Consider the following 57,671-nt stretch of genomic DNA (forward strand, 5'->3'; position numbering starts at 1 on the left):
ATGATGCACATCCCATATATCCACTTTAACCTTAAAAAGACCCACCAAGCAGAGCTTGAAATCATCGATCTTTCTGAGGTTAACCGCCGAAATCACACCACACACACTCCAAGCCAGCCACATCGCGTCACTTTCTTTATGCTGATATTCATTGAGCAAGGCAGCGGATATCATTGGGTCGATTTCAAGCAGCATTCATTTAAGGCAGGTTCCGTTATTTTCGTGCAACGAGAACAAGTCCACGCCTTTGACTTTTCCAAAAACCCGCAAGGCAAGATACTGATGTTCACCCAAGCGTTCTTGGACAAAGTGCATGACAATATGCGATTGCCCAGTTATACGCCCACACACCTCAACAACCTCTACTCACCGCTATTGACGCTTGATGTCAATAACCAGTCTCGCACCCGGTCTTTACTCAATGAAATGCAAACTGAGCTTCAGTGTCACGATGCTGACCCTTTGATTGTCATGTACTTGTTCTCTGCGCTTAGTTTGCTGCACCGCCGATTAAAGCGTGTTGCCGAAGTCGACAATCTTTCTCCCTCGCAAAGCCGTATGTTGTCGAAGTTCATGGCATTGCTTCAAGTGAACTTTGAACGCGTGCGTGATGCAAATTGGTACGCCAATCAACTCGCCACGACATACAAGACCCTCAATCGCGTGACCAAAATTGCCACATCTCTGACAGCCAAACAAATGATTGATAGTTACACCATCATCGAGATCAAGCGTCGACTGGTCGTCAGTAAAGTCACTACCCAACAAATCGCCCTCGATTTTGGTTTTGAAGACCCAAGTAACTTTGTTAAATACTTCAAGAAAGAAACCAACATGACCCCTAGCTTATTCAGAAATCACCATAGTCAAATGAGCTAGTCGCTCTGCTTCACAACGCCCCTATATACACATTCAGTCCTAATTTAATTCAACTAATCCCTGATACTGCTTTCGCAGACGGCAATGAACAATCCGCATCCTCTCGCGCATCGGGTTCGATATTCACCATTTTTCTGCCTAGATCCACTCTGCCCGCACTAGCGTTAAAACCCTATTCTTGCCTCAACGCCACGATTCATTAAAGGACGAGACAATGAACAACCAAAACAACAACACAATTCGCATGGCAGCTGCAGCGGGGGTCATGAGCATGGCAGCATGCAGCGCGACGACATCAGAAGTGACGCTTTCAAACAAAGATAAAGCTGTTGCACTCATCAGTAGCATCGAAACGGGTGACCATGGCCCAATCGCATATATCAATTCAGATAAATACATCCAGCACAATTTAGCGGCTGCCGATGGTCTTGAAGGGTTTGGTGAGTTAATGGCGATGTTACCGGAAGGAAGCGCTAAAGCTGACGTTAAGCGCGCATTTCAAGATGGAGACTTTACCGTCACACACACAGAATATGATTTCTTTGGCCCAAAAGTTGGCTTTGATGTATTCCGCTTCGAAAACGGTCAAATCGTCGAACATTGGGATAACCTTCAAGCCATTGCGCCTGCTAATCCAAGTGGACGCACGCAATTAGATGGCCCTACGCAAGTCACGGACCTCGACAAAACAGATGCAAACAAAGCGATTGTCGCTGACTTTGTGAAAACCATTTTGATGGAAGGCAATATGGCCCGAATCAATGATTTTATCGACAACGAAGACTCTGCGTACTTGCAACACAATCCGATGGTGGCAGACGGTCTTAGCGGCCTAGGCGTAGCATTAAAGCAATTGGCCGAACAAGGCATGCCAATGGTGTACAGCACCAATCATAAAATCTTAGGCGAAGGCAACTTCGTGCTGGCGATTAGCGAAGGGATTTTCCTGAAACAAGATGTCGCTTTTTATGATCTTTTCCGCTTAGACAACGGTAAAATCGTGGAACATTGGGATGTAATTGAAAACATTCCACCCCGTAGTGAATGGAAAAACGACAACGGTAAGTTTGGCTTTTAATCAATGATCGAAATGTGGTGGTAACATGATCATTCACGCTCGGGTCGATGGTTCATTCATCGACCCGAGCGTGCATGAAGAAGAGTAACAAGCGCTGAACCAATGGTTTGATGAGAAGCAATGGTTTGATGAGAAGCGCAAGAAGCTGCGCATTAGCGACGAAGCACAATCACGAGAAACTTTTGCCTGCCCCTCATCCTTGTCACATCCATTTTGACCACGATCCGGCGAAATACTGTATCTTCATATTTAGTCACTATGCGGGTTAAATACGTTCTATCCCCGCTGGCGCTGCCAAAACAGCGCCAGCGGGACAAATCTACCCCTTACACAAAAAAGAGCTTGTTGCTATTTTTCATCCTGAACGGCATGTGTTGATACCTCCCCTTTACTGTCTGCTTTATCTACCGCACGGCTATACGCAAAAATCGCCGCAAAGATCCCACATGCAAGCAACCGAAGTCCGATGGGCAGGCTTGGCCACAACAAAAGCACACAGGTGCCAAGAAGAACCAATCGCAAAACGACGTTAAGTTGACCTTCAAGATAGCCTTCCATTGCCCCAATCATTGCGTACGTGCCGATGATGGCGAAAACACCCACCAACAACACATCGCTGATGTTCCAGCTGATCAGTTGGGTATACGCAATGAGTATCGGTACCAGATACAAGCCTTTTGCGATTTTCCACGCGGTCATGCCCGTCAACATGGGCGGCGTTCGTGCAATTGTCGCGGCAGCAAAGGCCGTTAAACAAACAGGCGGCGTGACATTACTGTCTTGCGACAACCAGAAAATGATCAAATGGGCCGAAAGCAGCGCGAGACCCACGGTTTCCACACCCAAACTTTGTTCAAGTAAGGTTTCTTTAAAATCCGCAGGGACGAGCGACAACATCTCTTTCGCCATTTCCAGCGTCATTGGTGCGTTGAGTAACGACAGTTTTTCAGGTGCAGCGAGCATGAAAATCGCCTTTGCTTGCTCGGGTAACTGGCCAGCCACCATTAAGTCCAGCAACTGATTTTCGGCCAGCAAGGTAAAGAGCGCAGGGGCTGACAACGTCCCTAACACAATGTACGCCGCCGTGACTGGCAAACCCATACCCAAGATTAGTGACGCCAGTGCAATAAGAACCAGCATGATCAGCAGATCACCGTTTGCCCAGCCATCAATCATGAGGGAGAAGGTGTTACCAATGCCCGTCGTGCTGATCACATTCACAACCAGCCCAATCCCCACCAACAGTACCGCTGTTGGAGCCATGTTCCTGGCGCCAAGTGCTAAGGCTTCCAACACGGCTTTAGGTCCCATCTTGTGGTCTTTCGATAGCCAACTAGCGGCAATCACCGAAAGTATTGAGATTCCCGCGGCATAAGTGGGAGTGAAACCCTCAATCAACAAGGTCACCAGCACCGCAATCGGGATCAAGTTGTGCCAACCTGATATCAACACGTTCATGATGGAATCTTCACCAGATACCACCTTTTGCACCTTGCTACGTTTCGCTTCAATCCGCACAAAAAAGCCGACTGAGAGAAAATAAATCAAAGCAGGAACAAGCGAGACGGCGATAATATCAACGTAAGGAATTTGGGTATAAGAGGCCATGATGAACGCCCCTGCGCCCATGACAGGTGGCATTAATTGCCCCCCAGTTGACGCTGCCGCTTCGACACCGGCCGCGAAACGCGAGGGGAAGCCTGCTTTTTGCATCAACGGGATGGTAATCACACCTGTTGAAACCGTATTCGCCACACTTGATCCGGACACAGAGCCCATTAACCCTGATCCTAATACTGCGATGAAACCTGGCCCGCCAATCACTTTTCCTGCCGCTGCCCGCGCAATGTTCACAATGAAGTCGCCCACGCCAGAGCGCACTAAGAACGCCCCAAACAAGATGAACATGAACACATAGCTCCAGCTAATTCGAGAGATAGGACCAAACATCCCTTCCGACGAATAGAAGCTTCGGTAAAGCAAGGTTTCCATGCTCAAGCCCGGAAAATGAAAAATCCCCGTCATCCACTTGCCCCAAAAAACCACATAACTTAGGCAGATAACAATCAACACAGGAATAAACCACCCCATGGTGCGACGAACTAACTCCATGGCAATAACAATCGCGACAACCGCGAAGAACCAATCACTGGCGATGAATTTCACGCCACGCTCATAGAGCGCATCCTCAGCGAATGGGATATAGATAAGGCAGGCGACCGCCGCCAAGGCGAGCCAAATGTCCACCACCAACGCAATCTTGTTTCGCTTCAAAGAGGCATGCGCGGGATACCAAAGAAAACAGATCACCGCAAAACCCGCAAAATGGGTGGCGGAAACCCAAAGTTCAGACCACGTCGATAATGTATTAAACCAAATGTGTACCGTTGACATGAGCACCGCTAACACGGTGATCAATGTATTCACCCAGGGAAAACTGGTGCGCGTCGGTAATTCGAACTTTTCCAAGTCCTTTTTTACTGATTCGCTCATGAGTCGCTCCTATCCCTCCATTTAGAGAGACATTTTTGATGACCGCCCATAGACCGCAACCTCAAAGAAACGGCGAAACAGGCGTATAACAATTAACAATGCGTTTTATCGCGAGAAAAAAGCCCCATTTTTAGGGGCAAGATGCGTTAGTTGATGAGCAGTGAATCTGGGATAGTCACACCGACTTCTTGGTAGAAACGCGCAGCACCGGAGTGCAACGGTACAGGTAGCCCAGCAATCGCTTTTTCAATCGCCATGGCTTTCGTCGCTTTGTGAATACCTTGAAGAAAAGGGAGGTTTTCATAGATAGCTTTGGTTAGCTGATACACATCTTCCTCTGTCACATCGCTGCGTACAGCAAGGAAATTGGGCTGAGCAATCGTCGTCACAGGTTTATCAAGCCCAGGATACGTGTTCGCTGGGATCTCATAGCTGGTCCAAAGATTGTATTCCCCATTCGCTTGTTTGATTTGCTCATCGGTAAACGACAGGATTTTGATGTCATCACCCATGGCGGCAAATGCTTGTGTCACCGCCCCAACAGGCACACCCGCAGGGGTATTCATGCCATCAATGGTCCCATTTTGAAGGGCATTAGCACTGGCGCCGTAACCCATGTAAGCGAGGTTAAAATCGTTTGGATCAACAGATACCCCCTTCATGATTTGGCGACCAGAATTCTCTGTGCCTGAGTTCTTTTTACCAATCGAAAACTTTTTATCAACAAGGTTAGCGAGATCTGACACTGTGCCCGTTTCAGCCAGATCAGAACGTACAATAAAATGCTCTACGTTTTGCCAAAGCATCGAAACCGCGCGTAAATCCTGTTGTTTTACGCCCTTGTAAGGACCTCCGCCCCCCCACGCCCATGCGCCATAAAGCCCCTGTAAAATGGCAAATTGCGCTTCGTTTTCGTTCAAGAGTTTTACGTTCTCGCCCGAGCCGGCAGAGCTAATCGCAGATAAAGAAAAGTGATATTTCRGGCCCAACTTCACTTTGCTTAGTGTGGCTAACGCGACGCCAACAGGGTAATACGTTCCTCCGGTGGATGCCGTCGCCAAAATGTAGCTGCGCTCTTCCGCCGCAGACGCGAGTGATACACTGCCTAATGTCGCCATAACCAGCGCCACGGTGGTTGCTATCGTCTTAATTGTCATCCCTGTACTCCTACTGCTTTTGATGCTGTTAACGAAATGTTAATCACGCAAACTAATAGCAAGCACAGTGCCAATACTTAATGCTTTGTTTTAAAACAAAATTATATTTTTATCATTGTGGGATGAGCAAAATCATGCTGATTCGCACGAATTACTATCGGCAAGATATTGCTCATGGTTTTGGGAAAGGAGCCTGATGGATAGCTGGGTTATCATGAGTGCATAGCACTCATGCATTACGGAATGAGCAAAAATCTGCCGATGACTTAATCTTTGAAATCCGCTCTATTTAGGCCAAATTTCTGCATTTTTTGGTTCAACGTGCGACGCGGAAGATCGAGTTCTTCCATCACCTCATGAATACGTCCTTGGTGTCGCTTCAAGGCTTCACTCAGGACTTTTCGTTCAAAGTTGTCCAACTGCACTGCGAGAGGCACCCCTTTCGTACTCAGTTCGATCGTCGAAGTTGGCCGCATGGATAAAATCTCGATCGCGGAAACTGAACTGTCCAGCGCATAGCGAACAGCAATATTGCGAAGCTCCCTGACATTCCCTGGCCATGAGTATGACAACATGCCCTTTCGATCAGCGTCACTTAGCATGCGCGTATTGGCATTCGCTTGTTGAGAGAAATGCTCAAACAACATCAGGATATCTTCGCTTCGATCGCGAAGTGGAGGAATAGAGATTTGCGCCACATTCAACCGATAGAAAAGATCTTGCCGAAATGATGGATGGGCCAGCAGATCTTCCTTCGCCGCAGCGATCACACGCAGATCGATGTGTATAGGTTGATTTCCTCCGACACGCTCCACCGTGTTTTCCTGCAAGCTCCGCAATACTTTGACTTGCATCGCTGCTGGCATGCTTTCAATCTCATCAAGGAAAAGCGTACCTTTGTCAGCATATTCGAGTTTACCAATGCGACGTTTAGACGCGCCTGTAAACGCCCCCACTTCATGGCCAAACAGCTCACTTTCAAAAAGGTTCTCAGGCACGGCACCACAGTTGATAGGAACAAATCGGCGTTGTCGGCGTTCACTTTCGTTGTGCAGGCTATTTGCAACCAACTCTTTCCCGCACCCTGTTTCGCCATAAATAATGACATTGGTATCGATTTTCGCGACGTGTGCAATTTGCTCACGCAAGTGGCACATAACATCACTTTGTCCAATCAACACCTTTTCCAACCCAGAAATACGAGCCAGATATTCCCCTCTCAAGTGGGTGGATGTTTGCGCCCTAAAATGCTCAACCGCTTGCGTCACGCGCTTGGATAATCGATCGGGCTTAAAGGGTTTCTCGATAAAATCAAACGCGCCCAACTGCAACGCTTTGACCGCCATATCCACATCACCGTGACCGGTAATAATCAGCACAGGCGCATCAATTTGGTTCGACTTAAATTGTTCTAGCAATGAAATTCCATCAATGTCGGGCAATCTCACGTCACTGATGATCGCATCAAACGCACCCGCGCGAATTTTAGCGAGAGCGGTATACCCAGTAGCAAATTCTTCAACCATAAAACCGGCCAACTGAAGCCACTGTGACGTTGCTTGTCGCACAATTTCATCGTCTTCGATTAGCGCTATCCGTGCGTCTTGTGTGTTTTCCATGTATTAACCACTACTGCAAATATCTTTGTCTCGCCCCATCAAACCTCACGTTAAACATGGGAGGAAAACCGTGTATATCGATAAGTAACCATCACGCTTTCTTTATCTTTTGGCAAGCAATGCTGTCTTAAGATGGCTTAAATATATACTGTAATGCTCGCAAAGGGATAAGTCAGCGGAACCTGAGACATTCAAAGAGCGATTAAGTAGTCAGAAGATGGGAGGCGGGAAACGACACATGGATCGTAAATGGATTTTGGTTTCTGTAGCCACATTACTCGTCCTTGCATTCTATTGGGGAAGCAAAGAAATAGCCCACCAATGGCTCACCCAACAAGCACAGGTCAACGCGCAACAAAGCTTACTTAACTCGATAGGTGAAATGCGGCATGCCCTGCGTCGCTTCTATCATTTGCCGTATCTCATCAATAACAATCCTGATGCCGTGTCTCTGGTTGTCGGACGATTAGAGCAATCGGATGACGTTGAGCAATCCCTTAGTCAACTGGATAAAGCTGCCAATACCGAAGGGTGGTACCTGTTATCAGACAAAGGGAGATTGGTGGCGTCCAGCATTGCCGGCGACCACATTAGTAACGCCGACTTACAAACCATTGTTGCTGATATCCACCGACTTGGCGAAGGCACATCTCTCGTACTTAAAACCAAAGGTGAGCGCCCTTTTTACTATCTCTCCGCGCCGATATTTGAGCATTTAGCCATCGTCGGTATTGTGGTGGTTCAACTGGATCTTCGCTTATTAACCGATCAATGGCTCACCAGTTCGGACCTCATCCTACTACGTGATCCCAATGGGAAATTCTTCCTCTCAAGCAGCGATACATACAGCGCAGATTGGCTAAATGACGCTGACAATCCGGTTAAAATCACCAACAAAACACTCCTACAGGGCGAATCACTCACCCTTTGGAACATGGACAATAAACACTACTTTTCTCAGACAATCCGACTTGATGATGTCAAATGGTTACTCACCTACCTTTCTCCCACCACGCCCGTTGATAGAACGTCTGCAACGATTGGATTAAGTGCCTCCATGGTTTTCTTGCTGCTGTTTCTGACGGGCGTCATTGGGTATCAACGTCATCAAAAACTTCTTTCTCAACAACGTATACAAGCCTTAATCAAAGAGTCAGAGCAGAAGCTCAACCAAATGATTAATAAGACGCAAGTGGGTTTGATATTGTTCGATGAACAAGGAGGTATTGTTGACATTAATGCCATGGCGATTGAGCAATTCGCGATTGAAGAAGGTTCTTTTGCAGACATCAGCCTGCACCAGTTACTCGAGCAGGACAAGGATGCGCAATCACCCCTGTTTCTCGAATCACCAGTCAAAGCCGAAAAAACTATCGTGGAAATGAGCGCCGTTGAAAAAGTGGCCATTCGTCGAGATCATTCAGCCTTTCCTGTTTTGTTTTCACTCACATCATTCCCTTTTCACGGTACGCAGTATTATCTCGCTACCGTGCTAGACATTAGTAAACGTAAGAAAGCCGAACACGCGCTCTACGAAGCCAACATGCAGCTTGCACAACGTGTTGAAGAGCGGACGTCAGAATTACGTGAGGCGCAAGCCCGTCTTATTGAGTCGAGCAAAATGGCGGCACTCGGCAGAATGTCGAGCGCTATTGTCCATGAACTCAATCAACCACTAACTGGCCTAAGAACACTCACTACATCCAATGCCCTGCTCTCTGAACGAGGGGAAATGGCGATGGTGTCAGCCAATAACGAGCTGATCGAAACCTTGATCGATAGAATGGTCGACATGGCGACACAACTCAAAACTTTCGCTTACAGCAAACCCGAAAGGTTACAGGCCGTCTCTTTTACAGAAGGGTTGCAGGAAGTCTTGCGGATCTATCAACAGCAATTATTAGAGATCGACGTAAGAGTGCGTCTTCCGTCAGGATTACCAAAGATAGAGGCGGAAGAACAAAGATTACGTCAGGTATTGGGCAACCTCATTTCTAATGCCGTTGATGCCCTAGAGCATACTCCGCAGCCACGACTCACCATCTCCGTCACACCGACAGAATCCTCATTGGAGGTTAAAATATCTGATAATGGGTGTGGCATTGATAGTGATGCGCTTTCTACCATCTTTGAGCCTTTTACAACCAACAAGAGAATAGGGAAAGGCTTAGGATTGGGGCTATCGATTGTTGCCAACAACATGAGAGACATGGGTGGGGATGTTCAGGCCAATACCAATCAAAAAGGCGGAATGACATTTGTATTGCGGTTTACATTGATAAGTCCCTAGCGGTCGATCCGATAACTAGCAACTAGCAGCAGGTTGACGCACGCTCTGGGCGATCTCCCATCCCACAAAGCTTGTTCATGTTGCCTTGAATAAACGCAGCATGGGACGCTAAAGTTAATACTAATACGCTTTTTATCCATTCTGGTAATTCAGGGCGAATACGATAGAAAACCCAATGCCCTTGCCTGCGATCACTCAGCAATCCGCATTTTCGCAACTGCGCAAGATGCCGAGAGACCTTTGGCTGACTCTCATCCAGTGCTGTCATTAATTCGCACACACACAGTTCACCTTCTTGCTGGAGTAACAACAAGGTTTTCAGACGCGTCTCATCCGCCAAGCATTTATAGAAAGTCACCGGAGAAATGGATATTTCTGGCAGACATTCTGAAGGCTTTGATTGAGAGTGAGCTGTGTTTAAGAACGAAGATTCCGAGGCCATAGGTATCCGAATAGAAGGGCGAAAGTGCATATCATTAAGAGTACTTTATATATGAATTTCCATATGTAAAGTGACGATTGCATTGCGGTGGGTCATTGCGTTCAAAATGGGTTTACGATTTAAGGGCTTGTTCGACAGCTTTTGGGGTAAACCCATGCAGCACTTTGTCGCCGATTTTTATCACAGGAACACCACGCGCGCCCAAGGCTGCATGCTCTTTCTTTCCACGAGGAGTGCCTATATCACACTCTCTGTATGTGATTTTTTTACTATCAAAAAACTGCTTTGCCGCGTTGCAATGCGCACATTGTCGGCTGGTATAGATGGTAATGCGCTTCACGCTGCCTCCTTCAATCATGCAGCCAAGCACCCATGAAGGTGCTGGACTTCGGAGCACAAAGTTTAATGAATTTCAGCGGAGAACACGACGGTTTATTCTAAACTCCCTTCTCTTTGAGCAATTGAATAATCGCGTTAGCAGCCTCTTCTGCGGATGGATTGTGTAGAATCTGGCCGCCCGTTGAAGCAGGCGCTGCGGTTGCCGCGCGGAATCGATCTCGGCTCGATGAAGCTGCCGCGACGGTTTTTACACGTTTGGCGCGTTTTTTCGCCACCTGCCAGTGCCAACCGCTCAACTCCGTGTCCTCAGTTTCAGCCACACTCAGTGAATGAATCACGCCATCTCTTGCCTTGGTAAAAGCGCTTTGTCTGGCTACAGCGGCGGAGGCACTAGCAACTAACACGGCGGGGAGTTTTACGTGTAACCGACGGCGCTGCCCTCCCGCCAATGCTTGAAGCACCTCAACCGACTCCGCATCTTGGGCAAGAATATCTACCACATCGGGCACGACTGCCGCGTTCAAACGTTTCCCCACCAAATACGGCACCATGCCTGACGATTCACCTTGTTCTGCGCGATGTCCGCATAATACTAAGCGCGGTGACTTTTGATGTACGTAACTGGCAAGCGCCACACTCACATCCGCTTCTGATGTTTGCGCCAGTACGTCTATTTCAGGCACGCCCATGCCCAAATAGTCACGCAATGCCGAGCATTCAGGAGCCCCCGCAAACACCACACGTGGCGAAGCCGTATGTTGCAGCGCGATTTCGAGCGCTTTTGCATCTCGTTCTGCGCGGCGCTCTCTGCCAGAAAGTGGATGGTGTCCGCAAGAGACTAACACCATGATGTCATCATTAACTTGCATCACTGAGCTCCTTGCTGGTTGTCGCACCTTGAGTTACATCCACGAGGGCTTGCATCACTTCAGAGCTGTCCGCAATGATGCTGAGATCAGCGCGTTTCACCATGTCACAGGCAGGGTCTGCGTTTATCGCGATGACCGTATCGCACTGCGTCATCCCTTGAAGGTGCTGGATCGCACCAGAAATGCCAACGGCGATATACACCTTGGCATTAACGTAAGTGCCTGATGCACCGACTTGTGTTGTTCTCGGCATGTGTCCGTTATCTACCGCGACGCGGCTTGCACCTTCTGTCGCGCCTAGTGCGTCTGCACATTGATGGAATAAAGACCAATTTCGCACACCATTGCCACCAGAAAGAATAAAGCCAGTTTCCGGTAATGGGATGTTTTTAGGGTCGACCGCCACGCTGCCCGCATCTTCAATGGCACATGTCGGGTTGGTATTGAGTGAAGCATCAATTGATGATTCGTCTAATGGCGAGGCATCCGTGAGATAACCAGAAATAGGGTCAGCGACTTGCTCTTCCACCAGCAACACGCGAGTTAGTTGCCGTGTCACGGTTCGGGTTGCATCGCCGCTGCTGCACTCAATTTGAACATCATCTGCGTTAAGATCAACGACACTTCTTACCCGCGCAGCGGGTCTTTCATTGATGTCGACACTGAGCTTTCTGCCTAAATCACCGCCCACTAAGCCTGAATCGGGGAAAATCCAGTGAACAGGCTCAAGGGACGACTCCAGCGAAAGCAACGCAGAAAGCCATTGCTCAGGGGAATAAGTAGCCGATGCATTGAGCGCCAATACGCGATCAGCACCCGCTGCGGCAAAATCATCATGTCGCGCGAAAACAGTAACCAGCAAGACTGCCGTATCTTCACTATGCCGTGCTGCCAATTGCTGCGCCAAACCCAACATGTCTTTGTCGAGCGTTGACAGTTTTTCGCTGTCACCATCAGACACTACCACCACATAACCCGAAGGCCTCGCGATGTGTTTTCTTGGCAAGGTTCGCTCTACAGCTTTTGCTGCACCTCCTGCCGCGGCTGACATCTCCCCTGAACGGTCTATCCGCTTAATGCCTTCCGGGGTTAGAAAGCCAACATGGTGCGGGTCTTTTCGATTTGTGCCGCCCAACATGATGTTTTTAGACGCCATTAACGCTGCATGCTCCGGGTGCAGGCGATTTCGAATAATTAGCTCTTTTCTCCGATCTCGACGCAGCAATGTGTCTTGTTTTGCTTCATCTGTCATGGTGTCACCCCGCCTTCTCAATGCGATCCAACAGCATCACTGCCACGTCTTTCACATCCGGCCGTGGCATCACCACACCCTCTAACATCACCGCACACTGTGGGCATGCGACAGCTACCAGATCCGCGCCTGTTTCTCGAGCATCGTCCATGCGCATATCGGCAATGCGGTGTTCACCGGGAATATCCGTGATTGGCGCACCGCCCCCGCCGCCACAACAACGCGAACGAAAACCAGAACGCTCCATTTCATTGAGGGTAAAACCCATCGCCTGAAGCAGATATCTGGGTGCGTCGTAACCCCCGTTGTAACGTCCGAGATAACAAGGATCGTGATACGTCACGTCTTGAGGCTTAGCTTCAGAGAGTGTCAGTTTGTTGGCTTTCACCAATCCCGCAAGAAACTCGGTATGGTGCATGACCTGATAGTCGCCGCCAAAATCGCCATACTCGTTTTTCAGGACATGAAAGGCATGAGGGTCAGGTGTGACTATGGTGTCGAAGCTGTATTTATTGAGGGTCTTCACATTGGCGTTGGCGAGGCGCTGAAACGTTGCTTCGTCGCCTAATCGGCGCGCTAAATCACCGCTATCGAGCTCTTCGTTGCCCAAGATGGCAAAGTTCACATTGGCTTGACGAAGCAATGCCACCACGGCGCGAAGCGTTCTCTGATACGCCAAATCAAACGCTCCGTCTCCCGCCCAAAGCAGTACATCAGCACGACCCACGTCTGACATGGCATCGAGCTTCAAATCAATCGACCAATTGGCGCGATTCGATGGAGAAAAACCGTTAGGGTTATCCGTCGCTATCAAATTATCGAGCGAGTCCGAGCCTTTCCCTGCAGTTTCCCCCTTGGCTAACGTGAGATGACGGCGCATATCCACGATGGCATCGACGTGCTCAATCATCATTGGGCACTCTTCCACACACGCGCGGCATGTCGTGCACGACCACACAGTGTCCGTCTCCAACAGGCTTTCGAACAAAGGCTTATCCGGCGCACCACATTTCGCTTCGTCAGATTTCCCTGTTTCTTCTCCAGGATAACCGCTGCCCGCATAGCTTGAGGTATCACCACCCGCCATGCCGACCACAAGATCTTGAATCAGTTTTTTGGGATTCAACGGTTGACCCGCAGCAAAGGCAGGGCAGACTTTTTCACAGCGCCCGCACTGCACACAGGCATCAAACCCCAGCAATTGATTCCAATGAAAATCCGTCGCCATTTCAACGCCGAGTTTGCTTCCATTCAAATCTATGGGTTTAAGCCCTGTCGATCGCCCACCAGCAAAGCGTTCTTGACGGCGATGGAAACCAAGATGCAGCGCACCCGCGAAGGCATGCTTCATCGGGCCACCCCATGTCATGCCAAATATCAGTTCTGTTAAACCGAGCAGCACTCCACCAATTAAAATGAAGGTAACAAGGATCGAGATATTGGCGATGCCAAGAAGCTGGATGAGGGAGATACACAAGCCTGAGATCGAAAAAACTAACAAGCTATACGGGAGGCGTTGCCACGCCCCTTTAGACAAGTTGGCTGGCGGATTTTCGCGGCGCTTTTTCACCTGATACGCGCCAACACTCATCACAGAGAAGGTCACCGTTAACAAGCCGTAAGTCAACGGTGAATCGCCGCCCAACACATACACCACAATCATAGCGAGCATGGAAGCTACAAAGCCGCCCGCCGTTGCGACGTGGGTATTGGCAAATTTTTTGTCACGCGCCACCACATCATGCAAATCATGAAGATAGCGAGGAAGTATAGATATAATGGCTTTGAAAAAGGGCACATGGTCAGGCTTACCCTGACGCCACATTTTAACTCTCCTCCCTGCGCCTATAGCAGCAAGCACGATCACAAGGAGGAGAAGAGGGCCAATTAGCGCTGTGGACATATCGCTCACCTCGCCAAATACTACAGGTCTTTACACAAACGCAGGGCGTCGTAAATCGCTGCGTGAATATTCCTCGGCGCGTTGCAATCACCTAGGCGATACAGCAAGTATCCGTCCCCTTGTTCGGAGAAAATAGGCTGAGGCTGTGCGGCAAAGAGCGCTTCGATGTCGATTTGCCCTTTATTGCGCGAACCGTCCTTGAACGCATAGTAAAGCGCTTCATCCGGCCTAACGCCGTTTTCAATCACCACTTGGTCTACAACGCGTTCTTCTTTCACGCCCGTGTATTCATTTTCAAAGTGCGCGATGATAGCTTCACCTTCTTTATAAACCTTCTCTAACACCAGATCGGAGGTCATCACCACATCTCGGGTATACAGGCTTCGGTAGTAAGTAGGGAAACTGGTGCCCCCCACCGCGACACCTGGCTTGATGTCATCAGTAACAAGTTCAACGCGCGCCCCTTTGGCGGCGAGAAAATCTGCCACTGACATGCCACTGAATTCGCAAATGGTGTCATACACCACAACATTTTTGCCCGGTTCAACCGCGCCGCTTAGTAGATCCCAACTGCTGACGACCAAACCGTCTTCTGCGCCCCATTCAGCCATCTGATTCACAAATGGTTTACCGCCCACAGCAAGTAACACAACGTCAGCATTTTCTGCTGCAATCATGGTTTCATCTGCAGTCACATCGAATACCAGATTCACGCCAAGACGACGAAGTTCCAAATCAAACCAGCGAGTAATACCCGCAATTTGTTCGCGCTGTGGCGCTTGCGATGCAATGGTTATCTGCCCACCCAGTTCGCTGTTTTTCTCGAACAGCGTCACTTGGTGTCCGCGCTCTGCACAAACACGTGCGGCTTCCATGCCCGCAGGGCCACCACCAACGATCACCACTTTACGAATGGGGCCGTCTGTTTTTTGGATGATATGCGGCATGGTTTGTTCGCGAGAGGTCGCAGCGTTTTGAATGCACAATACGTCAATGCCTTGGTACTGGCGGTCAATGCAGTAGTTCGCGCCAACACATTGGCGAATTTGATCTGTCTGTCCCAGTTTCACCTTGGCGATGAGGTGCGGGTCAGCAAGGTGCGCCCGAGTCATGCCCACAAAGTCGATCAAGCCACTTTCTAGTGCGCGCGCCGCTTGAACAGGATCTTTGATATTCTGCGCATGCATCACAGGTACATTGACCACGCTACGAATGCCTGCCGCTAAATGAATAAATGGCTCCGGCGGATAAGTCATGTTCGGAATCACGTTCGCGAGCGTGTTGTGGGTATCACATCCAGAACCCACGATGCTGAAGAAATCAATCATACCGAGGCTATCGTAGTAAGCAGCGATTTCTTTCATGTCGTATTGATTCAGACCATCAGGATGAAACTCATCACCTGTCATACGGATACCAACCGCATAGTCAGGCCCGACTTCCTCGCGAACCGCTTTCAGAATTTCTACCCCAAAGCGCATGCGGTTTTCAAAGCTTCCACCCCATTCATCGGTACGTTTATTGACGCGAGGGCTCCAAAACTGATCGACAAGATGTTGGTGCGCGAAAGAAAGCTCGACGCCGTCTAAACCGCCGTCTTTTGCACGTTTGGTCGCTTTCGCGAAATCACCAATGATGCGCCAAATCTCTTCAGGTTCAATGGTTTTACAGGTGGCGCGGTGAACAGGTTCTCGAATGCCGCTCGGGCTCATCAATGACGGCCATTCGCCACCATCCCAACGGGATCGACGACCCATGTGGGTAATTTGGATCATGATATGCGCGCCATGCTTGTGCATGGCATCAGCAAGATTTTGCAGATGAGGAACCACGTCGTCTGATGCCATGTTGACAGATTTCCACCAACCTTGCGGGCTATCAATCGACACAGGGCTTGAGCCACCACAGACACACAACCCAATGCCGCCTTTGGCTTTCTCTTCGTAATACTGGATATAGCGCTCAGTCGGCATGCCATTTTCCGTCGAATACACCTCGGCGTGGGCCGTACTGATCACGCGATTTCTGATCATCAGCTTGTTGATCGCAAGCGGTTGAAAAATGGCATCGAACTGAGACATTGCACTTCCTTATTATATTTTTCTGGGTCCTGCAGGATTTCTAAAAGAATCCGATGCAGTCAGGCTTTTTGCTCTTCCTAGGATCTAGAACCTGCTCTTCCTAGAGCCTATCTCTAGCCCCTATTTCTAAATAGGCTTCACCTCAAACACCCCAAAATCACAGCCTTCTTCTGAGCCGCTTTGCAATTGGACTGCTTGCGTTTTCAATGGGAACCCAACGCTTTCAGACACTTGGTCCATCGCGCCAGCAAACCACCCCGTGAACATGTAATCCACCTTGCGGTCATTTTTTCCGTAGTAATACACGAATGCGGAGTTCTCTAAGCGCACTCGTGCTGTGCCTTGGGACACATCAAGATGCTCAATAAAGAACTGTCCCCAGCCACGTTGTGAAAGTCGCTTCATGTAATGATCGAACACTTCAGCGCCCGAAATACCGTGAGTTTCGCCTTCTTGTTCGCACCAAAAGTAGGCCGATTTATAGCCTGCTTTGTAGAGCAAATCAGCATAGACATCCGCACCTAGCGCGTCTTCAACTGCGGCATGGTTGTTAATGAAAAAATGGCGCGGTACGTACAGCATGGGTAAACCATCTGTACTCCAAACGCCGGTTTCATCATCAACCTGTATCGGTAACTCTGGTGGATGGTGGCTCATGCATGCTTCCTTAAAGTTTTTCCGTAATGTCGATATAAGCGCGATAAATACATAGAATGCGCAAGCTACTCGCCCCACACATCCTTCAATACGTTGACCCAATTTCCACCCATGATTTTCTGCACTTTCTCAGGCGACCAACCGTTATCGAGTAACGCTGCTGTCAGGTTTGGAAAATCACCGACGGTGCGCATACCTTTCGGGTTGATGATTTCTCCAAATCGTGTGAGTCGTCGGGCATACCCTTTATCGTGAGTGATCCACTCGAAGAAGGCTTGATCGTGGCCTTGTGTAAAGTCCGTACCGATGCCCACACAATCTTCACCCACGATATTGACGATGTAATCGATGGCTTCGACGTAGTCTTCAATGGTGGAATTGATGCCATTTTTCAAAAATGGAGCGAACATGGTGACGCCCACGAAACCGCCGTGGTCAGCAATGAATTTCAGCTCTTCATCAGATTTGTTTCGAGGGTGATCTTTCAATCCAAGCGGCAGACAGTGGGAATAGCAGACAGGCTTTTGGGATTCTAAAATGACTTCTTCGGAAGTTTTCGGCCCGACGTGGGAAAGATCGCACATCATGCCGACACGGTTCATCTCCGCAACCACTTCACGCCCGTAGCCTGATAGTCCGCCGTCACGTTCATAACAACCCGTTCCCACCAGGTTTTGGGTGTTGTATGCCATTTGAGCAATCCCAACACCGAGCTTTTTGAAAATCTCGATATAGCCAAGCTGATCTTCAAACGCGTGAACATTTTGAAAACCGAGCATGATGCCAGTTTTGCCTTCTTGCTTAGCGCGCAGAATATCTTGGGTGGAATGAACGGGACGAATGAGGTCGCTGTTCTCACTCATCAGTTGGTTGAATTCGACAATATTATCAATGGTAGATTGGAAATCTTCCCAAACCGACACGGTGCAGTTCGCGGCGGTTAACCCGCCTTTTGCCATGTCCTCAAAGAGTGCCCTATCCCACTTGGCAATAATAAGCCCGTCAATGATGATGGAATCGCGGTGCAATGCTGCGGCAGGATTGTTGTCAGACATGTAGGTTTCCTTGTGGGTATTTTTCCTTTTGTATGTCTTTCACGTTAACCAACAAGCTTCAAATTCGGCGATGCGAATGCGACAACCTATAACGGGTTTGCGTCAGGGGTAAAACAGACTCCGAAAAGTCCGCATCTGATTGCAGGTTTAGCCCATTGAAATTTGTGATAGTCTTAATGACTGTTTTCTCAAAAACACCACATTAAACATGAAAATATTCAGCAATTTCGAAAGCGGTAACATCCACGTCGTTAGCGCGAAAACGCCTAGCGATATTCAGCTCACTATCCCTGCGGATAACCAAACTGACTGCTCACAGTGGTTTCATTTCCGTTTGGAAAGCACATCGCCTGAGCTGCACCAATTTACGATTTCTAACTTGGCAAAATCTGCCTACACCGCAGGTTGGAAAGACTACGATGTCGTCGCGTCTTACGACCGCAACGAGTGGTTCCGCATTCCAGCAGAATTCGATGGTGATAACCTACGTTTCTCCGTGATCCCTGAAAGCGGTTCAATGTATTTCGCCTACTTCGCGCCTTACTCTTACGACCGTCACCAAGACCTTCTGCACAGCGCACAAACGCATTACGCGTGCCAGCTTGAAACGCTAGGCGCAACCTTGGATGGCAATGACATCAGCTTGTTGACCATTGGTGAGCCAGCGGAAGGTAAAAAGAACATTTGGATCATTGGTCGTCAGCACCCTGGCGAAACCATGGCTGAATGGCTGATTGAAGGCCTACTGCTTCGTCTGCTGGATGAAACCGATACCGTGGGCAAAACGCTGATCGACAACGCCGTGATCCGCGTTGTGCCAAACATGAACCCAGATGGCAGCATTCGTGGGCACCTTCGCCACAACGCCATTGGCGTGAACCTAAACCGTGAATGGCAAACCCCATCAGTCGAACGCAGCCCTGAAGTTTTCTACGTGCGTGAACGCATGCTAGAGACTGGCGTTGACATGTTCTTAGACATTCACGGTGACGAAGCCATTCCATACAACTTTGTTGCGGGCAGCGAAGGTATTCCTTCTTACAACGAAGAGATGGCAGCGCTTGAGAATCACTTCAAACAAGCACTGCTAACCATCACCCCTGAATTCCAAGATGAGTTTGGTTACCCGAAAGACGAGCCAGGCAAAGCTAACCTGACCGTGGGTTCGAACTGGGTAGCAGAGCAGTTTAAGTGCCTGTCTTACACCGTTGAGATGCCGTTTAAAGATCACATCAGCCATGCTGATGCGCTGTATGGCTGGTCTCCAGCGCGTAGTGCGGCATTTGGGCATGACATGCTTGCGGCCATTTTGGCAACGCACAGCAAGCTGTAATTACGCTATACGCGTTACGCATATGACGCAAAAAGCCCAAACCAAATGGTTTGGGCTTTTTTATGGGTCACGCTCTTTCGGTTTGGTTGACCTGTATTGACGGTTCACTCACGAGGTTTACTCTTGAGGCTTACGCTTTTTCCATACCGTAATCGGGTACATGATTTGCCCCAAAATGCTCTTTGGCAGCGGCTTGGTCGTGCCGTACTCCGCGGGCCAATGTTTACCCGGCATGTGCATGGTGCCGAACAGCCAATCAAACACCACCAAATGCGCGCTGTAGTTGGTATCAATCGCCGGTTTTTCCGAGCTGTGATGCCAATGGTGGAATTGCGGTGTCACGAAGATATATTTCAATACGCCAAAGTGAAGACGAGTATTGCAGTGAATCAGCACCGCTTGCAAGGCAGCAAAAGCCACGTAAGCATTCAGCGCCGCCTCTGAAGGGCCAAGCAGATACAGCGGTACCATGACCATGGCTCGCTCAGAAAAGATTTGCAGAAAATGACCACGAGACCCTGCCAACCAATCCAAGTTTTCCACCGAATGATGCACCGCATGCACAGGCCACAACGCTTTCACTTCATGGAATAAACGATGCTCCCAGTACAACACGAAATCAGCGGCGATAAGAATCAACGTAAACTGGACAATCACAGGTAGCGATTGAATGGTTTCCTGAAACGAAGGACTGACCGCCCAGCTAAAGTGGCTGACATGGTAGTTGGCGTAAATCAGAATCGCTGAAATGGCGAGGTGGTTGAAGCAGAAATACAGGAAATCCGTCTCCCACTCTTTGCGCAAAATCACCTGATTTTTGTACTTGGGTAACAGCTTTTCTAGCGTGACAAAAATGGCAGCAGAACCCAGAAACGCCAAAATCAGCCAGTCTACACCCAATGACAACGCCACGGGTTCAACTGGCCCCACCGGCACTGTGTATCCGCCTAACGCAAAAGCGATCAAAGTAAGAGAAATTCCTACGCAGCCTAAGCGGCGGCACTTTTTCAATAGGTGAGTCATCGCACCGAAAAACAAGGAGAAATACATGCCGTACTTCAACACATGTTGCAAGCTTTCCGCATCGTAGGTTTTACGCAGTTCAGTGGTCGTGAGGTAAGAAGGAAACAAATACGCTAACACAGCAAGCAGTGACAAGGCCCCCAGCATCACCGAAAGGTAACCACTAATTTTTCCGTCACCAACGCGAAACTGGCGCTGAGTGTCTAACTCGACCTGACGTTTCTGATAAGGATATGAAGGATCTTGCTTTGCCATGTGACCGTCCTTGAGTATTGTATTGCCGTTCGTTGATCATACAGTTGATGTACAGAGACTACGGCACTCACGGATGGACGTTAAGCCAATATTGCGAAGTAACAAAAAGCGCCACCTAAGGTGGCGCTATATAGCACTCATTTTCTCTTCGATCTTTTCCATCGATCTTTTCAATCGCTGCTTTCAATACGCAGTTAAAAGAGCCCAACAATATCCCCTTGGTCATCCAAGGAAATACTGAGTGCCGCTGGCTTTCTAGGCAACCCCGGCATGGTCATCACATCACCACAAATCGCCACAACAAAACCTGCACCAGCCATTAAACGAAGCTCACGCACTGGCAATATATGATCTGTTGGCGCACCAAGTAAGTGAGGATCAGATGAAAAACTATAAGGCGTCTTCGCAATACAAACCGGTAGTTCACCAAATCCTAACTGATGAATTTCATCCAATTGTTTTTGCGCGGCAATGTTAAATTGCACATCGCTCGCGCCATACAAGCGCGTTGCGATAGTCCGGATTTTTTCGTCGATAGGCATCGCATCGTCATACAGATGCGTCACCTCTGGCGAGCCTGCATCCAAGATGGCTTTTACACCTTCCGCCAAGGCCTTCGCCCCTTCACCACCTTCTGCCCAATGATTGGCTTCTTCAACGCCAGCGCCCAATGACAAACAAACTTCTTTGATGGCTGCCAACTCTTCCGGTGTATCGGTTGGGAATCGATTAATGGCAACCAATGGGTTTAGCCCAAACTGCTGCATGTTTTGAATGTGGCGTTTAAGATTGTCCGAGCCCGCTTTTACGGCATCGACATTGGCAGCATCGAGATCATTTTTCGCCACTCCACCCTGCATTTTCAACGCTCTAACAGTACATACCAGCACCGCAGCATCTGGTTTCAAGCCTGACAAGCGACACTTAATGTCGATAAATTTCTCTGCGCCAAGATCGGCACCAAAGCCTGCCTCTGTCACGACCACATCGGTTAAGCCCAATGCCGTGCGCGTTGCCATCACAGAGTTACAGCCGTGGGCAATGTTGGCAAATGGGCCGCCATGGATCAACGCTGGGTTGTGTTCCAGTGTTTGGATTAAGTTCGGTTGAATCGCTTCTTTCAACAGAACTGTCATTGCGCCATCCGCACCGAGTTCACGAGCGGTGACTGTTTTATTGTCGCGATCGCGTCCAATTATGATATTGCCCAGGCGGCGCTGGAGATCTTTGCGATCATCCGCCAAACAAAGGATCGCCATGATTTCTGAGGCCACCGTAATATCAAAACCTGATTCACGCGGCTGACCATGCGCTGGACCGCCTAACCCAATCAAGGTGTTACGAAGCGCGCGATCGTTCATGTCCATTACGCGACGCCATGAAATACGACGTGAATCCAAATTCAGCTCGTTACCCCAATGAATGTGATTGTCTATCAACGCGGCAAGCAAATTGTGTGCAGAAGTAATGGCATGGAAATCCCCTGTAAAGTGCAGGTTCAAATCTTCCATCGGGATCGCTTGTGCGCGACCACCACCCGCAGCCCCACCTTTCACACCAAAACACGGGCCAAGAGATGGCTCACGCAGACACACACTTGCACTGATGCCAATGGCATTCAGTGCATCGGTCAAGCCAATACTGGTGGTCGTCTTGCCTTCTCCCGCAGGGGTCGGTGTGATCGCGGTAACCAGTACCAGTTTGCCTTGCGGTTTACTCGCGTCAAGCTGCGCCAAATCGAGCTTAGCTTTGTAGTGTCCATAAGGGATCAGTGCGTGCGCAGCCACACCAAGTTTGCGCTGAGCGACTTCAAAAATCGGCCAAGGTTTGACGGCACGCGCGATTTCAATGTCCGGCGAGCCCGGAGGAGGTAACACTGTCATAGTTGATTCTGCCAGTACTTCGTTATTGTCATTATTGGTCATTTATACTCGAATCTGTACTCGAACTTCTTGTGAGTATGGGCTGTTTGCCTCGACTTGATATTCTTCATTTGCGACACTTTTTATTCTTTTTACTCACTCTTCGCTAGGATTTCGAAAGTTCCCGCCATCCAATATCAACGAAAGCAGGTATTTCTCTGGCAGTATTTTTTGAGGGCTCAAGTAGACCTTAAGCGGCAGCAAAATGGCTTGATACGGGTCAATGAAGCACCAAGGACAATGTCATTTATTCAACAATTCCCTTGGGTTGAACGTTAGGAGTTGAATATTTTCCCTCGAAGATATCTACTCAAGAGAAAGAGCAATACCCATCGACCAACACGGAGGACACACAATGCCGCGGATTTTATGCTTTGGTGATTCAAACACATGGGGATACAACCCTTCAAATGGCGAACGCTGGCCAGAAGGTGTTCGCTGGACATCTCGCCTTAAAACACATTTGAATGATCCAGTTGCAGACTCGGTTGCTTGGGAAGTGATGGAGGAAGGGCTAAATGGACGCACCACCATGTGGAAAGATCCTTTAAAGCCTTATCGAGACGGTAGCGCTGCGTTACCCATGTTATTACTCACTCATCGTCCTCTTGATTGGGTGGTTATCACACTCGGAACAAACGATCTCAAATCGCTCTACCCATCAGAACCCGCATGGATTGCGGAAGGTATTCGAAAACTGATTGGTCAAGTTCGTGCGTGTGACAACGCAGGACACAGGTCACCTCGTATTCTCGTTGTCTCTCCCGCACCAATGCATGACGACAATAAATGGAAAACCGGATTTACCAATGGTCGCCAAAAGTCTCTGCAACTGGCGAGTTTCTTTTCCGCTGTCGCGAAAGAGGAAGGTTGTCACTTTGTCGATGCAGCAGAAGCCTGCGAAGCCTCTCCCATTGATGGTTTACACATGGATGAGCAAGGTCACTCAGCTCTTGCCATTTTGCTCAACCAAACGCTGCGGAGCCTGCAAGGTTAAGCAAAATAGTGTGCTAGCGTCTGATCGTCGTCGCTTGCTGACGCGTAACGACTTACATTATCGATAACAATAAGCAGAACCCAGATGATTCGTCGTATATTCATTGCACTTTCTTTGTTGCTGTTAACAGCGTGCCAATCAATTCCTGAAGGCGTCACACCGGTGACAGAATTCGATGAGCAACGCTATCTTGGAAAATGGTACGAAATCGCCCGCCTAGACCACAGCTTTGAGCGCGATTTAAGCAATGTCACAGCAGAGTATTCTCTGCGCGAAGATGGCGGTATTCGCGTACTGAACCGCGGCTATAAAGCAGAAGATAAAGAATGGTCTGAGGCCGAAGGCCGTGCCTATTTTGTGGGTAATCGCGACACTGCGCACCTTGAAGTCTCCTTCTTTGGCCCTTTCTTTTCGTCGTATGTGGTTTTTGAATTGGGCGAGGAATACGACTATGCGTTCGTTTCTGGTTACAACACAGACTATTTATGGCTGCTCGCACGCACGCCCACGGTCTCTGATCAAGTGATGGCTGATTTCTTAGCCTTGGCAGAAGAAAAAGGCTTTAACTTCAACGAAATAATTTTCCCCGTCCAACAATGATTTTTGCGTGCATTCAGCGCGCTTTCACTTTTGTCTAAATAGCCTGATTATGATTAATTCAGGTTGTTTGGGCACATATTGAACGCAAGTCCCGAATTTTGCTTAATTTTCCCGCAAACACTGCTGCCTTAAAATAAACCACTAAACTTTGTCGTGGGTTTTTGCTTTAATGCCTTCGAATTAACAAAATAATCAATAATATGCCAATAACAACTGATACCCCTCAAATGCGAGAAACATTGTCTCGCTTAAATCAAGACGCTATTGCTTCTATCGATAGCGATGGCGACTGCAAGATCAAAGTGAGCGATCTTTCAACACTGCTCACCGCTTATAAAATTGAGCTCAACAAAAATCGCAGCTTAAAAAGAACGATAGCGAAAAACGCTCAGAACGCGGCGTAAATAACATTACTAGCGTTTTAGATCCCACGCTGACCTTCATTTTGTGCGAAAAGCGGGCTATCCAGCCCGCCTCTGAGTCAGACTCAAAGCCACACCTAACGTTTTTATATCTACAATCCTGCTCGATACTATTCCCATTCTTCATCTAGCCCGATGAATCCGTTCAATAACCTTGACCAAACTTAGGTTGTGGTGCTCACCGAGTTGCGCTCTAATTCCCCACTACGCAAAAGCACACATTTTATCGCCAAGGATTGCTCCCCCATGCTAAAAAAAGCCATACCCTTTATTTTCGTTCTGCTCTGGAGTACGGGCTTTGTCGGGGCAAAATTCGGACTTATTGATTCTAATGCCGCCACGTTTCTGCTGATCCGCATGGCACTGAATGTTTTGGTATTCATCGCAATTCTGCTGGTAATGAAACCGGTGATGCCAAAAGGCATGCAAATTGTTCATGCACTCGCATCAGGGATATTAATCCACGGATTTTATCTAGGAGGTGTATTTGCCGCCATTGACCATGGCATGCCAGCTGGCCTTTCATCTTTGTTAGTTGGGCTTCAACCCATTCTCACTGCGGTGATCGTCGTGAACACTTCTTCAGAGAGGCTCAATACCGCGCAATGGCTAGGACTCGCTGCCGGGATTATCGGTATTGCTTTTGTGGTTCAAGGAAAAATGAGTTGGGGAATCGATGCACAACCACTTTATGCTTACTTGTTTGTTGGCTCAGCCCTCCTTGGTATTACATTCGGGACTCTTTATCAAAAACACTTCTGTCAGGGGATGAATTTGGTGGCCTCTGCCATGTGGCAATATGTTGCGGCAACCATGGTGTTCTTACCGATTGTTTGGCTGATTGTGGGTGTGCAAGTGACATGGACACTGACCTTTTCCCTCACCATGCTATGGTCAGTACTTGTGCTGTCGGTAGTGGCGGTTTTGTTGTATCTCTACATGGTTGATCAAGGTGCAGCGTCAAAGGTTACGTCTTACATTTATCTGGTTCCGCCATTAGCCGCATTGCAAGGTTGGCTGTTTTTCGACGAAGCTTTTTCTGGTGCCACATTAATTGGCTTCGCATGTTGCGCGATGGCGGTGTATTTGGTGATGAAAGCGCCGAAATTATCGCTACGCTAATCTCTCATCAAGCTGATGATTATCATTCTACAAACAAAGGCTGCGTATCTATTCAATCGCAGCCTTTTTGATTTCACCTACCCATCGCCTTGTTGCAAGCTCCATAGCGCTTCATTTTCCCATTTGGATTCACCTCCTCTTCCTTCAATACCAAACCCATTTCCTGCTTAATTTGTAACCAGTCATTTCGTCTGGTATTTGAGCAATAATAAGTATTCATCAATTACCTACCCTCACCACATTAAATTAATTGACTTTTTATTCGTTTTTAACGACATTTTATGCCCCTTTTATATTGAGAATGATGGAATGTCTCAAACACACGTTCAAACCCAAGATGAGGTGGCAGGCCAAAAGAAATGGCAAATGCCTGACACCCTGATTTTGATTTTCATTGTGGGCCTTCTCGCTGCCGCTATGACTTACTTGATCCCTGTTGGTCAATTCGATAGCCAACAGGTTTCTTTCATGGTCGATGGCGCTGAAAAAAGCCGCACCGTCATCAATCCTGAATCTTTCCGTTTAGTCACTGATGAAAACGGTGACGTGGTTTACAACCAAGTCCAGTTTTTCGCGTCTGGCGGCGGCATTGGCTTGATGAACTTCCCATTTGAAGGTCTGGTATCAGGTTCCAAATGGGGTTCGGCGATTGGCGTGATCATGTTCATGTTGATCATCGGTGGTGCGTTTGGTGTGGTAATGCGCACAGGTACCATTGATAACGGCATTTTGAAGCTCATCGACAAGACCAAAGGCAGTGAAGCGCTGTTTATTCCAGTGTTGTTTTCACTGTTCTCACTCGGCGGCGCCGTGTTCGGTATGGGTGAAGAAGCGGTTGCGTTTGCCATTATTATCGCGCCTTTGATGGTTCGCCTTGGCTACGACGGTATTACCACAGTGATGGTGACCTACGTAGCGACACAAGTCGGTTTCGCCACTTCATGGATGAACCCATTTTCAGTGGCAATTGCACAAGGTATTGCTGGGGTTCCTGTTCTATCTGGCATGACATTCCGCATGGTGATGTGGGCAGCATTTACCCTCATTGGTATCGGCTTTACCATGATGTACGCCTCCAAAATCAAAGCCAATCCGCAAGCATCTTACAGCTTTGCCTCTGATGCTTACCTGAAAGACAAAGCGCAAGAAGAGAATGAAGCACGCTGGGGGTTTGGTGACACGCTGGTCATTCTAACCGTGCTAGCCACTACCATTTGGGTAGTGTGGGGTGTGGTCGCTCATGCTTGGTACATTCCAGAGATTGCTTCTCAGTTCTTTACCATGGGCTTTGTGGTGGCAATTATCGCCATGCTGTTCAAACTCAACAATATGACAGCAAATGATGTCGCCGATGCCTTTAAAGAAGGTGCGGGCATCATGCTGGCGCCTGCCCTATTGGTCGGTTTCGCGAAAGGCGTATTGCTGTTACTGGGTGGCGGCTCTGAAGACCCAAGCGTGCTAAACACCATCTTGCACAATGCAGGCAGTGCTATTAGTGAGCTTCCTTCTGCTGCTGCAGCTTGGTTGATGTACGTCTTCCAATCTGTGTTTAACTTCTTCGTGACTTCGGGATCAGGTCAGGCGGCTCTCACCATGCCGTTGTTGGCTCCGCTTTCTGATATTGCAGGCGTGTCTCGCCAAGTGGCCGTATTGGCGTTCCAATTGGGCGATGGCTTCACCAACATCATCGTACCGACGTCGGCATCTTTGATGGCAACATTGGGTGTTTGTCGCATTGATTGGGGCAACTGGGCCAAGTTCGTGTGGCGCTTTATGCTGTTGCTTTTTGTCATTGCAAGTGTCACGGTAGTAGGCGCGCACATGATGGGCTTTGCCTAAGTCAGCACCGCACTGAAGTAAAATGAGCACACTAGAAAGGCGAGATGATTATCTCGCCTTTTTTCAAATCGAATGTTATCTCGAACCACATAGAAGTATGGCGACACGCAGTATGACAACAATCATTGAAGGTAATCAAATCGACGGGCTGGCGGTGATCAGCGCATTGGATGTGACCACGCTGGAAGCTGGGCAGCACAAGTTCTGGTTTCGCGCTGCTACGAATGCGCTGGCGCAATCGCAACACCTGCCAGTTTGGGTATTCAAAGGTCAAAAAGCCGGAAAGAAAATCGTTATCACAGCCGGCGTGCATGGCGATGAGTACAACGGCGTATTAACAGCACAAGCCATAGCACGCTCGCTACAAGATCATGACATCGCAGGGTGTATTACCATCATCCCAACGGTGAACCTTACAGGCATGCTTAACCACAGTCGTGACTTCTTTTCTGCAGACCCTGATGTGTCTTGTGGCAACCTCAACCGTCACTTCCCTGGTAACGCCAACGGCAACGAACCTCAGCGGTATTTGTACACGATATGGCACAAGCTACTCATGCCCAATGCAGAGTTAGCCATAGATCTTCATACCCAAACATCAGGCACGGCATATCCCTTATATGCGTTCGCAGATTATCGCCTTGATGATGCCCTTCAAATGGCACGCTTGATGAACCCTGATGCGATTTTGGATGACCCCGGCGATCCTGGGATACTTGAAACGGTGTGGAATCAAAACCACATCCCAAGCATTACTGTTGAAATTGGAGTAGGGCGTTACACCGACACAGCGATGATTGCCCGCACAGTCACTGGCGCGATGAACATTTTCAAACACTATGACGCAATCGATGGGATGCCTGAACCTATCGAAAAAGCCATTGAAAGCGCTCGTGTCACCACACTAAAAGCCGTTCAAGGTGGTTTCATTTTACCGCAAGTTTCACTGTTACAACATGTAGAAACAGACCAACTCTTAGCGATTCAATACGATAGCTTCGGTGAAGAAGTGCATCACTACCGAGCACCTGAGTCAGCGGTAGTATTGAGCATTAATGTGGAATCCATGCGTGCGGCAGGCTCCATGACCATTCGATTGATTCATCCCGAATAGCGCATGATAAATGACGGAAGACAGTTTGCTGCTCTTTTGTCGAATTGACATGCAAATTAGGAAAACCGTGTATGGATATGCGCGGTTTTCTTTTATCCATCTAAAAAAAAGCCACTAATATATTGATAAATTAGCGTTAATTTTCTAGACAGCTCATGGCACGCACTTTGCTCTACCATAAAGTAATCAGAGTATAAGAGTGCTGTTAATGCAACTACTTCGCTGGATAAGCGATCAGCAAAACATGCTGCTAGTGCGGCTCAGAACCCATTTCGTTCACGCGACCGCGTTATTTGTCGCGCTGACGTGTGTGGTATGGCTGATCATTCCGCACCCCATTATCCCATTAGTTGTCGGTCTACTTCCCTTATCACTGCTGATCACCCTTTCACAACCTGTCCTGCTTGGACTCCTATTTATCGCTTTCTCGTTTTTTCGCCTTCACGAAGCCTTTGCCCCTTTGTATTCCTTAAAGATTCCTCTCATGTTGTCTTTAGGCACTCTTACAACGTTAGCGTGGCATATTGGACTGAGCGGCAAAATCAAAATGTTCCACAGCAAAGAGCTCAACAGTTTTTATGTCTTCTTGGCACTCGTCACCATCGGCATTCCCCTTTCAGGTAATACGGGTGAAGCGTTTGCTTACTACAAGAACATCTACATCAAAATCGGCATCATGACGCCAGCACTTGCTTGGTTATTGTGCCATGAAAGACACTATCGAAATGCGTTGATTATGATTGTCGCATCAGGCTTATCCGTTGCCATGGTGACCATTTTCAACAAGGTGAATGGCATTGGCATGGTGGAAGAAACGCGCGTCACCGTGGGTCGAGAATTGGGTTCGGTATTGGGCGATCCTAATGATTTGGCGCTTGTGCTTTTGTTCCCTTTTTCATTTGCAGTGAGTATCACCATCACGTCAGGTTTGCCCAAAAAAGCCCGCTTTATTGGCTTAGTGACTGCCATTGCGCTGTTCGTTGCCATTATTGGCACACAAAGCCGAGGTGGCATACTCGGCATACTCTCAGCGTTAGGCACAATTGGTTGGCGTCGCGTTAAGTCCAAAGCCTTGTTGTTCGGCGTCGGTGGCCTATTGTGCTTAATATTGTTTATGGTCGCGGGTATCAGTGGACGTAAGTCTGGTGGTGCCGCAGAAGATGGGTTGGATGAATCAGCAAAAGGGCGCTTATATGCTTGGGAAGCGGCCTTTTTCATGGCTGTCGACAACCCTTTCTCGGGCGTTGGGCTAAATAATTTTTACTTTAATTACTTCTATTACTCGCCACATTGGGATGGACTAAACCATGCGGTTCACAGTACATGGTTTGGCGTACTGGGTGAAACAGGTTTCTTGGGTCTTGCCGCTTTCTTAACCATGACGTTCATTGTGTTCCGGTCAGCGCAAAAAACCGTCCAAATAGTAACGAGTAATCCCCAAGCATATCCCCCAGTAGTGCGCTGTATTTCAGAAGGTTTGTTCTCAGGCATGATTGCGTTTTGTGTGTCAGGCACCTTCCTTACACAAGGTTTCACTTGGCCTATCTATATTTTGCTTTCATTGACCGCTTCCGTCGCCCATTACGTCAAAGTGAACGAAGCGGCATTGGCGGCGAAGAACCACTGCAATTCTGACGAACAATCAGAAGGTGACGCTAACAGTGACAAAGCGCCTGAGCCCAGCCCTAATAGTAACGCCAGTTCCCGCTAGCCAACATCAGATAAAACATCCCCCTGTTCCTTACCTCGTGCTACACAACTCGCTCCATCAGCCGTGTTGAACTATAAGCGTCAGTTTCTGGCAGGTTGGCAAGCTAAGTGCATAGATAACAAACAACGGCTGTAACGCACTAAAAAGTCTTTCAGCTAGCTGAAATTCTCATTATGACATTCATCTTCACCGTCATATTGAGAGCGAAAATGAAACTAAACCATCACGCCAAAGGAGGAAATGGCATGAAGAACGTATCACTTTGGGTGAAATACATTGTGTCTGTCATCGTGCTTACCGCAGGGATCAGCTACCTCGCAGGAAATGCCGCCAGGCAGATAGAGCGCAACTATCTTGAAAGCCGGATGGACATGCAAATTCGTGCGAACTTCTCTGCGTTAATCTCTGCATTGTCAGAAGATATAACAACGCAAGAATCAGGGATCTTGAATCAGAAGTTACAGTTAATGGCTAAACACTATCCCGACCTTTGCTACGTCTCCATCGTCACCAACGACGGTTTAGAAATAGGGCAATGGGGTGACAAGCCACACGACAACAACCCCATGGCATTGAACTTCGTCAATCCCGTCAGCATCGACGATAAGCACATAGGACTCATGCAAATATCTATGAGCAAAAAACAAATGCTTCAAGATATCGCACTGCATGGTCAGCAAATTCGTTACTTTTCAGCCGCGGCGGTTTTAATTCTCAGCTCACTGGTTGTCGTTGTCTCTCATTTCCTCGTGTTCAGGCCATTAGCGCGTGTTTCCCGCCGATTGCAAAGCCTGTCAAACAGTCATGATCATCAAGCCTCTACTTACAACGAGATGACGCGTTTGCATCTCTGTGTCGACGAGTTGGACAAACATATTCAAGAGCAACAACAACGAGAGCTTGAGCTTAGTGAGGCCAGAGAAGCCGCCGAGGCTGCCAACATTGCCAAATCCCAGTTTATTGCCACCATGAGCCATGAAATTAGAACCCCGATGAATGCGATTCTGGGCGCCGTAGACATACTCAAAGAAGAATCATTACCGCCACATTGTAAGGTACTGACCACCATGGCGGATGATTCAGCTAACCTGCTGTTAAACCAACTAAACGATATTTTGGATTACTCCAAATTGGATATTGGTTCCCTCGATGTAAGACGCGAAGAATTTGATGTGGCTGAATTGGGTGAGCATGTACTTTCAATGTTTGAGAAAAATGCCGCGGCAAAAAACATTTCGTTAATTTTTGATGAACGATTAAACCATCGCATCATCGCAGATACTGACAAAGGCAAGCTCTCTCAAGTACTCACCAATATTATCGGAAATGCCCTCAAGTTCACGCAAGAAGGCGAAATAGAATTAACCATGAGCCATGCCTACCCTTCAGGCTTAAAACTGCAAATTTGTGATTCAGGAATAGGTATCGCACCCATCGACCAAGAAGCAATATTCGAACCTTTCACCCAGAAAGACCCCACATTCTCTCGAACCTATGGGGGGGTAGGAATGGGACTTGCCATCTCTAAGCGTCTTGTAGAATTGCTTGGTGGCGAGTTGGTCCTTGAAAGTCGGGTAAATGTTGGCAGTGAATTCACCATTACCTTGCCTTGTGACATGCAATACCCAGAGCAGTCTTCTATCAAAGAGATACCGAAGAAAGTGTTCAAGACAGAAAAGCCCGGCAATATTCTGTTGGTTGAAGACAACCCCGCCAATCAACTCGTTGCTCGTACCATGCTGGAGAGTGCCGGATTTATCGTCTCAACGGCGTGTAATGGACAAGAAGCCATCGATGCTATCGAGAATTCACATTATGAGCTGATTCTGATGGACCTACAGATGCCTGAAATGGATGGTTTTACCGCGTGTGAGACGATTCGTCATCTCAACGAACAAGGGCGAACTATGCCCATACTCGCCATGACTGCAAACGTAACCGCTCACGATAGAAATAAATGTAGGCAGGTTGGTATGGACGATTTTCTGGCCAAGCCCGTCAACAAACACACAATGATCGAAGCGATAACTAACTGGATGGGACGAAAACATATCAGTTTCAACGCATAACGCAGATTTTTGCCTCAAGCCCAAGTCGCTTTTTGAAGAAACCCCACTATCTTTAATAGTGGACGAGCGGTTCATTATTGATACAAGCGAAATCAATCTCTTACCATTAGATAGCGCGAAAGTGAATATACGAGAAACACTGCTGAGGTGTTTCTCATATTCATTGTCAGAATGAGAAACTGCCTGTCCACTCATGAAGATAAAACCATATTTCATTGTTTTATATGAATATATTTACTTGGCATAGATTTCGCTTGGTACAGATAGTCATACAGGAGAGGCACTACATCATGCAAATCGAACGCATTGAACAATCTAACGATTCTCTGCTCATCCTCATCCATGGCGATATGGATGCACAAGGATGCAGTGAGCTTCAACCTGAATTAGATGAACTGGTGAACGTAGAATCGCTCACAGACATTACCCTCAACCTTGGTCAAGTAGACTTCCTCGACAGCTCGGGCATCGGCGCCATCGTATTTCTCTTCAAAAGACTCAAAGCAAATGGCAAAACGTTAGCACTCACCCATGTACATGGCCAACCTCTTGAAATCATAAACTTATTACGTATCAACAGTGCGATATCTGTAGAGACTGCACCAAACGCGAGTTAAACGGAATTCTACCCAGTAGGGGAATTGTCATGAGAAAACTCTCAACGCTCATCGTCATCACTGCACTGAGTTCAGGCTGTTCGATGTTTCCCGATGACGGCCAGGGCGGTATGGCTGAGCACCATTATTCTGCACTCTCTCCTGTATTAGCCGATCAACCTATCGGTCCGGAACATGGCTTACGCTTTGAATGGGAGTTATCAGCACGTCACTTAGATGTTTTGGTGTTAGAAGGTGCTGAACTGTGTTTTCCAGCCACTGTCTATCAAGCACGCCGTATGCAGGCTCGCATTGTACGAGAGTTGCATGGCGGACTGGAGTTTGATGCAGCTAACGACCTGATTATTCAACGTGCAGCACTCGAAAGATTGGAAAAACAGTTAGATGCCGTCGTTAAAAGTGGGGCTTGCACGCCAAATGGTACGGGCCAATATGCCTCTGCCTCGCAACTTGCTGAAGAGATCTATGCCCTACTGAATATCGACAACCAATTCGCATTCAACTCCCCCGAAGTTAACCCCAAATACATGGGCCACTTAGCGGAAGCCGCTCACTTGTTACGCGACTTACCCCAATATTCCCTGCACATCACTGGACACACAGACTCAATTGGCAATCAAAGAGCCAACAAGGCGCTTTCCCTTGCGCGAGCAAACCAAGTAAAACGATATTTACAGATATTCGGCATTGCTCCTTCTCGCCTCACTGTCGCTGCTGTCGGTTCAACTGACCCTCTTTTTGACGGCAGTGAACCACAAGAGCGCTTGGTGAATCGGCGCGTATCCATTGAATTGATTGAAGTACCGACGCGCCCTCTCTCGCAAGGAGCCGTCAAATGAAGCATGCACTGACTCTCATCCTGCTTTCGGCGTTGATTTTTGCCAATACGGTAAAAGCGCAGTCGGAAGAATATCGCGTACAAATCGGCGATTTGGTAGCAATTATGTTACCTGGTGAGGTCATGCTGAACAAAGAATTCCAAATTGACCGCCAAGGGCGTTTGTCCCTCCCCGAAGTGGGCATGGTTCAAGCCGCAGGGATGACAGAAGAAGTACTGGCTAGCGCTGTGAAAGATACCCTCAGTGAAGTCATCCGCGACCTCTCATCGCTACAAGTTTATGTTAGTAAACGCCAACTCATCGTTACCATCCAAGGTTACGTAGCGGAACCTGGTGAGTTTACCCTTCCCAACGAAGCGTCCATTCAAATGGCACTCTATGCGGCGGGTGGGCTCCGTCCAGGCGCTCAACTCGATAAGTTTCAGTTACGACGGGGCGACGAAGTGCGCACCTTTGACTACAAAAAATTTCTCGACTCAGGGAATGACAGCCTGTTACCGACCTTGAACTCACTAGATACCTTATTTATCCCAGCGTCGCCCATGATTGGCAACGTTGAACAGAGCTTCGACCCTTCAAAACTCGCCGATTCTGGGGATGCCGCTGAAGACAGAAAAGCCATCAAAGTATTTGGCGAGGTAATACGTCCAGGCAGTTTCTCCGCCAAGGAAGAGAACAACTTGGTCGACTTGCTCATGCGGTCTGGGGGAGTGACACGCTTCGCAGCCGTCGAACAGATCCGCGTTATTTCTAAGAGCGAGCCACGTATCTTTAACCTCAAGCAATATTTGGACTCAGGCGATGAAGGCCTATTGCCAAACATTGTTGAAGGTTCAACCATTTTTGTTCCTAAGCAAGAGGAAGAAATTAAAACCGGTTCTAACACTGTCTATGTGATGGGGGAAGTCGCCAAACCTGGCGCTTATGAAAGTAAAGAAGAAGCAACATTTATTGATATTCTTGCCAATGCAGGCGGGCCAACCCGTTTTGCGGAAAGTCGCCAGATCCGAATTATCAGAGCCAATGGAGACACCGTAGGGTTTGACTTGACCCTCTTCTCAGAAGGCAAACTATCAGGACCTCTGCCACTCGTCGCTCCCGGAGATGCGATTTTTGTTCCCGAAAAACTCGACCTCAACGAGAAGTCATGGCTAAAAGTTTCACCAGACAGAGCCGTTCGCGTGTTCGGCGAAGTCGTAAGACCCAGCCGTATTGAGTGGTCTTCTGAAATGTCACTCCTTGATTTGCTGGCTCACGTTGGCGGGCCAACCTCTCGCGCTGACACCAGTAAAATCGAAATCGTGACGCCAGTAACTGCCAATAGATCAAAAGTCTATACATTCAACCTCGACACCTTCATTCGTGATGGCTTGGCAGACACAGAATTACCCCCGATTAAAGCGGGTTCAACCGTTCGCGTTCATGACTTACCTGATGATCCAGTTGATAACAAAGCCAAATGGATTCGACAAAGTTCAGACACATCGATTTATGTTTTTGGCCAAGTCGGCGCTCCGGGTCGTTATAAATTTACCGAAGAAATGCACTTTCTCGATATTCTTTCTGCCGCTGATGGTCCAACCGCTCAGGCAGATTTACACAATATTCGTATCACACACCTTGATGGCAATGTTGCTCGAGTCAGTAAACTGAATCTGGCACTCTTCTTTGAAACTGGCGATTCAACCCTCTTGCCTGAGGTCAATATTGGCGACACCATCTACATACCAGAAAAAGACCGAAATTGGCTCGATCTGTCAAAAGAAAACACCATTCGCGTGCTAGGAGCCGTGAATAAACCTGGGCGCTACACTTTCGATGACCATATGACAATTCTCGATCTTCTCGCAGAGGCTGGCGGCCCAAGTAACAACGCCTATATCGAGCGAATTACCGTAGTCAATGTGTCCTGCTGCCGAGATCAAGCAAAAACCTTCAACTTATCTGAATTTAGCCGCACTGCGCGATTCCAAGACCTTCCTGTATTGCGTGTGGGTGACACGGTTTACGTGCCCACGAAAGAAGAAAGTACTGCAGAAAAAATTCGTCAAGGGATCACTGATATCTTCCAACTGGCAGGGATTGCCGCACTGATAGGATTACTCTAATGAATATTCCTCCGTGGAACGTAGAAGTAGAGCGGATTTACTTTCAGGTTGTCCGCAACAATTACAAAACCCTAGCGTTGACAGCGACAGAGTCAGGGGAAGGTGTCACATCACTCGCGAGCGCCATCGCACACCGCTCTTTGCTGGCCGGTAAGTCCACCTTGGTCGTGGACTTGAACCTATATCATCCGAGCCTTGAAAGTCAGGGGATGACTGTCACGACCTATGACAATCATCAACTTCCAAGCCCTGAGCTCGTCGGTGTCACAGGAGACAATACATACTTCACAGGAATCATTGCCCCTTCGAAGCGAGAGACCATCATGGAATTGCGCCGTCCAGGCTCATTGGAAGAGTATGTGAAACAATGGCACGAGGACTTTGATCTGATCATTTTTGACACGTCACCCATCTCACGACTCAATGCGAACAACATACCGCCTGAGCGTGTTGCCGCGGCTGCAGATGGAACGATCATGGTCGTTATGACAGGGCAAACCACCGAAGCGCAAGCATCAGAATCTGTTAAAAAGCTCAACGATGCGGGTGCACACATCCTTGGCTGTGTACTGAATGATAAAAACAACCCTTCACTCAAAGTCGAAATTTTGCGCGAAATAGGCCGTATTTCGAAACGTATGCCATGGCTCGCAGGCCGACTCAGAAAAGCCATTTTAAAAAGCCATTTATTGTCATTGGAGATCTAATTATGGTGATGGTAATCAATCTCCAATGTCGTCCTGCTACATTAAAAAACGCAAGCGAAGCAAGAAAGGAAATCAGCGCAACGCTAAAAGTCCGGGGGGTTAGCGACCATCTTTCGAACAATATTCAACTGTGCTTCTCTGAGGCTGCAGCGAATTTGGTGAACCATACGAATCCAAAACCTACCTATATAAACGTGGAATTAGAATGCCAAGATGGATATTGGTTATTACACCTATCAGATGACGGACAAAGCTGGAATCCAGCACTGCCCAATCGCGTTCAAACCTTGGATACATTCGAGGAAAAAGAGGGTGGACGAGGGTTGGCGCTCATTCAGAGCCTTACCGATGACATGGAATACACAAAACGCACAACCTTCGGTGCCAATAAGCTCACCCTAAAGTGGAAAATTCAACAAATTTCCACCAAACCTAGCGTGCTCATCGTTGAAGATGATGACAGCCAACGACGTTTATTTAGTGCATATCTATCCGAACATTATCGTGTTTTTGAAGCAGAGAATGGCGAGAAAGCTCTCGAGTTTCTGCTGCATAACACTGTCGATCTGGTGATTTCGGACATCCGAATGCCCGGGATGGATGGCTTAAGCCTAAAAAAAGCGCTTCACAATGAAACCAACACACTACTGACTCCATTCATCTTTTTAACGTATTCAGATAACCCTGAAACAAGAAGCAATGCACTGGGTCTTGGCATTGATGATTACATAGTAAAACCTGTTTCAAAATCCGCTCTGACTCAAAGCGTACAACGTGTTTTAAACCGTTCAGACCAAATCTATCGCCAGTTAACAGACAAAATCAATCAACGTATTACCAGCGCACTAACGCCTTCTTTACCCAGCACATCCCATGGGTGGAACATGTCAATCGCGAGCCGTAACACCGGCATTGGCGGTGGAGATTTGGTTCTACACCGCGACACCCCCGATTTTTTGATGGTCAATCTTGCTGACGTCATGGGACATGATGTCGCTGCCAAATTTTTCTCGTACGCCTATGGCGGGTATCTACGTGGCCTTATGTACCAAGTTGATGCGGAGAAAAATCCCTGCGCTACGCTACTCAATCGCTTGTCTGATTGCGCACTGGAAGACAATTTACTGTCACAAGTCATCCTGACTTGCTGCTCCATGGCCTTGTTTGATGATGGCACCATTCAAATCGCGAGTGCAGGCCACCCCGCCCCCTTTAAAGTCTCAGAAAATCTCGTAGAGCCGCTTAATATTGGTGGCATCTTGCCGGGCGTGCTTTACGGCGCGGAATATGACGTACTCACCACAACACTCAAGCTTGGAGAACGAATCGCGGTATATACCGATGGCTTATTCGAAGCGGCGGAAGACAATGAAGCCCGCCAACTTCTCACTGACAAAGTGATGGAAGCCTTAAGTGATACACGTGAATTGCCGTTGCAAGAAGCCACCGAAACCGTCATGTCATCATTTGAGCATTATGGAGAGCGACACAAAGATGACGCGACCCTAATTCTGCTCGAACTCTGTGCTCGGGAAAAAGAATAAGCCAGCAAACTGTACTAAACTCAAAAACGCATATTATTAATATTGACACTTTAGTTTCAGCAATTATACAAAACAAAGGGGGGCGCTCTGAACATTAATATTAAAACGGTATTTATCACCGTATTAGCGCTAACCCTGACGCTCATGGCACTCATTGTCTTGTCTTTTTTCCATCATCATAAGACCAACGTTAACCTTCCCAGTGAGCATATCCAACGCATCGCCAATATCACCGCCGAGATTTCATTGGAATACATATCAAACAATGACATTGGCGAGTTAAAAAACCTGACAGACAAGATCATTGAGCAAGAAAAGTACGCGTTCTTAAGCATAGAAAAAAGCGGCAGCGTACTCGTTCATAGCCAGTTATCGCAAGATACATCGGGCGAGCTCTCCACCAAAAGTGCCCCTATCGGCAGTGTTAACGCCCCCTCGGGCTGGGTCGTGATTGGGTATGATGACAACTCGGCTAACACAAGTGAAGAGTTCGCTGAGCATATGCTAATTTGGGGCATCATTGCTGTAGGTGTTCTGTCCATTGCCACGATTTACATTATGATGCTGGGTGTCACTAAGCCCCTTCGTCAATTGCAAAACGTGAATTCGCCTAGCAGGCATACGTCTCGGTTAAAGTTATTCTTTCAAGATGACATTGAAGCGACGGTCCAAATGGTCAATGCCATGCGGAATAAGTTAGATAACAGTTACAACCAACTGAACGATTCACTCAAGCATCAAAAGCACTCGTACAGCGAAGCACGACAGATCGAAGAAAAAAACGCAGCGATATATAATGCCTCACACGATGCCATCATCGTTGCGAATGACAATGACATCATCATCGAATTCAGCCCAGTTGCCGAGCAAATCTTTGGCTGGGAGCGCCACGAAGTGGTCGGAAAAGCCATGGCAGATACGATTGTTCCTGCTCGCCTTCGTGAAGCACACATAAAAGGAATGCGTCACTTTCTCTCCACTGGCGAAGGCCCCGTTCTCAATCAACGAATAGAGTTAACAGCCATTCGAAGAAGCGGTAGAGAGTTTCCTATCGAAATTTCAATTTCACCGGCCAAAACCGCCCAAGGGCATATTTTTGTCTCTTATATTCGCGATATTACTCAACAACTTAAAGACCAGACAGAGCTAAAGATAGCGGCTCACGCCTTTGAATCGTCAGAAGCGATGTTTATTTCAGACAACCACGGTCACATTATTCAAACCAACCCTGCTTTTACTCACGTCACAGGCTTCTCTGACATTGAGGTTCAGGGTGAAAAGCCTCGCTCACTGACCACTAACCCACAAGATGCAGCGTTTCATAAAGATATATGGCGCAAGCTGTTGGCAAGTGGTTATTGGCAAGGAGAGCTCACCTTTCGACACAAAGAAGGCCGTTCGATCCCTGTTCGAATAAGCATTACCGCAGTGAAAGACGAAAGCGAAAAATTGACTCATTATGTGGCGCATTTCTTTGACTTAACCGAACAGAAAAACACCGAGCAGATCATCTTAGAGTCCCAACAGAGCGCAGAGAGTGCTAACAAAGCCAAAAGCCAATTTTTGGCTGCAATGAGCCATGAAATTCGCACACCAATGAATGGGGTTCTTGGTGTACTTGGTTTGTTAAAAGAGACACCACTCACCGACCAGCAACAGAAATTGGTGAAAACGGCGCGGGAGTCGGGTGAGCTGCTCCTTGCCATCATCAATGACATTCTCGACTTTTCGAAGATGGAGGCCGGCAAGTTATCGTTAGAAAAACATCCCTTTGATATGTACGACCTCTTCAATCAAACAGTGGATATCATGCGTCCTCAGGCACAAAAAAAGAACCTACGCTTGACGGCGAAGATCTCTGACAATGTGCCAAAGTTCTTGAATGGCGATGGCGACAGAATACGCCAATTGTTACTTAATTTGCTGTCCAACGCCGTCAAATACACGAAAAAAGGCTCTGTGACTGTTTCACTGACAAGCAACCACCAAAGTTCCAGATACCACCAATTGCAAATCGATGTGGTCGACACGGGTGTCGGTATCGATAACAGCCATATACCAATACTCTTCAACGAATTTACTATGGCTGAAGACAGCTACAATCGCGGTCATGAAGGCAGCGGTTTAGGTTTAGCTATCTGCAAGCAAATCGTCAACTTGATGGATGGAGAAATCTCTGTCGTGAGCGAAGTTGGCAAAGGGTCAGTGTTTAGCGTCGTGCTCGACGTGGATACAGCGTCTCAGGATGATAGTATTGTTCATACGCCCGAGCCTTCCGCGACCCATGTCGATATCGCGACAGACATTCGAATTCTTATGGCTGAGGACAACCCCGCCAACCAAGTCGTATTGCGTACCATGCTTGAATTCTCTGGCTTGTCTGTCGATATTGTAAGCAATGGTCAAGAAGCGGTGGAAGCGGTCTCTAGCATTCCGTATGACATTGTATTAATGGACATATCCATGCCTGAAATGGACGGAATGGAAGCCACTCGACGCATTCGCTCCCTCGACAGCGACGCTAGAAATGTGGTGATCGTCGCTCTCACCGCCCATGCGATCCGAGGCGACAAAGAAAACTTCATGGCCGTTGGCATGGACGACTTCGTCTCTAAGCCGTTCACACGCCAATCCATCTTAGATTGTCTCTCGCGTTGGCAACCAAAAGGGCACATCAAAGAAGCTCGAGACACTTTGGTGAATGATGTCCACGTAACACAAACAGTCAGCGATATTTCTCGTCAGGAAAATCAACCTCATTCATCAGAAACACCATCAACCAGCTCAAGCCACGACAGAGTCGACGAAGTAACACTGACTCAACTCGTCACAGACACTTCTGCTGAAGTCACTCCTCAGCTCATTTCTTTTTATATCAGTGATGCCCAGCTACGTGTTAAAAAAATCGAGGATTCGGCTGCCATACAAGACTACTACACGCTTGAGTTTGAAGCGCATACATTAGGTAGTAGCGCCGCCTCCCATGGCAACAGTTTGTTGAGTAACCTTTGCCGAAATATCGAACAGCTCTGCTTAAATCAACATTACGAAACAGCGCTGGAAGCGGCTTCGTTACTGACAACAGAAGCAACAGCATCGCTGACCGAACTGGAGAAGCGAGTACAACAAGGGTTTTCAGCTGACGCCAATACCAAAGCCAAGAAATAGTCCGATGGCAGAAGGAATCTGTCATACACTTAAATCACTAATTAACAGAACGTTACGTCTCCTTTACCCGATAAATGGAATGACGCAGGCAGACAGTTAAAGGGATTATTCCACATGAAGCAAACGTATCGCGTGCTAATCATCGAGGATTCAGAGCCACTTGCGAATTTGTACATGCAGTACCTATCCGATGAGCCGATCGAACTGACGTGCCTAGAAACGGGGCAAGCAGCACTCGACTACCTTCAAAGCGTTACGCCGCACCTTATTTTGCTGGACTTGAAGCTGCCTGACATGTCTGGTGAAAAGATCCTTCAATGGATTAATGAACAAGGTCTGCCTTGTTCCGTTATTGTGGTAACCAGTCATGGCTCGGTGAATAAGGCGGTAGATCTCATGCGCCAGGGGGCGGAAGACTTCCTCGAAAAGCCTGTCAGCGCCGAACGTCTAAAAACCACAATACGCAATCAACTTGAACGAAATCGATTGAAAGGTCTGGTTGATGATATTCAAAGCAGTTTTGAGCGAAATACGTATCAAGGTTTCATTGGTTCCAGCCTCCCTATGCAGAACGTTTATCGCATTATCGACGCAGCAGCGCCTAGCAAAGCCACCGTGTTTATCACTGGCGAAAGTGGCACAGGGAAAGAAGTCTGCGCGGAAGCCATTCACCATCAAAGCCCGCGAACCAAAGCCCCTTTCATTGCACTAAACTGTGGTGCTATCCCGCATGATTTAATGGAAAGCGAAATTTTCGGTCACGTTAAAGGTGCATTCACCGGTGCCAGTAACGAGCGAAAAGGTGCCGCTTCGCAAGCTGATGGCGGCACCTTATTCCTTGATGAAATCTGCGAAATGGACCTCGAACTTCAAAAGAAATTGCTGCGTTTCATCCAAACAGGCCGCTTCCAGAAAGTGGGTGCTAGCAAAGAAGAAAGCGTGGATATTCGCTTTTTGTGTGCAACAAACAGAGACCCACTCCAAGAAGTCTCCGCAGGACGCTTTCGAGAAGACCTTTATTACAGGCTGCATGTTGTTCCCTTAAGCATGCCACCGCTGCGCGATCGTGGTGATGACATTTTGGCTATTGCCACCCACTTCCTCAAAACCTATGCGCAAGAGGAAGGAAAAGCATTTTCACGTTTTACCCCTGAGGCCGAAGTGGTGCTACGACACTACCCTTGGCCTGGAAACGTGCGTCAGTTGCAGAATGTCATTCGTAATGTCGTGGTACTCAATGATGGGGATGCCGTCAGCATTAAACAGCTTCCCCCGCCGCTCAACGACACGCTTAGCGATCAAGAGATACTATCCTTAGCGCAGATATCAAAGCCCGAAACAACCTATAGCAATGCGACAGACGAGCCCAACGAAATGTCACCATTGAATGACGAAATTCGCCCCTTGTGCGACCTTGAACGTGAAGCCATTCAACGTGCCATTGCGCATTGCGATGGCAATGTATTGAAAGCGGCCGTCCTGCTACAAATCAGCCCATCAACGCTTTATCGTAAGAAACAAGCGTGGGAAACCGATGAGGCTTAAGTACTAGCAAACAGTAGCCAGACTATGTCAGGGACCGAAAAAAACGCCGCTAATTTTGCGGCGTTTTTTCGATCATAGCGTTATACGTCTGGTTCTATAGAGAATCGAGACTAGCCTGCTGAACGTTGCGAATTGCTTCCATTAGCAAGGAAGGTAAGCAACTCTCGAAGCCCTTGGGTCACTGACGTTTGTGCGACAATGCTAAGATCCTTTGCCCCGCGAGCTGGGCTACCTATCGACGTGCGAATATCTCCGCGGCGAGCGGGTGAGTAATTGACCTCTACTGGTGAACCCGTTAGAGACATCAATATGGTGGCCAATTGATTCACAGAAAGCGCATCACCACGACAAACATTAAAGACCTCTGGCGTCACAGAGACGTCTTTCATGGCTGCCCGTAAGAAACGAACAACGTCAGCCACATAAATAAAGTCACGGGTTTGCTCACCATCACCGTAAATAGTGAGAGGCTGTTGCTCCAGCACTTTATCGGCGAATATCGAAATCACGCCAGAGTATGGTGATTTAGGGTCTTGGCGAGGGCCAAAGACATTGAAGAAACGCAGGCCCGTAGTCGGCACGCCATGCACCACAGATGCAACACGAGCGTGTAGTTCTGAGCCGAGCTTATCAGCGCCATAAGCAGTGAGTGGGCGGAGCACTGCGCGCTCAGCCAACGGCATATCCGCATTGTCTCCATACACAGCAGCAGACGAAGCATAAACGACAGGCGTTTTGGCGACCCTAGCGGCTTCGAAGGTACGAATGCTGCCCGTCAGGTTCACTTCGTGGGTTTCTACCCATCGTTGATTCGAACACTCAACAGATGCTATTGCCGCTAAATGAAAACAACCGTCGACTTCTTTCATTGCGTCTTCAAGTACTCCGGGCTGACAGATGTCGGCCACACGCAACTCACAATGGCGGGGCACATTGTCACGAGACCCAGTAGAGAGATCGTCCACCACTCGGACATGGTGACCATCAGCCAAGAGAGATTCAACGAGGTGTGAACCGATAAAACCACAGCCTCCAGTAACTAAATAACTCGCCATACTAGCCTCTATCAATTATTGAGATAACTATCAGGCCTACTGCAAAGTGTTTGCCAAGTTTTATTTCAACGTCATCCGTTATCATCCCAGTTTTTTGTTCTTTTCACGCTCAGCCCTTTGAAAGTCAGGGGTGTACTCACTTTCTAATATCGAAAAAAACCTTTAAGCAAGATTTCTCTTTATCTCTATTTAGGTTGATGGTTCGAAAATCCGCGACATCTTCAAGCGCTCCTCACTCACTTCGTCAATTTGACATGCGCTTTGAAAGAACAAGCGATAACCGTTATCATTTTGATGAGTTTCAATTCGGGCTTTTCATGAAAAAACCAGTTAACAAGCTAAAAAATAAGAAGGTTAATGATATGGCACTAACTTTGCTTCTGTCTTAAATCTAAAGTCCCAATTCAAACAAAGGTGACGGCATGGCAACGCTAAAGAAGAAAATCTGGATAGTATTGGATAGCCGTGGGTTTGGTGGCATCGAGTCACATGTCGAACAACTTGCGCTTGGTTTAAGTAGCGCACGAACAGATGTGACCGTGGTCTTTCTCAATCAATATGGCGAGCACCCTATCCAAAAACGTCTTTTGTATCATGGACTAGATTGCCAAATTCTTGATGGCCGAATTGTTTCCCTTTGGCAGGCTATTCGCAAAGACATGCCAGACGTTATTCATACTCATGGTTATAAAGCCGGCATTCTTGCACGCCCTATTGCAAAAATGATGGGTATCACTTGTGCCAGTACTTTCCACAGCGGTGAGGTAAAGGAAGGGAAAATGAAATTTTATGACTGGGTTGACCGCCACACAGCCTTTCTTGCTAACCAAGTTTATGCTGTTAGCACACCTGTACTTGAGTCCATACCTTGTCCAGCAAAACTCGCTAACAACTTTGTTAACTTGGAGGATTCCGAGGCTTCAAACGGCGATCAAATTGCTTTTGTCGGACGATTAAGTAAAGAAAAAGCCCCTGAGCGTTTTGTGCACCTCGCCAAGCGTTTCCCACACCTCGAATTCCATGTTTATGGCGACGGACCGATGCTGAAATCCCTTGAAAAATCCGCGCCCCAAAATCTCACTTTTCACGGTGCACAAAGTGATATGCGGAAAGTCTGGAACCTAATTGGCTTGTTAGTGATCCCTTCGCGTGCCGAAGGGTTGCCTATGTCTTCATTGGAAGCAATGGCTAGAGGGATCCCCGTCGCGGCATTTAATGTAGGAGCACTAGGCCAGCTGATTGAGCACAACCACAACGGATGGTTATTGGAGCAAGGCGACATGAACGGATTGGTTGAGGTCATCCATCAGTGGCGCAATAGCGATGTTGTGCAGCGAGCAGAATGGCGTATGCGTGCGATCAGTACCATTAAGAAAGACTACTCTGCCGAAGCTGTTGTCCCTCAATTACTCAAGGCTTATGCCACTGCCGCCAAGTGACCGTCTGTGTGATTCTCAAAATGAGAGAAATCTACCTATCCGCGATGCTCAGCATCGCGGATTTCGTTTATAAGGCATTAAATCAATCAATTAGAAAGTTGGATCAGTCTTTGCAACAGACACGAGTAAATGGTCTTTATCTTCTCGGTTCACTAAAACATGCTTCCGAGGATTAACCCAACGCTCGAGAGGAAATAACAATGAACATCAAACCTCAGGTTCTACCTACTCCTCAAAAAGTACTGTTTGTGCACTATGGCGATGACTGGATCCGCGGAAGTGAGCGTTGTCTGATTGACTTACTGACGCATCTCGATAAAACAAAATTCGAACCAGTACTTTGGTGTAATAGCGAAGTGCTTGCTAACGAAATTCGCCAACTGGCGATACCCGTATATGTCAGCAACTTCACTCTATTGCTCGGTGAGCGTTCACCTAAATGGGATGTTATCGGGTACAGCAAATTAGTGAACACGGGGTTGAACATTGTAGATAAACACGACATTACCCTTATCCATTCCAATAGTGGTGCACCTTCTCAATGGCTAAACCTCGTATCACGGGCTCGTAAATTACCGCTTGTTTTGCACCTTCACTCTCGTTACCCACTTCGTGATCGCATTACGCTTGGGCTCCATCATGCCAGCATGGCCGTTGGTGTCAGCCAGCCCGTTGTTGATCAACTATTGACTGACGGTGCCGCACCAAATCGTTGCAAAGTGATCCCTAACGGTATCGACACAGAAGCACTGCTCAACCAACCCGTTGAAGACATTCGCAAATCACTCGGGCTACCAAGTGATGCATTCGTTGCCATTAGTGTGTGCTCGCTTATCCACCGCAAAGGCGTCGACTTGTTGATTGAAGCATGCAAGCAATTACGTGAACTTCGCTTGCCCATTCACCTGGTCGTGATTGGCGAAGGCCCAGATCGTGAAGCATTGCAAACCCAGATTGACGATGCACATCTCAGTGACTTCGTCCATTTGGTTGGGGAGAAGCACAATGTGGTGGGTATGATGCGTGGTGGCGCCGACTTATGTGTTTCCGGCGCACGTGAAGAAGTTTTTGGGCTGACATTGGCAGAAGCGGGGTTAGCTGGCCTTCCCGTTATCGCACCGCGAGTCGGCGGCATTCCTAGCGTGATTAGCCACTTAAAAACGGGCCTACTTGTACCAACTGAAAATGGGCACGCCATTGCGCAAGCCATTTACCACTTGTTCGTGAACCAAGACCAGCGCTTGCAGCTTGGCCAGCAAGGTCAACAACACGTCAAAGAGCATTTCACTATCGCTACACACACTCGCGCCTTTGAAGCACTTTATCAAGGGCTGCTCGATAACCCGGCGATGACCACGAACTGGATCAGCCATTGGCAGTTTGTACCGCCAGTAAAAGCGTCGTTTCGCTTTATGAAAAACTTCCGTAAACCCCATACTCAGGAGGCCACAGTATGAGTAAGCTCAAACACATTCTCGTGCTTGACCCTATCGCATTCTCTGGCGGGTCAAAAGTATCAACCAAGCACGTTCTTACCCAGCTTGAAGATAAAAACGTGCGCGTGTCTGTGTTAACGGCAGACACCAAAACATGGCGTCATACCCAAGCTTATACCAAGGCATTATGGATGCCGGTCGCGCTAGAGAAAGCGGAACAAGGCTTAGCCTATTTTGCTCGCCATTTGTTAATCGCATTACAGTTGGTCTGGTTTAGACTTTATATCGGCCGAATTGATACCGCCCTTGCTGCCTCAGGTCCGGGGGTCGACCTGGGTTTATATATCGCAAAGCTCATCCTAGGCTATCGCTTGGTGCAGATGATTCATGGCCCTGTTGCCAAGTCTCGAACCATCGGTCGTTGCTTACTGCATGCCGATAATGTGTTTTACCTCGAGTCCACCAGCGATTCTCTTTGCACAGCGCTCAGTGCCGCAGGCTGCCACCAAGCATTGTCAGAACTAACGCATTTTCAAACCTTCAATAATGGCCTGCCGAAAAGCACATGGCCAACCCAGTGCCAATACGATAACGCCGTTGTATTTTGGGCGGCCTCATTGCTGAAGTGGAAAGGTCTAGACACGTTAATTGAAGCTCTCAAACACATTCACTCATCACAACATATCGACACACATGTGTGCTTTATTCGTCCTGAACAAACCACGTTACCTACCAGCGAAGCGCCTCAAGATGTGATGAACGTGTCTTGGCACGAAACCCCAGACAATTTGGATGAAATTCGCTCTCAATCCAATATCTTCGTCTCTACTAGCGTGAAAGAACCCTTTGGGTTGTCCATACTTGAAGCGATGGCGGCTGGCATGTGCGTCATTATCCCTAAAGACGGTGCTTATTGGGACAGCCAACTCACTCACGGTGTGAACTGTCTAAAGTACCAAGCTGGTGATATCACGGCATTGGCAATGTCCCTGCAATCCGCACAAAGTGATATGCGCTCACTTAAGCGTTTGGGTAAAGCTGCCAGTGTGATTGCTCAACAGTATCGCGCTGAAATTTGCTTTGGGGACATCTGTGAGGCATTGGCCACCAATGCAGAATCAAAGACTTCTGCACTGACACGTCGAGAGGTACAAGGATGAAACCACTTACGCCCGTCATGAAACAGACTCTGCTTTATGGCAGCAGCATGGCTTTGATGAAAGGCATCTCACTGTTGATGCTACCGTTCATCACGCATCAACTGCCTCAAGCTGAATTCGGGCTATTGGAAATCATCAGCAGTATCGCTGCGCTGGGCAGTATTCTTGTGGGATTGGGGTTAGAAGATGCGTTATATCGCTTTGTAGGGGGAAGTAAAACCCAACGTGAGCGCTTAACCATGGCCGCCAGAATATTTACGCTCACGTTGATAACCTGTGCGGTAATTATTCCTTTGGGGTGGATAGGTGCATCGCTATTAGATAGCTATGTGCCCGGTGGACTCACCACTTATCAATTACGTTTAGTGCTTCTAATGTTGGCGTTGGAAGGCTGTATTGCCGTTCCGCTGGGTTGGCTTAGAATGCAAAACCGCGCGATGGCTTTCTTTTCAGCTGCAGTTGGTCGTGCAGTATTTCACGCTGCGCTTACTATCATCATGCTGCTCAACGGCCGAGGTATCGACGGAGTTTTGGAGGCTGGTTGTATCGCTGCTATTGCACAAGCATTGATCCTGACAGTGGTACAAATCAAAGAAACGGGCTTATCGTTTTCCCGAACCGTTACCACACAAGCCTTGGTTTATAGCATGCCAATTATGGCAAGCGGCATCATGGCCTTTACCCTCAATGGCCTTGACCGCTGGGTACTTGCTGACGTGAGTTCATTAGAAGAGCTCGCCCAGTTCGGTGTCGCTGCGAAGTTTGGTCTTGCCGTTGTATTGCTGCTGCAACCGTTTGGCATGTGGTGGATGCCAAAACGTTTTGACGTGCTTTATGGCCCAGATGGCAGAGAAAAAGCCACTCGGTTTACAGGGTACGGATTAGTCGCTGTGATGCTCATTGCCGTCAGTGTGGCATTCGCCGCACCACTTGCTATCGCATGGCTGCTGCCAGAAAGCTACTTACTTGCGGCACAATTTATCGCCTTTCTTGTGGCTGCAGCGTTGTTTAAAGAAATGGCGGAGCTGGTCAATCTCGGCAGCTTTGCGGGCGACACGACCTACGCACAAATGGGTATCAATGCCGTTGCCGCTGTCATTGCGATCACCACATTGTGGTGGTGGGGTCATGAATATGGTGTGTTTGGTGTGTTGATGGCACTGGTGTTTACGCAATGCCTTCGCTTCGTGCTTTTTTACGTGGTCAGCCAATCGCTATATCATTTGCCATACCCTGTCTATTCGCTGCTATTTCTTGGCTCTTTATGTTTTATCTGGTTGGCAGTCGCGCACTACGATTGGTCGGAAACCGCGAGAATTATTCTTCTATTTATCGCACCGTTAAGCTTAACCCTCATCAGCCAAAAAATAGGGCTATTGCCAAAAGGGTCATTAAAACGAGTGGCGGGTCAAACCGCTTAGCAAACACTGAAAGCTCACTATCTATGCCAATGCATTTTTATCACCTTCAGCAAGACAATAGATGTGCGTAGTTGAAGGGGACAAGAAAGCAGGCAATTATACCCAATCAGCCTGAAGATGCTCAATTTCAGAGGCCATCAGGTTGTTTGGGGATATGTCTTCTTTCTTTTTGACATTCAAAATGACAAAAAGTCATTCACACCACAACAATTTACGCGTAATCACTTGATAAATAAAACATAAATAAACTGGCTCATTTCGTGCTTTATCTATAGTCAAACCGTTCTCGATACCGGAATTGGCAAGGAGCATGACAATGAATATGCAAGCAACCCGACATTGGTTAAAGCACAACCCAAGCCCACTCGCTCGCGGCTTATTCCGAGCCATCAAAGCCTGCATTCACTTCAGTATTCCAGCCCCCAGATTACTGGTTGTGCCGCTCTATCACCTCACCCGTTTGCTTCAGAATGTGTGGGAAAGTGCCACTCGCTCTCTATGGTGGACACCGATATTCAAAGGACGTCTCCAACATGTGGGTAAGAATCTCTATCTCTATGGCGGCATGCCTTTTGTTAGCGGCCCTCTCGCCATTTCTTTGGGTGACAATTGCCGAGTGTCGGGTCAAACGACGTTCTCAGGTCGCGTTTCTGGACACGATCAACCACAATTACTCATAGGCAACAATATTGATATCGGCTGGCAGACAACCATCGCTGTCGGACGGAAAGTGGTGATTGGTGACAATGTTCGCATTGCAGGCCGTGCCTTTTTGGCTGGATACCCTGGACATCCTATGAATGCAGAAGCACGCGCAGCTGGGTTGCCTGAACTCGACAGCCAAGTGGGCGACATTATCCTAGAGCCTGACGTCTGGCTCGCTACGGGTGTGTCCGTTATGGCTGGCGTGACAATTGGTCACGGCACCATTGTCGCAGCAGGCAGCGTTGTGACGTCAGATTTGCCACCCAATGTGGTCGCGGGTGGAGTACCCGCAAAAGTGCTACGTGCGTTGACCGACGAGGAGATGGCAAAATGAAACGGGATCTGATTGTTTTCGGCGAAGATTGGGGCGGTTTGCCATCTAGCACTCAACATTTAATTCGTCGTCTTTCGCAGGACCGCAAAGTCGTGTGGGTCAACTCCATCGGTTTACGTCGTCCTACTTTCACGCTCCATGATTGCAAACGAGCATGGCGTAAACTGACGGCTAGTCGCACAACCGCAAAAACGCGCAAAGACAGCCCTTTAAGCCTAACGAGCTCTACTGAAACACCCGATAACTTAATCGTGGTCAATCCCTCGACACTGCCGGCACCGAGAAGCACGCTAGGACGCAAACTCGCCACCCGTATGCTGCGAAAACAGCTCACTCCAATTATTGAACGCGCTCAACTGCATGACCCTATCCTGTGGACATCGCTGCCCACAGCTGTCGATATGTTCGACCAACTGGGTGCGTCTTCACTGGTTTACTATTGTGGTGACGATTTTTCCTCTCTCGCGGGCGTAGACCACATGACAGTGGCACAACGAGAGGAAGATCTTGTTCAAAAAGCGGACCTTATTCTGGCGGCAAGCGAAGCGCTCTTTACACGCTTTTCAAACAAGCGCACCAAATTACTTCCACACGGTGTCGACTATGATTTGTTCTCAATACCCGCCCAACGAGCAGAAGACCTTCCCAACAATGGAAAACCAACCGCAGGTTTTTATGGATCTCTATCCGACTGGCTTGACTATGACTTGCTGAACCAAGCCATTCATTTGATGCCCGAATGGGACTTCGTGTTCATTGGAAAACCATGTGATGCGGCGTTGTCACTCGCACAACACAACAACGTCACCCTGCTAGGACCAAAGTCCCATCATGAACTTCCCGGCTATAGCCAGCATTGGTCTGCAAGTCTATTACCCTTCGTTGATAATGCCCAAATTAGAGCCTGCAACCCATTAAAGCTTCGCGAATACCTCGCTGCAGGTAGGCCTGTGGTTAGCACGCCATTTCCCGCCATTAATGAATATCGAAATTATGTGTCGGTTGTCCATTCAGCCAATGAAATGGCAGCCGCACTTAACAGTGCTGCCAACCAAACACCAAATTCTCGACAGCAATCCGCCGTCAGCATGCATACATGGGATGCACGTGCACAAACACTCAATGCTTGGTTGGACGTACTATGAACACACTGACATATAAGTTGCTGATTCTATTAGATGGTGCGTGGAGACGACGCTACGTGATCATGATGCCTATCATCATTTTTCCGTTAATGGGCACGGCAATTGGGCTAATCACGCCGAAAAAGTACAACTCGCATACAACCATGTTGATCCAAGAAACCTCAAAAATGAATCCATTTCTTGAAGACTTATCCGTTTCATCACAAATGAAAGAGCGTTTTAGTGGCCTACAAACGCTGCTACATAGCCGACACATACTCGGTAAAGTGGCGCTCGATCAAGGCATGATCGATGCCGATTCTGACCCAGTTACGGTTGATGAAACCATCGCGAAATTGTCTTACGGGCTAACCATGTCGACAATTGGCAAAGATGTGATTCGTATTGAATACCGCTCATCAACGCCGAAAGGTATGAAAGAAACCCTGCAGATAGTTAGTGACCATGTGATTGAAGAATTGCTTGCCCCTGAACGTTCTTCCATGAAGGATTCGAGCGAATTCCTTGCCGAACACATTACTTATCGTCGTGAGGAGCTCGACAAAGCAGAAGCCGCCCTTTCTGATTTTCGCAGCAAACATGCAGATGGCTTACCAGAGCTTCAAATCGCTAACTACGCGCGTATAGAGCAACTCAAACAACGCTTATCTGAGAAACAAGCCGAGATGGCAGGCGCACGCAGAAGCCTAGGTGGTCTTGATGAGCAGTTATCGAGTACCAACCCCGTTATCGGCAAAATTGAAGATCAGATCGTTAAGCATCGCAGTGAACTCGCCATGCTTAAAGCGCGCTATACCGACCAACACAGTTTGGTGCAAGGTGCTTTGAGAAATTTACGCCGCCTAGAAGAGCAACGCACTCAGCTTCTTTCTTCGACACAACAACCTGTAGATACTGACAAACTATGGGACATTGCAAGCAGCACCACCATTGATTCTAGCCAAGAGACCCAACCCCTTTTGATCTCTCAGTTGGAGAACCTCCAACTTGCCCGAAGCAAAGTAGAAACACTGGATGAAGAGACGGTCAGCCTCCGTGCAATGATTGCCACCTTAGAAGAAAAAACCAGCCAGTCCGGTGGCAAGGAGCAAAAAATCCGTAAGTTAGAACGCGACCTGGAGGTGAAGCGACAGCTATTCCAAGAATTGCTGGAACGCCATGAAATGGCACGCCTAACCAGCTCACTTGGCGTATTCGAACAAGACAAACGTATCAAGATTATCGACCGCCCCTATTCACCGGGTGTACCCAGTAACCTTCCTCTTCTTATCTTTACGATTGCAGGCCTTATTGGAGGCGTGTTCTTGGGATGTGGCATGGCGTTGATACTTGAGCTCACAGATACCACCATTCGCCGAGTCGCCACCTTAGAAGCAATAACAGGCACCCCTGTACTCACTCGTGTACCCAGAATCGCGGCTGAGTTTCCTCCGTTAGCTAGCAACACTGGCACACCGCCATCAAGCGGAAAAATCATCGACATCAATTAAATCCACGTAAACACACAAGTATGAATGAGGCGAGACGATGAGATATTGGCTACTTTCACTCACACTTATACTCTGCGCACCCGTGCTTGCAGAGCTAAGGCTCGACAAAATGGATTTGTCGAACATCACGCAAACCAGCATATTGATGGTGTCCGGTAATAACCTCTCCTCAGATGAGGTCATCGTGGTGGTCCGTGCTGACGATAGCATTAACCCTGGCTACTCCGATCGCGCCAACATAGAACGCGTGATCCCAAAAGGCGCATTTGAATTGCAGATCCCATTTGCAAGCCTTCGTACCCCCAGTGGTAAACAACTTGACCTCAGTGCCTTAGAGCAAATCATTGTATTCACGGGTGACGCCCCCCGCGGCTTTGCGTTATCGCAAGCGCGAGTTGAAACACCCAAACCACTTGGTAAAAACGTATATGCGTGGGATCTTGGCCCAGAAGGTAGCGCCATTTGGCCAGGGTTTCAGCCACTCACCATGACTTCCGGCCTCCTCACAGGGCGGGGGTTGAATGCCATTGATCGTGGTGCACGCGCACAAGCCGTTGATGCTTTAACCGTTGACGGTATCCGTGGTATTGAAACCGCAGCTTTACCTTTGCCCGCTGGAAATTGGCAAATCACCCTTTGGCTTCGCGATGCAGGCGAATGGGAGTACTTGCCTCATCCTCTTGAACGACGCATTTCAGCAAATGGCACGTCAGTATTTACGCAACGTTTATCACCCACTGAATGGATTGATTCTGTGTATCTCGGTCGACAAAATACCGAGATATCACCAAACAGCAGCAGTTGGAATCATTATGGCGAAAGAAAAAGTGACCGCGTCACTTTTAATGTTACCAGCGATGGTAGCCCCGTTATCTTAAAGTTAAGTGGGGACTCAACCGATGCGCAGTTTTTGAGCGGCATTCTTGCGGTTCCTCAAAGTAATCCTTTGATATTGAGCATGCTCACCCGTCAACGCAAAGCATGGTGGGAAAAAAATTGGCCTATCGCCAATTGGAAGAAATGGCCGAGTGGGCAACCTCGCCTGAACACCGCCAACCAAACAAGCTCGGCGGCACCGGGGACCTCTGCCGTTGTTCAGTTTGATTTCGAGCAAGGCAACCTTAAAGGTGCGCCAATGGTCATGCTACGCCACCCGTCGTTGAACGGCTTGGCAATTCCGTCTATTTGGCATTGGAGCCAATGGCAACTAACGCGCACACATTTGTCCTCAACCTTACTCGAAGCCAATGACGATTTTTTGCGCCACGGGTTAATGCCAGAAAATCATGGCGTCGCGATGCCAAGAAAAATGGTAGTGCGTGTGGATGTCCCTGAAGGTACGCCGCCCGGCATCTACCAAGGCGAACTGTCGGTCATGTTGCAAGGAAAGACGCTCAATAAGACGTTTTCTATCGACGTTATCAACGTTGCTCTCCCTGATATGGAAAAACCTGTCGGCATCTATCTTGAGCAACCCGTACATTTTGGTTGGTTCAAAGAGATAGCCCCACTAGGTCAACAAGCCATGCTGTGTGATCTCACCTTCCTAAGAAAACTCGGCTTAACGGGTATTTCTCCGCCTTACCCTACCCCCAGCAATGAAGAGGCGCAGGCTGAATTTGATTCGTTATCTAACAAGCTCAACGAAATGGGGTTCAATGCGACCATGTCGTATACTTCCGCCAAGCGGCTTACTCAATCTTTAGGCACAGGCGGTGCTGCCAACGTGATTTCGCAAATTGAGTCTCAGTACAAACGTCGACTTCAACACACCCCCTACTGGTCCATTGCCGATGAACCGAGCAACCCCGGCAATCTTGATATGTTTAAAGACATGCATCGTCAGTTTTCCATGTTTGCGCCGTCAGCCAAACTGGCCGGACACCTCAATCATGATGAAGACAGAGAATACCTATCAATGTTCGATCTGGTGCTCATCAACGACGGTTTTGGTATCGACAAAGACGAGATTCAAAAAACACAAGAAGATGATCGTGAAGTCTGGTTGTACAACTTGCCCAGCCCACGCGCCGCCGCGGGCTTCTATCTTTGGCAATCAGACGCTGATGGTTTTTTGAAATGGCACGGTCGAATGCCAACCGCAGACCCTTTTGATCCCACTGATGGACGCGAATATGATGTCCAGTTCCTTTACCCGTCCAACGATCCTTGCCCAGAAGAGCCTGACATTAACATTGCCCTTTACGACATCATGCAGGGTATTACTGATTACCGCTGGATACTGTGGCTAGAGCGCCAAGCGCCGTCAAATCCTGATGCAAAACGCCTACTGACTGAGCTTCATCGAGAAGTCCCAACGACATGGAATGCCATGCTGGCTGTCCCCTCAAAGCAACTAGAAACGTGGCGACAGAAGATTATCGCGTTAACGCGTTAACGGTCAAAGCGACTCTCATTATGAGAAGAATACGAGAGGCACAATACCCTATTTTATCTTTTTCATATAAAAACAAAGCTTTAGATTTAACATAAAAACTGGCACGTCTTCTGCTTTATTCATAGCAATACTCAGTCATTCTCAACGAGGTTGTCATGAAGACCATTGTTCAAGTCGTGCAACATCTCAAACCAGGCGGACTCGAAGTCATGGCCTTGGAATTGATGAAATTCTCGCACCACGGTGATGCAATGAAAATTGTCAGCCTCGAAGGAGATGCTGAAACCGCGATTGCCGCATGGCCAAGACTTCGAGAGTTCAAAGATCAGCTAGTGTTCTTAAACAAGGCGCCAGGGCTCTCGCTTTCAACCATTATGACGTTGAAAAGAGTTTTATCGTCGTTGGACGCTGACCTCATTCATACCCACCATATTGGTCCGTACTTTTATGGTGGTCTTGCCGCCTTTCTTAACCGCATCCCCCATGTACACACAGAACACGATGCATGGCACTACAGCAACAAACGTCACCAAGTTTTACATCGTATTGTGTCTTTCTTTGGGACACCAGTTTGCGTGGCAGATGCCGATATCGTGGCTCATTCACTCTCTTCCCTGTCAGGCATGCAAGATGTGCGCGTCATCAAGAATGGTGTTGATACGTCAAAATATATTCCCGGTCACAAACCAACAGCCCGCGCTGCGATGAAACTGCCCAATGCCATCAAGCTCATTGGCGCAAGTGGGCGCCTTGAAGAAGTCAAAGGCCATACTGTACTTATCTCTGCCATGACGGAGTTACCTAACCACATTCACCTTGCCATTGCTGGCTCAGGTTCGATGGAAGTCATGTTGAAAGACAAAGTTAAAACACTCAACCTCAGCGACCGCGTTCATTTTCTCGGTCATGTTGAAAACATGCCGAAGTTCTATCAGTCACTCGACCTGTTCTGCTTACCATCCTTCAACGAAGGTTTCCCTCTCGCACCATTGGAAGCACAAGCATGTGGCATCCCTACAGCAGTAACCAATGTCGGCGGCGCAAGCGAAACACTATGTCCTGAGTCGGGATGCCTCATGACAGCAGGTGATGCAAGCGACATGGCTGAAAAAATCACTCGCTGCCTCCACAACGCTGCGTCATCAAACCCTCGAACATTTGTCACTAATCACGCGGATATTCGCACAATGGCAAGTGCTTACGATTCTTTGACTGAGGGGCTTTGTCATGGCGCATGAAATCACTTTTTGGCTAACCACAGCCAGTATCATTTTGGTGATCTACCACCACGTGGGTTATCCGCTACTGCTGAAAATCTTAGTGCGTAAGCCTTTAACGTCAGCAGTAAAGGGCGCTACAACACAAACAACGCCTGTTCGCGGCTATCGCAGCAGTGCAAACGACATCGACTTACCAACGATCAGCGTCCTAATGCCCGCTTACAATGAAGAAAAATGGATTGCCGACAAGATCCGAAACCTCGCCGCATTGGACTACCCGAGCAATAAAGTACATGTGGTACTCGCATGTGACGGCTGCACAGACATGACCGCTGACATTGCACGTCAAACTGCTGAAGAAGCATTGTGCAAACACCTTAACGTCACTGTGATTGAATATGAACACAACACGGGCAAGGTGGCTGTTATCAATAACACCATGCCACTCATTCAAGGCGATATTGTCGCTCTGAGTGACATTTCAGCACTGGTTTCAATCGATGCCTTCTACATCGCAGCACATCACTTTAGTGACGCAAATGTTGGCGTACTGAACAGTCGTTACTGCTTAATCAACGCTGCCGAGGGCGAACAAAAATACTGGGACTACCAAAGCACAATTCAACGCAATGAAGCGCAATTAGGCTCATCGCTGGGCGCTCATGGCGCACTATATTTCATTCGCCGCGAACTGTTCACGCCTTTAGCTCCCGACACCATCAATGATGATTTCGTTCTACCGATGCAAATCGTCAAGAAAGGCTTTCGTGCCGATATTAACGAAACGATTCAAGCTGTCGAACTTGAGCCAACAAATGC

The 57,671-nt window shown here is 48.1% G+C and carries 43 protein-coding genes (1 of these 43 running past the window's edge); 29 read left to right on the forward strand and 14 right to left on the reverse strand.

Translation table 11 applies throughout. The features are described 5' to 3' along the window. Positions 1 to 3 precede the first annotated feature (3 nt). Positions 4 to 879, forward strand: a complete 876-nt coding sequence (locus tag L4D06_RS20010) for an AraC family transcriptional regulator (RefSeq protein ID WP_429741004.1) — start codon at positions 4 to 6, stop codon at positions 877 to 879. 265 nt (positions 880 to 1,144) lie between these two features. After that, positions 1,145 to 1,957, forward strand: a complete 813-nt coding sequence (locus L4D06_RS20015) for a nuclear transport factor 2 family protein (RefSeq protein WP_274165532.1) — start codon at positions 1,145 to 1,147, stop codon at positions 1,955 to 1,957. Between the two features lie 348 nt (positions 1,958 to 2,305). Here the strand turns inward: L4D06_RS20015 and L4D06_RS20020 are convergent, their stop codons facing one another. The 3 genes from L4D06_RS20020 to L4D06_RS20030 all read right to left on the reverse strand — a co-directional run bounded on the left by L4D06_RS20020 (position 2,306) and on the right by L4D06_RS20030 (position 7,226). Continuing rightward, on the reverse strand, positions 2,306 to 4,450 hold the full coding sequence (locus L4D06_RS20020) for a TRAP transporter permease (protein WP_429740909.1): 2,145 nt from the start codon (positions 4,448 to 4,450) through the stop codon (positions 2,306 to 2,308). 146 nt (positions 4,451 to 4,596) lie between these two features. Continuing rightward, positions 4,597 to 5,607, reverse strand: a complete 1,011-nt coding sequence (locus L4D06_RS20025; RefSeq protein WP_429740911.1) for a TAXI family TRAP transporter solute-binding subunit — start codon at positions 5,605 to 5,607, stop codon at positions 4,597 to 4,599. Between the two features lie 266 nt (positions 5,608 to 5,873). Then, the gene (locus L4D06_RS20030; RefSeq protein ID WP_429740913.1) at positions 5,874 to 7,226 is read right to left on the reverse strand and encodes a sigma-54-dependent transcriptional regulator; all 1,353 of its coding nucleotides are present in this window, start codon (positions 7,224 to 7,226) and stop codon (positions 5,874 to 5,876) included. Positions 7,227 to 7,464: 238 nt separating this feature from the next. Here L4D06_RS20030 and L4D06_RS20035 point away from each other — a divergent pair, with 238 nt between their 5' ends. Beyond that, positions 7,465 to 9,516: a sensor histidine kinase gene (locus L4D06_RS20035; RefSeq protein ID WP_429740915.1), complete on the forward strand. Its 2,052-nt coding sequence runs from the start codon at positions 7,465 to 7,467 to the stop codon at positions 9,514 to 9,516. A gap of 22 nt (positions 9,517 to 9,538) precedes the next feature. Here L4D06_RS20035 and L4D06_RS20040 read toward each other — a convergent pair whose 3' ends face one another. The 8 genes from L4D06_RS20040 to L4D06_RS20075 all read right to left on the reverse strand — a co-directional run bounded on the left by L4D06_RS20040 (position 9,539) and on the right by L4D06_RS20075 (position 18,114). Beyond that, positions 9,539 to 9,883: a metalloregulator ArsR/SmtB family transcription factor gene (locus tag L4D06_RS20040; RefSeq protein WP_274165531.1), complete on the reverse strand. Its 345-nt coding sequence runs from the start codon at positions 9,881 to 9,883 to the stop codon at positions 9,539 to 9,541. A 187-nt stretch (positions 9,884 to 10,070) separates the two neighbouring features. Further along, the gene (locus L4D06_RS20045; RefSeq protein ID WP_429740917.1) at positions 10,071 to 10,298 is read right to left on the reverse strand and encodes a glutaredoxin family protein; all 228 of its coding nucleotides are present in this window, start codon (positions 10,296 to 10,298) and stop codon (positions 10,071 to 10,073) included. A 97-nt stretch (positions 10,299 to 10,395) separates the two neighbouring features. After that, positions 10,396 to 11,166: an adenine nucleotide alpha hydrolase family protein gene (locus tag L4D06_RS20050; RefSeq protein ID WP_429740919.1), complete on the reverse strand. Its 771-nt coding sequence runs from the start codon at positions 11,164 to 11,166 to the stop codon at positions 10,396 to 10,398. Continuing rightward, positions 11,156 to 12,418 (reverse strand): electron transfer flavoprotein subunit alpha/FixB family protein, encoded by a 1,263-nt coding sequence (locus L4D06_RS20055; RefSeq protein WP_429740921.1) that lies wholly within the window; start codon positions 12,416 to 12,418, stop codon positions 11,156 to 11,158. Before L4D06_RS20055 ends, L4D06_RS20050 begins: the two co-directional genes overlap by 11 nt. A 4-nt stretch (positions 12,419 to 12,422) precedes the next feature. Continuing rightward, positions 12,423 to 14,321, reverse strand: coding sequence for a (Fe-S)-binding protein (locus tag L4D06_RS20060; RefSeq protein ID WP_429740923.1), 1,899 nt, complete (start codon positions 14,319 to 14,321; stop codon positions 12,423 to 12,425). Positions 14,322 to 14,341: 20 nt separating this feature from the next. After that, entirely contained in the window at positions 14,342 to 16,402 is a 2,061-nt protein-coding gene (locus L4D06_RS20065) for an oxidoreductase (RefSeq protein ID WP_429740925.1), read from the reverse strand. 126 nt (positions 16,403 to 16,528) lie between these two features. Further along, positions 16,529 to 17,059, reverse strand: a complete 531-nt coding sequence (locus tag L4D06_RS20070) for a DUF5943 domain-containing protein (RefSeq protein WP_274165514.1) — start codon at positions 17,057 to 17,059, stop codon at positions 16,529 to 16,531. A gap of 65 nt (positions 17,060 to 17,124) precedes the next feature. Next, complete coding sequence (locus L4D06_RS20075) at positions 17,125 to 18,114, reverse strand: dipeptidase (RefSeq protein ID WP_429740927.1); 990 nt, start codon at positions 18,112 to 18,114, stop codon at positions 17,125 to 17,127. A 208-nt stretch (positions 18,115 to 18,322) separates the two neighbouring features. On the opposite strand from L4D06_RS20075, the gene L4D06_RS20080 reads away from it, so the two are divergent. After that, positions 18,323 to 19,447, forward strand: a complete 1,125-nt coding sequence (locus tag L4D06_RS20080; RefSeq protein ID WP_274165512.1) for a M14 family metallopeptidase — start codon at positions 18,323 to 18,325, stop codon at positions 19,445 to 19,447. Between the two features lie 117 nt (positions 19,448 to 19,564). Here the strand turns inward: L4D06_RS20080 and L4D06_RS20085 are convergent, their stop codons facing one another. Continuing rightward, positions 19,565 to 20,725 (reverse strand): sterol desaturase family protein, encoded by a 1,161-nt coding sequence (locus L4D06_RS20085; protein WP_274165511.1) that lies wholly within the window; start codon positions 20,723 to 20,725, stop codon positions 19,565 to 19,567. Positions 20,726 to 20,919: 194 nt separating this feature from the next. Then, a complete protein-coding gene (locus L4D06_RS20090; RefSeq protein WP_429741007.1) occupies positions 20,920 to 22,608 on the reverse strand; it encodes a formate--tetrahydrofolate ligase in 1,689 nt (562 codons plus the stop codon). 394 nt (positions 22,609 to 23,002) lie between these two features. On the opposite strand from L4D06_RS20090, the gene L4D06_RS20095 reads away from it, so the two are divergent. The 15 genes from L4D06_RS20095 (at position 23,003) to L4D06_RS20165 (ending at position 43,049) form a co-directional block, all read left to right on the forward strand. Then, on the forward strand, positions 23,003 to 23,644 hold the full coding sequence (locus L4D06_RS20095) for an SGNH/GDSL hydrolase family protein (RefSeq protein WP_274165510.1): 642 nt from the start codon (positions 23,003 to 23,005) through the stop codon (positions 23,642 to 23,644). An 84-nt stretch (positions 23,645 to 23,728) separates the two neighbouring features. Next, entirely contained in the window at positions 23,729 to 24,244 is a 516-nt protein-coding gene (locus L4D06_RS20100) for a lipocalin family protein (RefSeq protein WP_429740930.1), read from the forward strand. Positions 24,245 to 24,444: 200 nt separating this feature from the next. Next, on the forward strand, positions 24,445 to 24,648 hold the full coding sequence (locus L4D06_RS20105; protein ID WP_274165508.1) for a hypothetical protein: 204 nt from the start codon (positions 24,445 to 24,447) through the stop codon (positions 24,646 to 24,648). A gap of 264 nt (positions 24,649 to 24,912) precedes the next feature. Then, positions 24,913 to 25,788: a DMT family transporter gene (locus L4D06_RS20110; RefSeq protein ID WP_274165507.1), complete on the forward strand. Its 876-nt coding sequence runs from the start codon at positions 24,913 to 24,915 to the stop codon at positions 25,786 to 25,788. Positions 25,789 to 26,097: 309 nt separating this feature from the next. Continuing rightward, a complete protein-coding gene (gene yfcC, locus L4D06_RS20115; RefSeq protein ID WP_274165506.1) occupies positions 26,098 to 27,627 on the forward strand; it encodes a putative basic amino acid antiporter YfcC in 1,530 nt (509 codons plus the stop codon). Positions 27,628 to 27,724: 97 nt separating this feature from the next. Then, positions 27,725 to 28,741 (forward strand): succinylglutamate desuccinylase/aspartoacylase family protein, encoded by a 1,017-nt coding sequence (locus tag L4D06_RS20120; RefSeq protein ID WP_429741009.1) that lies wholly within the window; start codon positions 27,725 to 27,727, stop codon positions 28,739 to 28,741. A gap of 208 nt (positions 28,742 to 28,949) precedes the next feature. Next, the gene (locus L4D06_RS20125) at positions 28,950 to 30,452 is read left to right on the forward strand and encodes an O-antigen ligase family protein (protein WP_429740933.1); all 1,503 of its coding nucleotides are present in this window, start codon (positions 28,950 to 28,952) and stop codon (positions 30,450 to 30,452) included. Between the two features lie 245 nt (positions 30,453 to 30,697). Continuing rightward, complete coding sequence (locus L4D06_RS20130) at positions 30,698 to 32,521, forward strand: hybrid sensor histidine kinase/response regulator (RefSeq protein WP_429740935.1); 1,824 nt, start codon at positions 30,698 to 30,700, stop codon at positions 32,519 to 32,521. 290 nt (positions 32,522 to 32,811) lie between these two features. Further along, positions 32,812 to 33,138, forward strand: a complete 327-nt coding sequence (locus L4D06_RS20135) for an STAS domain-containing protein (RefSeq protein ID WP_274165503.1) — start codon at positions 32,812 to 32,814, stop codon at positions 33,136 to 33,138. 29 nt (positions 33,139 to 33,167) lie between these two features. Continuing rightward, positions 33,168 to 33,977, forward strand: coding sequence for an OmpA family protein (locus L4D06_RS20140; protein ID WP_274165502.1), 810 nt, complete (start codon positions 33,168 to 33,170; stop codon positions 33,975 to 33,977). Then, on the forward strand, positions 33,974 to 36,085 hold the full coding sequence (locus L4D06_RS20145; RefSeq protein ID WP_429740937.1) for an SLBB domain-containing protein: 2,112 nt from the start codon (positions 33,974 to 33,976) through the stop codon (positions 36,083 to 36,085). The genes L4D06_RS20140 and L4D06_RS20145 overlap by 4 nt, the downstream gene beginning before the upstream one ends. After that, positions 36,085 to 36,792 (forward strand): CpsD/CapB family tyrosine-protein kinase, encoded by a 708-nt coding sequence (locus L4D06_RS20150; protein WP_274165500.1) that lies wholly within the window; start codon positions 36,085 to 36,087, stop codon positions 36,790 to 36,792. Before L4D06_RS20145 ends, L4D06_RS20150 begins: the two co-directional genes overlap by 1 nt. A 2-nt stretch (positions 36,793 to 36,794) precedes the next feature. Further along, positions 36,795 to 38,336 (forward strand): SpoIIE family protein phosphatase, encoded by a 1,542-nt coding sequence (locus L4D06_RS20155; protein ID WP_429740939.1) that lies wholly within the window; start codon positions 36,795 to 36,797, stop codon positions 38,334 to 38,336. 144 nt (positions 38,337 to 38,480) lie between these two features. Further along, the gene (locus tag L4D06_RS20160; protein WP_429740941.1) at positions 38,481 to 41,504 is read left to right on the forward strand and encodes a PAS domain-containing hybrid sensor histidine kinase/response regulator; all 3,024 of its coding nucleotides are present in this window, start codon (positions 38,481 to 38,483) and stop codon (positions 41,502 to 41,504) included. 114 nt (positions 41,505 to 41,618) lie between these two features. After that, complete coding sequence (locus L4D06_RS20165) at positions 41,619 to 43,049, forward strand: sigma-54-dependent transcriptional regulator (protein ID WP_429740943.1); 1,431 nt, start codon at positions 41,619 to 41,621, stop codon at positions 43,047 to 43,049. 110 nt (positions 43,050 to 43,159) lie between these two features. On the opposite strand, the gene L4D06_RS20170 is transcribed toward L4D06_RS20165, so the two are convergent. Further along, a complete protein-coding gene (locus L4D06_RS20170; RefSeq protein ID WP_274165496.1) occupies positions 43,160 to 44,104 on the reverse strand; it encodes an NAD-dependent epimerase/dehydratase family protein in 945 nt (314 codons plus the stop codon). A gap of 422 nt (positions 44,105 to 44,526) precedes the next feature. On the opposite strand from L4D06_RS20170, the gene L4D06_RS20175 reads away from it, so the two are divergent. From L4D06_RS20175 to L4D06_RS20220, 10 genes are all read left to right on the forward strand, one after another. Further along, positions 44,527 to 45,543, forward strand: coding sequence for a glycosyltransferase family 4 protein (locus L4D06_RS20175; RefSeq protein ID WP_429740946.1), 1,017 nt, complete (start codon positions 44,527 to 44,529; stop codon positions 45,541 to 45,543). 200 nt (positions 45,544 to 45,743) lie between these two features. Beyond that, entirely contained in the window at positions 45,744 to 47,000 is a 1,257-nt protein-coding gene (locus tag L4D06_RS20180) for a glycosyltransferase (protein WP_429740948.1), read from the forward strand. Continuing rightward, positions 46,997 to 48,139, forward strand: a complete 1,143-nt coding sequence (locus tag L4D06_RS20185; RefSeq protein ID WP_429740950.1) for a glycosyltransferase family 4 protein — start codon at positions 46,997 to 46,999, stop codon at positions 48,137 to 48,139. The genes L4D06_RS20180 and L4D06_RS20185 overlap by 4 nt, the downstream gene beginning before the upstream one ends. Beyond that, on the forward strand, positions 48,136 to 49,560 hold the full coding sequence (locus L4D06_RS20190; protein ID WP_274165492.1) for a lipopolysaccharide biosynthesis protein: 1,425 nt from the start codon (positions 48,136 to 48,138) through the stop codon (positions 49,558 to 49,560). Before L4D06_RS20185 ends, L4D06_RS20190 begins: the two co-directional genes overlap by 4 nt. Positions 49,561 to 49,876: 316 nt before the next feature. Further along, the gene (locus L4D06_RS20195; RefSeq protein ID WP_429740952.1) at positions 49,877 to 50,599 is read left to right on the forward strand and encodes an acyltransferase; all 723 of its coding nucleotides are present in this window, start codon (positions 49,877 to 49,879) and stop codon (positions 50,597 to 50,599) included. Further along, positions 50,596 to 51,744: a glycosyltransferase gene (locus tag L4D06_RS20200; protein ID WP_429740954.1), complete on the forward strand. Its 1,149-nt coding sequence runs from the start codon at positions 50,596 to 50,598 to the stop codon at positions 51,742 to 51,744. The genes L4D06_RS20195 and L4D06_RS20200 overlap by 4 nt, the downstream gene beginning before the upstream one ends. Continuing rightward, on the forward strand, positions 51,741 to 53,234 hold the full coding sequence (locus L4D06_RS20205; protein WP_429740956.1) for a GumC family protein: 1,494 nt from the start codon (positions 51,741 to 51,743) through the stop codon (positions 53,232 to 53,234). Before L4D06_RS20200 ends, L4D06_RS20205 begins: the two co-directional genes overlap by 4 nt. A 37-nt stretch (positions 53,235 to 53,271) precedes the next feature. After that, positions 53,272 to 55,632, forward strand: coding sequence for a glycoside hydrolase domain-containing protein (locus L4D06_RS20210; RefSeq protein ID WP_429740958.1), 2,361 nt, complete (start codon positions 53,272 to 53,274; stop codon positions 55,630 to 55,632). 155 nt (positions 55,633 to 55,787) lie between these two features. Continuing rightward, positions 55,788 to 56,870 (forward strand): glycosyltransferase, encoded by a 1,083-nt coding sequence (locus tag L4D06_RS20215; protein ID WP_429740960.1) that lies wholly within the window; start codon positions 55,788 to 55,790, stop codon positions 56,868 to 56,870. Then, positions 56,860 to 57,671: the 5' portion of a glycosyltransferase family 2 protein gene (locus tag L4D06_RS20220; protein ID WP_429740962.1), read on the forward strand. Its footprint extends 427 nt past the window's final position; 812 of the gene's 1,239 nt are visible here — the first part of the coding sequence; it begins with the start codon at positions 56,860 to 56,862; its stop codon lies off the right edge, out of view. Before L4D06_RS20215 ends, L4D06_RS20220 begins: the two co-directional genes overlap by 11 nt.

Origin of the sequence: Enterovibrio makurazakiensis (genome assembly GCF_050336585.1) — a bacterium.
Classification (GTDB): Bacteria; Pseudomonadota; Gammaproteobacteria; order Enterobacterales; family Vibrionaceae; genus Enterovibrio; species Enterovibrio gelatinilyticus.

What these genes read in the sequence shown, in the direction of transcription:
- yfcC (WP_274165506.1), top strand. Translation starts at nt 26,098, where the DNA reads ATGTCTCAAACACACGTTCAAACCCAAGATGAGGTGGCAGGCCAAAAG.
- L4D06_RS20075 (WP_429740927.1), bottom strand. Translation starts at nt 18,114, where the DNA reads ATGTCTGACAACAATCCTGCCGCAGCATTGCACCGCGATTCCATCATC.
- L4D06_RS20015 (WP_274165532.1), top strand. Translation starts at nt 1,145, where the DNA reads ATGAGCATGGCAGCATGCAGCGCGACGACATCAGAAGTGACGCTTTCA.
- L4D06_RS20060 (WP_429740923.1), bottom strand. Translation starts at nt 14,321, where the DNA reads ATGTCCACAGCGCTAATTGGCCCTCTTCTCCTCCTTGTGATCGTGCTT.
- L4D06_RS20145 (WP_429740937.1), top strand. Translation starts at nt 33,974, where the DNA reads ATGAAGCATGCACTGACTCTCATCCTGCTTTCGGCGTTGATTTTTGCC.
- L4D06_RS20170 (WP_274165496.1), bottom strand. Translation starts at nt 44,104, where the DNA reads ATGGCGAGTTATTTAGTTACTGGAGGCTGTGGTTTTATCGGTTCACAC.
- L4D06_RS20065 (WP_429740925.1), bottom strand. Translation starts at nt 16,402, where the DNA reads ATGTCTCAGTTCGATGCCATTTTTCAACCGCTTGCGATCAACAAGCTG.
- L4D06_RS20095 (WP_274165510.1), top strand. Translation starts at nt 23,003, where the DNA reads ATGCCGCGGATTTTATGCTTTGGTGATTCAAACACATGGGGATACAAC.
- L4D06_RS20090 (WP_429741007.1), bottom strand. Translation starts at nt 22,608, where the DNA reads ATGACAGTGTTACCTCCTCCGGGCTCGCCGGACATTGAAATCGCGCGT.
- L4D06_RS20100 (WP_429740930.1), top strand. Translation starts at nt 23,729, where the DNA reads ATGATTCGTCGTATATTCATTGCACTTTCTTTGTTGCTGTTAACAGCG.
- L4D06_RS20130 (WP_429740935.1), top strand. Translation starts at nt 30,698, where the DNA reads ATGAAGAACGTATCACTTTGGGTGAAATACATTGTGTCTGTCATCGTG.
- L4D06_RS20055 (WP_429740921.1), bottom strand. Translation starts at nt 12,418, where the DNA reads ATGACAGATGAAGCAAAACAAGACACATTGCTGCGTCGAGATCGGAGA.
- L4D06_RS20150 (WP_274165500.1), top strand. Translation starts at nt 36,085, where the DNA reads ATGAATATTCCTCCGTGGAACGTAGAAGTAGAGCGGATTTACTTTCAG.
- L4D06_RS20155 (WP_429740939.1), top strand. Translation starts at nt 36,795, where the DNA reads ATGGTGATGGTAATCAATCTCCAATGTCGTCCTGCTACATTAAAAAAC.
- L4D06_RS20020 (WP_429740909.1), bottom strand. Translation starts at nt 4,450, where the DNA reads ATGAGCGAATCAGTAAAAAAGGACTTGGAAAAGTTCGAATTACCGACG.
- L4D06_RS20160 (WP_429740941.1), top strand. Translation starts at nt 38,481, where the DNA reads ATGGCACTCATTGTCTTGTCTTTTTTCCATCATCATAAGACCAACGTT.
- L4D06_RS20010 (WP_429741004.1), top strand. Translation starts at nt 4, where the DNA reads ATGCACATCCCATATATCCACTTTAACCTTAAAAAGACCCACCAAGCA.
- L4D06_RS20175 (WP_429740946.1), top strand. Translation starts at nt 44,527, where the DNA reads ATGGCAACGCTAAAGAAGAAAATCTGGATAGTATTGGATAGCCGTGGG.
- L4D06_RS20050 (WP_429740919.1), bottom strand. Translation starts at nt 11,166, where the DNA reads ATGCAAGTTAATGATGACATCATGGTGTTAGTCTCTTGCGGACACCAT.
- L4D06_RS20070 (WP_274165514.1), bottom strand. Translation starts at nt 17,059, where the DNA reads ATGAGCCACCATCCACCAGAGTTACCGATACAGGTTGATGATGAAACC.
- L4D06_RS20210 (WP_429740958.1), top strand. Translation starts at nt 53,272, where the DNA reads ATGAGATATTGGCTACTTTCACTCACACTTATACTCTGCGCACCCGTG.
- L4D06_RS20140 (WP_274165502.1), top strand. Translation starts at nt 33,168, where the DNA reads ATGAGAAAACTCTCAACGCTCATCGTCATCACTGCACTGAGTTCAGGC.
- L4D06_RS20200 (WP_429740954.1), top strand. Translation starts at nt 50,596, where the DNA reads ATGAAACGGGATCTGATTGTTTTCGGCGAAGATTGGGGCGGTTTGCCA.
- L4D06_RS20185 (WP_429740950.1), top strand. Translation starts at nt 46,997, where the DNA reads ATGAGTAAGCTCAAACACATTCTCGTGCTTGACCCTATCGCATTCTCT.
- L4D06_RS20080 (WP_274165512.1), top strand. Translation starts at nt 18,323, where the DNA reads ATGAAAATATTCAGCAATTTCGAAAGCGGTAACATCCACGTCGTTAGC.
- L4D06_RS20180 (WP_429740948.1), top strand. Translation starts at nt 45,744, where the DNA reads ATGAACATCAAACCTCAGGTTCTACCTACTCCTCAAAAAGTACTGTTT.
- L4D06_RS20120 (WP_429741009.1), top strand. Translation starts at nt 27,725, where the DNA reads ATGGCGACACGCAGTATGACAACAATCATTGAAGGTAATCAAATCGAC.
- L4D06_RS20110 (WP_274165507.1), top strand. Translation starts at nt 24,913, where the DNA reads ATGCTAAAAAAAGCCATACCCTTTATTTTCGTTCTGCTCTGGAGTACG.
- L4D06_RS20125 (WP_429740933.1), top strand. Translation starts at nt 28,950, where the DNA reads ATGCAACTACTTCGCTGGATAAGCGATCAGCAAAACATGCTGCTAGTG.
- L4D06_RS20035 (WP_429740915.1), top strand. Translation starts at nt 7,465, where the DNA reads ATGGATCGTAAATGGATTTTGGTTTCTGTAGCCACATTACTCGTCCTT.
- L4D06_RS20085 (WP_274165511.1), bottom strand. Translation starts at nt 20,725, where the DNA reads ATGGCAAAGCAAGATCCTTCATATCCTTATCAGAAACGTCAGGTCGAG.
- L4D06_RS20195 (WP_429740952.1), top strand. Translation starts at nt 49,877, where the DNA reads ATGAATATGCAAGCAACCCGACATTGGTTAAAGCACAACCCAAGCCCA.
- L4D06_RS20190 (WP_274165492.1), top strand. Translation starts at nt 48,136, where the DNA reads ATGAAACCACTTACGCCCGTCATGAAACAGACTCTGCTTTATGGCAGC.
- L4D06_RS20030 (WP_429740913.1), bottom strand. Translation starts at nt 7,226, where the DNA reads ATGGAAAACACACAAGACGCACGGATAGCGCTAATCGAAGACGATGAA.
- L4D06_RS20205 (WP_429740956.1), top strand. Translation starts at nt 51,741, where the DNA reads ATGAACACACTGACATATAAGTTGCTGATTCTATTAGATGGTGCGTGG.
- L4D06_RS20105 (WP_274165508.1), top strand. Translation starts at nt 24,445, where the DNA reads ATGCCAATAACAACTGATACCCCTCAAATGCGAGAAACATTGTCTCGC.
- L4D06_RS20215 (WP_429740960.1), top strand. Translation starts at nt 55,788, where the DNA reads ATGAAGACCATTGTTCAAGTCGTGCAACATCTCAAACCAGGCGGACTC.
- L4D06_RS20165 (WP_429740943.1), top strand. Translation starts at nt 41,619, where the DNA reads ATGAAGCAAACGTATCGCGTGCTAATCATCGAGGATTCAGAGCCACTT.
- L4D06_RS20135 (WP_274165503.1), top strand. Translation starts at nt 32,812, where the DNA reads ATGCAAATCGAACGCATTGAACAATCTAACGATTCTCTGCTCATCCTC.